This is a genomic window from Streptomyces sp. NPDC030143, assembly GCF_055573695.1.
Map to the genome: position 1 here is coordinate 516,496 of NZ_JBVIAY010000001.1, position 56,485 is coordinate 572,980.

The 56,485-nt window shown below is 70.6% G+C and carries 50 protein-coding genes and 1 pseudogene (1 of these 51 cut by a window edge); 27 read left to right on the forward strand and 24 right to left on the reverse strand.

The window, feature by feature from the left end:
- Window positions 1-124 precede the first annotated feature (124 nt).
- Complete coding sequence (locus tag ACZ4YY_RS02275) at window positions 125-1,639, reverse strand: regulator (protein ID WP_468282693.1); 1,515 nt, start codon at window positions 1,637-1,639, stop codon at window positions 125-127.
- A 240-nt stretch (window positions 1,640-1,879) separates the two neighbouring features.
- On the opposite strand from ACZ4YY_RS02275, the gene lipB reads away from it, so the two are divergent.
- From lipB to ACZ4YY_RS02295, 4 genes are all read left to right on the forward strand, one after another.
- Complete coding sequence (lipB, locus tag ACZ4YY_RS02280; protein ID WP_468282696.1) at window positions 1,880-2,698, forward strand: lipoyl(octanoyl) transferase LipB; 819 nt, start codon at window positions 1,880-1,882, stop codon at window positions 2,696-2,698.
- Window positions 2,699-2,830: 132 nt separating this feature from the next.
- Entirely contained in the window at window positions 2,831-3,796 is a 966-nt protein-coding gene (gene lipA, locus ACZ4YY_RS02285; RefSeq protein ID WP_468282699.1) for a lipoyl synthase, read from the forward strand.
- 272 nt (window positions 3,797-4,068) lie between these two features.
- On the forward strand, window positions 4,069-4,275 hold the full coding sequence (locus ACZ4YY_RS02290; RefSeq protein WP_468282701.1) for an SCO2195 family GlnR-regulated protein: 207 nt from the start codon (window positions 4,069-4,071) through the stop codon (window positions 4,273-4,275).
- 77 nt (window positions 4,276-4,352) lie between these two features.
- Window positions 4,353-5,042 (forward strand): DUF4191 domain-containing protein, encoded by a 690-nt coding sequence (locus tag ACZ4YY_RS02295; RefSeq protein WP_468282704.1) that lies wholly within the window; start codon window positions 4,353-4,355, stop codon window positions 5,040-5,042.
- Between the two features lie 158 nt (window positions 5,043-5,200).
- Here the strand turns inward: ACZ4YY_RS02295 and ACZ4YY_RS02300 are convergent, their stop codons facing one another.
- Window positions 5,201-5,668 (reverse strand): RDD family protein, encoded by a 468-nt coding sequence (locus ACZ4YY_RS02300; RefSeq protein ID WP_468282707.1) that lies wholly within the window; start codon window positions 5,666-5,668, stop codon window positions 5,201-5,203.
- Between the two features lie 209 nt (window positions 5,669-5,877).
- On the opposite strand from ACZ4YY_RS02300, the gene glnA reads away from it, so the two are divergent.
- Window positions 5,878-7,287 (forward strand): type I glutamate--ammonia ligase, encoded by a 1,410-nt coding sequence (glnA, locus tag ACZ4YY_RS02305; RefSeq protein WP_468282710.1) that lies wholly within the window; start codon window positions 5,878-5,880, stop codon window positions 7,285-7,287.
- Between the two features lie 102 nt (window positions 7,288-7,389).
- Here the strand turns inward: glnA and ACZ4YY_RS02310 are convergent, their stop codons facing one another.
- The 4 genes from ACZ4YY_RS02310 to ACZ4YY_RS02325 form a co-directional block, all read right to left on the reverse strand.
- A complete protein-coding gene (locus ACZ4YY_RS02310) occupies window positions 7,390-8,631 on the reverse strand; it encodes a tyrosine-type recombinase/integrase (protein WP_388421681.1) in 1,242 nt (413 codons plus the stop codon).
- Window positions 8,632-8,709: 78 nt separating this feature from the next.
- Entirely contained in the window at window positions 8,710-8,952 is a 243-nt protein-coding gene (locus ACZ4YY_RS02315) for a helix-turn-helix domain-containing protein (protein WP_468282713.1), read from the reverse strand.
- 467 nt (window positions 8,953-9,419) lie between these two features.
- A complete protein-coding gene (locus tag ACZ4YY_RS02320; RefSeq protein ID WP_468283223.1) occupies window positions 9,420-10,895 on the reverse strand; it encodes an ATP-binding protein in 1,476 nt (491 codons plus the stop codon).
- A gap of 2 nt (window positions 10,896-10,897) precedes the next feature.
- Window positions 10,898-11,758: a bifunctional DNA primase/polymerase gene (locus ACZ4YY_RS02325; protein WP_468282716.1), complete on the reverse strand. Its 861-nt coding sequence runs from the start codon at window positions 11,756-11,758 to the stop codon at window positions 10,898-10,900.
- A gap of 138 nt (window positions 11,759-11,896) precedes the next feature.
- Here ACZ4YY_RS02325 and ACZ4YY_RS02330 point away from each other — a divergent pair, with 138 nt between their 5' ends.
- Complete coding sequence (locus tag ACZ4YY_RS02330; protein WP_352142991.1) at window positions 11,897-12,925, forward strand: SRA domain-containing endonuclease; 1,029 nt, start codon at window positions 11,897-11,899, stop codon at window positions 12,923-12,925.
- Between the two features lie 21 nt (window positions 12,926-12,946).
- On the opposite strand, the gene ACZ4YY_RS02335 is transcribed toward ACZ4YY_RS02330, so the two are convergent.
- The 8 genes and pseudogenes from ACZ4YY_RS02335 to ACZ4YY_RS02370 form a co-directional block, all read right to left on the reverse strand.
- A complete protein-coding gene (locus ACZ4YY_RS02335; RefSeq protein WP_468282719.1) occupies window positions 12,947-13,411 on the reverse strand; it encodes a hypothetical protein in 465 nt (154 codons plus the stop codon).
- 203 nt (window positions 13,412-13,614) lie between these two features.
- Complete coding sequence (locus ACZ4YY_RS02340) at window positions 13,615-15,732, reverse strand: FtsK/SpoIIIE domain-containing protein (RefSeq protein ID WP_468282722.1); 2,118 nt, start codon at window positions 15,730-15,732, stop codon at window positions 13,615-13,617.
- A gap of 102 nt (window positions 15,733-15,834) precedes the next feature.
- Complete coding sequence (locus ACZ4YY_RS02345; protein ID WP_468282725.1) at window positions 15,835-16,152, reverse strand: hypothetical protein; 318 nt, start codon at window positions 16,150-16,152, stop codon at window positions 15,835-15,837.
- A pseudogene (locus ACZ4YY_RS02350) lies at window positions 16,152-16,498 on the reverse strand (RRQRL motif-containing zinc-binding protein). Before ACZ4YY_RS02350 ends, ACZ4YY_RS02345 begins: the two are co-directional and overlap by 1 nt.
- Window positions 16,498-17,355 carry a protein spdB gene (locus tag ACZ4YY_RS02355; RefSeq protein ID WP_468282727.1) on the reverse strand — a complete coding sequence of 286 codons (858 nt, stop codon included), beginning with the start codon at window positions 17,353-17,355 and terminating at the stop codon, window positions 16,498-16,500. Before ACZ4YY_RS02355 ends, ACZ4YY_RS02350 begins: the two are co-directional and overlap by 1 nt.
- Window positions 17,352-17,675, reverse strand: coding sequence for a hypothetical protein (locus tag ACZ4YY_RS02360; RefSeq protein WP_468282729.1), 324 nt, complete (start codon window positions 17,673-17,675; stop codon window positions 17,352-17,354). Before ACZ4YY_RS02360 ends, ACZ4YY_RS02355 begins: the two co-directional genes overlap by 4 nt.
- Window positions 17,672-18,118, reverse strand: coding sequence for a Pycsar system effector family protein (locus ACZ4YY_RS02365; protein WP_468282732.1), 447 nt, complete (start codon window positions 18,116-18,118; stop codon window positions 17,672-17,674). The genes ACZ4YY_RS02360 and ACZ4YY_RS02365 overlap by 4 nt, the downstream gene beginning before the upstream one ends.
- Window positions 18,115-18,384: a DUF6284 family protein gene (locus ACZ4YY_RS02370; protein WP_468282735.1), complete on the reverse strand. Its 270-nt coding sequence runs from the start codon at window positions 18,382-18,384 to the stop codon at window positions 18,115-18,117. Before ACZ4YY_RS02370 ends, ACZ4YY_RS02365 begins: the two co-directional genes overlap by 4 nt.
- Before the next feature lie 487 nt (window positions 18,385-18,871).
- Here ACZ4YY_RS02370 and ACZ4YY_RS02375 point away from each other — a divergent pair, with 487 nt between their 5' ends.
- The 7 genes from ACZ4YY_RS02375 (at window position 18,872) to pspAB (ending at window position 25,410) form a co-directional block, all read left to right on the forward strand.
- Window positions 18,872-19,630 carry a GntR family transcriptional regulator gene (locus tag ACZ4YY_RS02375; RefSeq protein ID WP_468282738.1) on the forward strand — a complete coding sequence of 253 codons (759 nt, stop codon included), beginning with the start codon at window positions 18,872-18,874 and terminating at the stop codon, window positions 19,628-19,630.
- Complete coding sequence (locus tag ACZ4YY_RS02380) at window positions 19,627-20,304, forward strand: P-loop nucleotide/nucleoside kinase family protein (protein WP_468282740.1); 678 nt, start codon at window positions 19,627-19,629, stop codon at window positions 20,302-20,304. The genes ACZ4YY_RS02375 and ACZ4YY_RS02380 overlap by 4 nt, the downstream gene beginning before the upstream one ends.
- 16 nt (window positions 20,305-20,320) lie before the next feature.
- Window positions 20,321-21,178 (forward strand): hypothetical protein, encoded by an 858-nt coding sequence (locus tag ACZ4YY_RS02385; protein WP_468282743.1) that lies wholly within the window; start codon window positions 20,321-20,323, stop codon window positions 21,176-21,178.
- Window positions 21,179-21,873: 695 nt separating this feature from the next.
- Window positions 21,874-22,650 (forward strand): hypothetical protein, encoded by a 777-nt coding sequence (locus ACZ4YY_RS02390; protein ID WP_468282746.1) that lies wholly within the window; start codon window positions 21,874-21,876, stop codon window positions 22,648-22,650.
- A 643-nt stretch (window positions 22,651-23,293) separates the two neighbouring features.
- Complete coding sequence (locus ACZ4YY_RS02395; RefSeq protein WP_468282749.1) at window positions 23,294-23,551, forward strand: SCO2583/SCO2584 N-terminal domain-containing protein; 258 nt, start codon at window positions 23,294-23,296, stop codon at window positions 23,549-23,551.
- A 351-nt stretch (window positions 23,552-23,902) separates the two neighbouring features.
- Complete coding sequence (gene htpX, locus ACZ4YY_RS02400) at window positions 23,903-24,823, forward strand: zinc metalloprotease HtpX (protein WP_468282752.1); 921 nt, start codon at window positions 23,903-23,905, stop codon at window positions 24,821-24,823.
- Between the two features lie 2 nt (window positions 24,824-24,825).
- Entirely contained in the window at window positions 24,826-25,410 is a 585-nt protein-coding gene (pspAB, locus tag ACZ4YY_RS02405) for a PspA-associated protein PspAB (protein ID WP_468282755.1), read from the forward strand.
- A gap of 37 nt (window positions 25,411-25,447) precedes the next feature.
- Here the strand turns inward: pspAB and ACZ4YY_RS02410 are convergent, their stop codons facing one another.
- On the reverse strand, window positions 25,448-25,723 hold the full coding sequence (locus ACZ4YY_RS02410) for a hypothetical protein (protein WP_468282758.1): 276 nt from the start codon (window positions 25,721-25,723) through the stop codon (window positions 25,448-25,450).
- 458 nt (window positions 25,724-26,181) lie between these two features.
- On the opposite strand from ACZ4YY_RS02410, the gene ACZ4YY_RS02415 reads away from it, so the two are divergent.
- Entirely contained in the window at window positions 26,182-27,171 is a 990-nt protein-coding gene (locus tag ACZ4YY_RS02415; protein ID WP_468282761.1) for an alpha/beta hydrolase, read from the forward strand.
- 78 nt (window positions 27,172-27,249) lie between these two features.
- The gene (locus ACZ4YY_RS02420) at window positions 27,250-28,452 is read left to right on the forward strand and encodes a winged helix DNA-binding domain-containing protein (protein WP_468282764.1); all 1,203 of its coding nucleotides are present in this window, start codon (window positions 27,250-27,252) and stop codon (window positions 28,450-28,452) included.
- A gap of 418 nt (window positions 28,453-28,870) precedes the next feature.
- On the opposite strand, the gene ACZ4YY_RS02425 is transcribed toward ACZ4YY_RS02420, so the two are convergent.
- Window positions 28,871-29,185 (reverse strand): hypothetical protein, encoded by a 315-nt coding sequence (locus tag ACZ4YY_RS02425; protein ID WP_468282767.1) that lies wholly within the window; start codon window positions 29,183-29,185, stop codon window positions 28,871-28,873.
- Window positions 29,186-29,370: 185 nt separating this feature from the next.
- Here ACZ4YY_RS02425 and ACZ4YY_RS02430 point away from each other — a divergent pair, with 185 nt between their 5' ends.
- From ACZ4YY_RS02430 to ACZ4YY_RS02470, 9 genes are all read left to right on the forward strand, one after another.
- Window positions 29,371-29,730 (forward strand): arsenate reductase family protein, encoded by a 360-nt coding sequence (locus tag ACZ4YY_RS02430; protein WP_468282770.1) that lies wholly within the window; start codon window positions 29,371-29,373, stop codon window positions 29,728-29,730.
- Between the two features lie 58 nt (window positions 29,731-29,788).
- Complete coding sequence (locus ACZ4YY_RS02435) at window positions 29,789-30,727, forward strand: hypothetical protein (protein ID WP_468282773.1); 939 nt, start codon at window positions 29,789-29,791, stop codon at window positions 30,725-30,727.
- 97 nt (window positions 30,728-30,824) lie between these two features.
- Window positions 30,825-31,523: an RlpA-like double-psi beta-barrel domain-containing protein gene (locus ACZ4YY_RS02440; RefSeq protein ID WP_468282776.1), complete on the forward strand. Its 699-nt coding sequence runs from the start codon at window positions 30,825-30,827 to the stop codon at window positions 31,521-31,523.
- 530 nt (window positions 31,524-32,053) lie between these two features.
- Window positions 32,054-33,085, forward strand: a complete 1,032-nt coding sequence (gene glnII, locus ACZ4YY_RS02445) for a glutamine synthetase (RefSeq protein WP_468282779.1) — start codon at window positions 32,054-32,056, stop codon at window positions 33,083-33,085.
- A gap of 399 nt (window positions 33,086-33,484) precedes the next feature.
- Window positions 33,485-34,054, forward strand: coding sequence for a winged helix-turn-helix domain-containing protein (locus ACZ4YY_RS02450; RefSeq protein WP_468282783.1), 570 nt, complete (start codon window positions 33,485-33,487; stop codon window positions 34,052-34,054).
- A gap of 60 nt (window positions 34,055-34,114) precedes the next feature.
- A complete protein-coding gene (locus tag ACZ4YY_RS02455) occupies window positions 34,115-35,146 on the forward strand; it encodes an NAD-dependent epimerase/dehydratase family protein (RefSeq protein WP_468282786.1) in 1,032 nt (343 codons plus the stop codon).
- A gap of 54 nt (window positions 35,147-35,200) precedes the next feature.
- Window positions 35,201-36,487: a sensor histidine kinase gene (locus ACZ4YY_RS02460; RefSeq protein ID WP_468282789.1), complete on the forward strand. Its 1,287-nt coding sequence runs from the start codon at window positions 35,201-35,203 to the stop codon at window positions 36,485-36,487.
- Window positions 36,472-37,128: a LuxR C-terminal-related transcriptional regulator gene (locus ACZ4YY_RS02465; protein ID WP_468282792.1), complete on the forward strand. Its 657-nt coding sequence runs from the start codon at window positions 36,472-36,474 to the stop codon at window positions 37,126-37,128. The genes ACZ4YY_RS02460 and ACZ4YY_RS02465 overlap by 16 nt, the downstream gene beginning before the upstream one ends.
- 171 nt (window positions 37,129-37,299) lie before the next feature.
- Window positions 37,300-38,865 (forward strand): DUF1996 domain-containing protein, encoded by a 1,566-nt coding sequence (locus ACZ4YY_RS02470; RefSeq protein ID WP_468282795.1) that lies wholly within the window; start codon window positions 37,300-37,302, stop codon window positions 38,863-38,865.
- A 137-nt stretch (window positions 38,866-39,002) separates the two neighbouring features.
- Here the strand turns inward: ACZ4YY_RS02470 and ACZ4YY_RS02475 are convergent, their stop codons facing one another.
- Entirely contained in the window at window positions 39,003-39,431 is a 429-nt protein-coding gene (locus ACZ4YY_RS02475; protein ID WP_468282797.1) for a hypothetical protein, read from the reverse strand.
- A 235-nt stretch (window positions 39,432-39,666) separates the two neighbouring features.
- On the opposite strand from ACZ4YY_RS02475, the gene ACZ4YY_RS02480 reads away from it, so the two are divergent.
- Together ACZ4YY_RS02480 and ACZ4YY_RS02485 are read left to right on the forward strand one after the other, a co-directional pair.
- Window positions 39,667-41,589, forward strand: coding sequence for a hypothetical protein (locus ACZ4YY_RS02480; RefSeq protein WP_468282799.1), 1,923 nt, complete (start codon window positions 39,667-39,669; stop codon window positions 41,587-41,589).
- A 390-nt stretch (window positions 41,590-41,979) separates the two neighbouring features.
- Window positions 41,980-42,696 carry a TetR/AcrR family transcriptional regulator gene (locus ACZ4YY_RS02485; RefSeq protein ID WP_468282802.1) on the forward strand — a complete coding sequence of 239 codons (717 nt, stop codon included), beginning with the start codon at window positions 41,980-41,982 and terminating at the stop codon, window positions 42,694-42,696.
- Window positions 42,697-42,888: 192 nt separating this feature from the next.
- Here the strand turns inward: ACZ4YY_RS02485 and ACZ4YY_RS02490 are convergent, their stop codons facing one another.
- The 7 genes from ACZ4YY_RS02490 to ACZ4YY_RS02520 form a co-directional block, all read right to left on the reverse strand.
- Window positions 42,889-43,245 (reverse strand): 5-carboxymethyl-2-hydroxymuconate Delta-isomerase, encoded by a 357-nt coding sequence (locus ACZ4YY_RS02490; RefSeq protein WP_468282805.1) that lies wholly within the window; start codon window positions 43,243-43,245, stop codon window positions 42,889-42,891.
- 145 nt (window positions 43,246-43,390) lie between these two features.
- On the reverse strand, window positions 43,391-48,793 hold the full coding sequence (pulA, locus tag ACZ4YY_RS02495; protein WP_468282808.1) for a pullulanase-type alpha-1,6-glucosidase: 5,403 nt from the start codon (window positions 48,791-48,793) through the stop codon (window positions 43,391-43,393).
- Window positions 48,794-49,145: 352 nt separating this feature from the next.
- Window positions 49,146-50,519, reverse strand: coding sequence for an alpha-amylase (locus ACZ4YY_RS02500; RefSeq protein WP_468282811.1), 1,374 nt, complete (start codon window positions 50,517-50,519; stop codon window positions 49,146-49,148).
- A gap of 134 nt (window positions 50,520-50,653) precedes the next feature.
- The gene (locus ACZ4YY_RS02505) at window positions 50,654-52,348 is read right to left on the reverse strand and encodes a glycoside hydrolase family 13 protein (protein ID WP_468283226.1); all 1,695 of its coding nucleotides are present in this window, start codon (window positions 52,346-52,348) and stop codon (window positions 50,654-50,656) included.
- A gap of 180 nt (window positions 52,349-52,528) precedes the next feature.
- Complete coding sequence (locus ACZ4YY_RS02510; RefSeq protein ID WP_468282814.1) at window positions 52,529-53,437, reverse strand: sugar ABC transporter permease; 909 nt, start codon at window positions 53,435-53,437, stop codon at window positions 52,529-52,531.
- 13 nt (window positions 53,438-53,450) lie between these two features.
- On the reverse strand, window positions 53,451-54,452 hold the full coding sequence (locus ACZ4YY_RS02515) for a carbohydrate ABC transporter permease (RefSeq protein ID WP_468282817.1): 1,002 nt from the start codon (window positions 54,450-54,452) through the stop codon (window positions 53,451-53,453).
- A gap of 107 nt (window positions 54,453-54,559) precedes the next feature.
- Window positions 54,560-55,831: an extracellular solute-binding protein gene (locus tag ACZ4YY_RS02520; RefSeq protein WP_468282820.1), complete on the reverse strand. Its 1,272-nt coding sequence runs from the start codon at window positions 55,829-55,831 to the stop codon at window positions 54,560-54,562.
- A 384-nt stretch (window positions 55,832-56,215) separates the two neighbouring features.
- On the opposite strand from ACZ4YY_RS02520, the gene ACZ4YY_RS02525 reads away from it, so the two are divergent.
- A protein-coding gene (locus tag ACZ4YY_RS02525; protein WP_468282823.1) for a LacI family DNA-binding transcriptional regulator crosses the window boundary here: on the forward strand, window positions 56,216-56,485 show its start. Its footprint extends 765 nt past the window's final position; 270 of the gene's 1,035 nt are visible here — the first part of the coding sequence; the start codon lies at window positions 56,216-56,218; its stop codon lies beyond the right edge, outside the window.

Here is a 56,485-nt window from a genome sequence, read left to right on the forward strand (position 1 = left end):
CTGTTCCCAGCCTCGGGAGAACTCGGGGAGGGGGGGGGGGGGGGGGTGGGGGGGTGGGGGGGGGGGGGGGGTGGGGGGGGGGGGGGGGGGGGCCCCCCCCCCCCCCCCCACCCCGGGTCACCCCCTAGCCCAGCGCCGCCACCCGGTCCCGGTAGCTCCGCGCCGGTGCCGCGTCCTTGTACGGCTCCAGCCTGCGTTCGAAGTCCCGCACGTACTCCACCGCCCGCACCGACCGCATCTCCGCCGCCTGGCCGGCGGCCTCCGCGGCCAGTTGGCAGGCCTGGTCGAGCTCGCCGAGGCCCAGACGGGCGGAGGCGAGGACGACACGGCAGAACAGGCGGCTGCGGGCGTAGGAGGCGGGGCGCAACTGGAGCGAGCGTTCGGCGTGCTGCGCCGCGGCCCGGAACTGGTGCAGGTCGCGGTGGCAGTGACCGAACTCGTCGGCGAGCTGCCCCTCGTCGAAGAACCGCGCCCAGAACGGCACCTCGTCCCCGGGCTTGGCCGCCTCCAGCGCCCGTTCGGCCCGCACCAGGGAGGCGGTGCACGCGCGCACCTCGCCGAGCACCCCGTGCCCGCGCGCCTCGGCCGCGTGCAGCAGGGCCTGGACGACGGGCGGGGCGCCGGTGCCCACGCCCTGCTGGGCGACGCGCGCGAGCTGCACGGCCTCGCGCCCGTGGCCCAGGTAGACGGCCTGGCGGCTCATGGTGACCAGGACGTAGGAGCCGTACGCCCGGTCGCCGGCGGCCTGGGACAGGCGCAGGGACTGGACGAAGTAGCGCTGGGCGAGGCCGTGCGCGGCGATGTCGAAGGAGGTCCAGCCGGCGAGGCGGGTGAGGTCGGCGGCGGCGCCGAAGAGGCGGCGGCCGGTCTGCTCGCCGTAGGTGCCGCGCAGCATCGGCTCGCACTCGTGCTCCAGGTAGCGCACGAGGGCCTGGCGGGCGTGGCCGCCGCCGTACTTGTCGTCGAGGGTGCGGAAGAGTTCGCCCACCGAGCGGAGCGCGGCGATGTCCCCGCCGGTGACACGCTGGCCGGGGCCGCGCTCGGCGGTGACGCGCTGCCGGGGCACGCCTGCGGGTGCGGACAGCAGGGCCGGCCTGGGGGCCGTCCGGGCGGCGGACGCGGTCCTGGTCTCGGCCGGCCGGGCCGTCGAGCCGCCCTGGGCGGGCACCCGGGCCGGCGGTTCGGGGCGGGCGACCCTGTCGTCGGCCCGGCCGATCAGCCAGTCCCGGCTCGGGACGACGAGTCCCGCCGGGGTGAAGGCGATCTTGCGGAGTTCGGCGTGGCTGCCGGTGTCCTTGCGCCACAGTCCGCCGACGATGTCGATGGCCTCCTCGGGCGTCCCCGCGAACTCCAGCCCCGCGTACACGGGGGCGCAGGCGTCCAGGCCGAGGTCCTGGGCGGTCAGCCGCCGCCCCAGGCGCCGGGTGAAGACCTCGGCGATCAGGGCGGGCGTGGTGCCCCGGGGCTGCTGTCCGCGCAGCCACCGGGTGACGGAGGTCTTGTCGTATCTGAGATCCAGGCCGTGCTCGAGACCGAGCTGATCGACGCGACGGGCCAGTCCCGCGTTGGAGAAGCCCGCTTCTGCGATGAGCGCGGCGAGCTGGCGGTTGGGAGTGCGCTGCGCGGGTCGTTCCGTCATCTGCGGTGCGGTCTCCTGCCTTCCGGGCCTCTGAAGTGCCCGGATTGCCTGTGAGCAGCCCTAATGGCCTCATGAACGGCGCGAATGTAGCGGAGCGTAAGCGGTCGATCGCACATCTCGACGCTCATTCATCCGATCGTGTGAGGATTGCCCGCGGGGCTGACGCCCGGAGGTCGGACGTACAGTGACGGGGGCGCGGTACGTGCCTGACACAGCCATTCGACCGGGGAGGCGCTTGCCGTGAGTGGGTTGCGGTTCGTTCGCATGGGGTTCGGCGCGGACGCCGTCGAGTACCGGGAGGCGTGGGACGAGCAGCGCCGGGTGCACGCGGCCCGGTTCGCCGACGAGGTCCCCGACACCGTGCTGCTGCTGGAGCACCCGCCGGTGTACACGGCGGGCCGCCGCACGGCCGACAGCGAGCGCCCCCTGGACGGCACGCCCGTCATCGACGTGGACCGCGGCGGCAAGATCACCTGGCACGGGCCCGGGCAGCTGGTGGGCTACCCCATCCAGAAGCTGCCCCGCCCGGTGGACGTGGTCGCGCACGTGCGGCGCCTGGAGGAGGCGCTGATCCGCACCTGCGCGGAGTTCGGCCTGGAGACGACCCGGGTCGAGGGGCGCAGCGGTGTGTGGGTGCTCGGCGATCCCGTCGAGGAGCGGCCGTCCCAGGGCGGGCTGTCGCTCGACTTCGACCCCCGTCTGCAGGACGAGGAGTTCGACCCGCGGCTGAACGGGCCGGAGTACGCGCCCTCCAACGCCGGACAGCGCCGCGAGGACCGCAAGATCGCGGCGATCGGCATTCGGGTGGCGAAGGGCGTCACGATGCACGGCTTCGCGCTGAACGTGAACCCCGACAACAAGTGGTTCGACCGGATCATCCCGTGCGGCATCCGCGACGCGGGCGTCGCCTCCCTCGCGAGCGAGCTGGGCCGGGACGTCACGATCGAGGAGGTGCTGCCGGTGGTCGAGCGGCACCTGCGGGACGTCCTGGAGGACGCCGAGCTGAAGCCCCGGGAGATCGAGAGGACACCGGCGACCGTCAGCCCGTCCGGCGCCTGAGGACGAGGCCGTCCGGGCCGCGGCGGAGGCGCGGGAGCGGCCGTGCCCGGAGGCCGGGAGACCCCCGCCGGGTTTCAAATCATCGGGCGTACCCTTGAGGACGCCGAAGAATCAATCGCTAGGGAGCCGGTCGTGTCCGCAGTCGCACCCGACGGACGCAAGATGCTGCGCCTGGAGGTCCGCAACAGCCAGACCCCCATCGAGCGCAAGCCCGAGTGGATCAAGACCCGGGCGAAAATGGGCCCCGAGTACACGAAGATGCAGAACCTCGTGAAGAGCGAGGGACTGCACACCGTCTGCCAGGAAGCCGGCTGCCCCAACATCTACGAGTGCTGGGAGGACCGCGAGGCGACCTTCCTCATCGGCGGCGACCAGTGCACCCGGCGCTGCGACTTCTGCCAGATCGACACCGGCAAACCCGAGGCGCTGGACCGGGACGAGCCGCGCCGGGTCGGCGAGTCGGTCGTCACGATGGACCTGAACTACGCCACCATCACCGGCGTCGCCCGTGACGACCTGGAGGACGGCGGGGCGTGGCTGTACGCCGAGACCGTGCGCCAGATCCACGAGCAGACGGCCGGGCGTGAGGGCGGGCGGACCAAGGTCGAACTCCTCGCCCCGGACTTCAACGCGGTCCCCGAGCAGCTGGCGGAGGTCTTCGCCTCCCGCCCCGAGGTCTTCGCGCACAACGTCGAGACGGTCCCGCGCATCTTCAAGCGGATCCGCCCGGGCTTCCGCTACGAGCGTTCGCTGAAGGTCATCACGGCCGCCCGCGACGTCGGACTCGTCACGAAGTCCAACCTCATCCTCGGCATGGGCGAGACCCGCGAGGAGGTCGGCGAGGCGCTCAGGCAGCTGCACGACGCGGGCTGCGAGCTGGTGACCATCACCCAGTACCTGCGCCCCTCCGTGCGCCACCACCCGGTGGAGCGCTGGGTCAAGCCGCACGAGTTCGTGGAGCTGAAGGAGGAAGCCGAGCAGATCGGCTTCTCGGGCGTCATGTCCGGCCCGCTGGTACGGTCCTCCTACCGTGCCGGGCGGCTGTACCAGATGGCCGTCGAGAAGCGCGGCTCCTTCGTCGCCGCCCAGGCCGTCTGACATACCGTCAACCCTCGCTGCCCGCAGGGCGACGGGGCATGCGTGTGAATTCGCGCACAAGCGGCTACTTGCCAGTAGCGGCCGATATGACGCGGTCCCGACCGTCCTCGCAGATGAGGGCGTACGTCGGGGCCGCGTCAGCATTTCGGCCCCGCGCATCAAGGCTTCATCGGTGTTTGACCGGCCGGTCACGCCCTGGTAACACCAATCAGTGACGCTCGTGTCACAGCACGTAGACCCGTGCCCGAAGCCACCCCGAGGGGGACCTCCACATGCAGGCCGCGCCCGTTCGCGCCACCGCGATCCCGTCCGTCACCAACGCCCTGCGCGCCGTCGAGTCCCTGCTCATGAGCGGCGGCCAGCGCACCGCCCGGCGCAACGCCTGGACCTCCGTGCTGGAGGACCGCCGACGCGCCAAGGACCGGGTCGAGGCGCAGCGCGTCCTCGAGTCGGTCGCCGTCACCGCCGTCCGTTCCTGACCGTCCGGCCCCCTTCCCGCCCGCCTGCCGGGGCACTGCCGTCGTCGGCGCTCCCGGGGCCACGTAGACTTCGTGGCATGGCGAGGAAGGACAACGCGGCGGACGCCGCGAACCCCGGGCGACTGAAGCAGATCGCCCTGACCTACAAGATGACCCGCAAGGCCGACAAGAAGATCGGTCTTGTACTCGCGGCTGTCGGAATCGTCACCTTCGGTGTCTTCCTCGCGATCGGTTTCTTGATCGGGCACCCCATCTATCTCGGCATCCTGGGCTTCCTGCTCGCCTTCCTCGCGACGGCGATCGTGTTCGGCCGCCGGGCCGAGCGGGCCGCCTTCGGCCAGATGGAGGGCCAGCCGGGCGCCGCCGCGGCCGTGCTCGACAACATCGGCCGGGGCTGGACGACGACGCCCGCGGTGGCGATGAACCGCAGCCAGGACGTGGTGCACCGGGCCGTCGGCAAGGCCGGCATCGTCCTGGTCGCCGAGGGCAACCCGAACCGGGTCAAGAGCCTGCTGGCCGCCGAGAAGAAGAAGATGAACCGCATCGTCGCGGACGTCCCCGTGCACGACCTGATCGTCGGCACCGGCGAGGGCCAGGTCGAGCTGAAGAAGCTGCGGACCACCATGCTGAAGCTGCCGCGGGTGCTCACCGGCCCGCAGGTGACCACGACCAACGACCGGCTCCGCGCCCTGGGCGACCTGATGAGCAACATGCCGCTGCCGAAGGGGCCGATGCCGAAGGGCATGCGCCTGCCCAGGGCCCGCTGAACCCCGTGACACCCGAAGGGGGCGCCCGGATCACTCCGGGCGCCCCCTTCGTCGTACGACTCACCCCGTTCGCCGTGAGGCCTCCCCGTTCGCCGTGAGGCCTCCCCGTTCGCCGTGAGGCCTCCCCGTTCGCCGTACGGCTCGTCCCGGGGACGGGCTCAGATGCGGACCTCGACCGTCTTGGCCAGCCGGTCGTGCAGACCGCGGCCGTCGCGGTCCCAGATCAGGGCCGGGAGGGCGAGGCAGAGCAGGACCGTGCGCAGCAGGGAGCGCACGGGGTGGACCGTGCCGGTCTCCAGGGCGAGCACGCGCAGGCCGAACAGACGCTTGCCCGGAGTGAAGCCGACCGTGCCGACCGTCAGGGTGCTCATCACGAAGAAGATCAACAGCGCCCAGTTGCCCGTCGCCTGGCCGTAGCCGTCGGTGATCAGGCCGTATGCGATCAGGACGCACAGGCCCCAGTCCACGGCGAGCGCTCCGAGCCGACGGCCGGGGCGGGCGATGGAACCCGGTCCGTCCTCCGGCAGGCCGAGCTGCTCACCCCGGTATCCGAAGTCGGCACCGGCGTCCTCCATGGCCGCACGGGGCCCGGAGAGCCACGATCCGATTGCTTGCCTGTTGTCCACCCGTCCACGGTACTGCGACCCCTTATGACCGGAGCACGGCGGGGTGTGTCCGAGCTACCGTGGGCGGTGCGGCGGTTAACTTGTGCGAAACAAATGGGTCACGCCCGAGAAATCACGCGTCCCTAGGGTCGAGGACAGCGTGTGCCACCGCACTGGCCGCACGAACGAACTACCACCCCGGCGCGACGGTCGGGAGTAGGAGGAGCTGGATGTTCCAGAACGCCGACGAGGCCAAGAAGTTCATCGCGGACGAGGACGTCAAGTTCGTCGACGTCCGCTTCTGCGACCTGCCGGGCGTCATGCAGCACTTCTCGCTGCCCGTCGAGGCGTTCGACCCGGACGAGGAGCTCGCGTTCGACGGTTCGTCGATCCGCGGCTTCCAGGCGATCCACGAGTCCGACATGGCGCTGCGCGCCGACCTGTCGACCGCGCGGGTGGACCCGTTCCGCCGCGACAAGACGCTCAACATCAACTTCTTCATCCACGACCCGATCACGGGCGAGCAGTACTCCCGTGACCCGCGCAACGTGGCGAAGAAGGCCGAGGCGTACCTGGCGTCGACCGGTATCGCCGACACCGCGTACTTCGGTCCGGAGGCCGAGTTCTACGTCTTCGACAGCGTGCGCTTCAAGACCTCGGAGAACGAGTCCTTCTACCACATCGACTCCGAGGCCGGCGCCTGGAACACCGGTGCGCTGGAGGACAACCGCGGTTACAAGGTCCGCTACAAGGGCGGCTACTTCCCGACCCCGCCGGTCGACCACTTCGCCGACCTGCGTGCCGAGATCTCCCTGGAGCTGGCCGCCTCCGGCCTCCAGGTCGAGCGCCAGCACCACGAGGTGGGCACCGCCGGCCAGGCCGAGATCAACTACAAGTTCAACACGCTGCTCGCCGCGGCCGACGACCTCCAGCTCTTCAAGTACATCGTGAAGAACGTGGCCTGGCGCAACGGCAAGACCGCGACCTTCATGCCGAAGCCGATCTTCGGTGACAACGGCTCGGGCATGCACGTCCACCAGTCGCTGTGGAGCAACGGCTCCCCGCTGTTCTACGACGAGGCCGGTTACGCGGGCCTGTCGGACACCGCCCGCTACTACATCGGCGGCATCCTCAAGCACGCACCGTCGCTGCTGGCCTTCACCAACCCGACGGTGAACTCGTACCACCGTCTGGTGCCGGGCTTCGAGGCCCCGGTGAACCTGGTGTACTCGCAGCGCAACCGTTCCGCGGCCATGCGCATCCCGATCACGGGTTCGAACCCGAAGGCCAAGCGCGTCGAGTTCCGCGCGCCCGACTCCTCCGGCAACCCGTACCTGGCGTTCTCCGCCCTGCTGCTCGCGGGCCTGGACGGCATCAAGAACAAGATCGAGCCGGCCGAGCCGATCGACAAGGACCTCTACGAGCTGGCCCCCGAGGAGCACGCGGGCGTCCCGCAGGTCCCGACCTCGCTCCCGGCCGTCCTCGACTCGCTCGAGCGCGACCACGAGTTCCTCCTCGCCGGTGACGTCTTCACGTCCGACCTGATCGAGACCTGGATCGACTACAAGCGCACGAACGAGATCGCCCCGCTGCAGCTGCGCCCGCACCCGCACGAGTTCGAGCTCTACTTCGACGTGTGATATCGCCCCAGGTCAGAGCGGGTTTCCGCTCCCCTGGGCCGTCTGTGGGCCGTCGGCCGTGTTCTTCCTCGCTGGAAGGGCACGGCCGACGGCCTTTTGCGCTCAGGGTCCAGGGGACACTCCCTTGCCGAACGCTGAGTCGATGGCCCGGCGCGCCCGGTCCCTGCTGTTCGGCATGAGGTGTGTGTACGTCCGCAGCGTGAACCCTGGGTCGGAGTGACCGAGGTACTCGGCCAGGGCCTTGATGTTCTCTCCCGAGTCCAGCAGGACCGACGCGTAGTAGTGCCGCAAGGCGTGCATGCCGTGCTCACGCGAGGGTTTGAACCGCTCCCCCGGCGCCCGCTCCGGGATGACGCCGCCAGCGATCAGGGCGGGCTTCCACAGGTACATGTTGAAGTAGTTCCTGTTCAGCGCCTTACGCTCCCGCGAGTAGAACAGCAACTTCGCCGTGACCGGCGGTCCGTCCGGGGTCTTCCACGGCAGAGTGACGTCGATAGGGGGTCGGCGGGTGACGTGCGTTGCGAGAGCATCCGACACCACGTCTGGAAGCGGCACGTCGCGCAGCTTGCCGCCCTTGGGCGGGGCGAACACCATCTGCGGGCCGACTAGCTTGACCTGGCGCGCGATGTGCAGCACTCCCCCGTCAAAGTCGACTTCATCGACGGCCAGCCCGAAGATCTCGCCCTGTCGCAGGCCGCACCCGGCACCGAGGTCCACGGTTGTTGCGTACTGCTCCGGGAGTCCGCCGCGAACAGCCACCACTCGGTCACGCGTCCACGGCTTGATTTTCCGAGGATCGAGCTTGGGCGCACGAACGGAACCCGCGCGGCAGGGATTACGGGAGATGATGCCGTCGTCCACAGCCGCGCCGAACACAGCAGAGACGTTCGCAAACACGGTCCGCTGGTACGACGCTGCCATTCCGGAGTCCATGAGGGCTCGTGCCCACGTGCGGATATGGGTGGGCTGGAATGCGGTCATGGAGCGCGAACCGATGTACGGAAATGCGTGCAGCCGGAACCGCAACTCCATGTTCACGATGGTGGAAGGGTCCGTGGTCTGAGACGCCAGCCACGCTGTGGCGAAGTCTTTGAACGTCACCTTGCCGGCCGACGGGTCGACGTATTGTCCGCGCGTCATGTCCGTCTCGATGGCGCTCAGCCACTTCTCGGCAAGTCGCTTCTTGCCGTCGGGGAAGCTCTTGGACTTCTCGGTGCCGTCGGGGCCGATGTACCTGGCGCGGTAGCGCAGGCCGCTGCCGTGGCGGTCGCTCTTGACGCGGGCGGTCTTGCCGTCGGGGTTGGTCTCGGTCTTGAACCAGCGATCTTGGATGTGGCCTGCCATGTGACGGCGGTCCTCTCAACACGCGGCAGGGAGAGCCGCTGGTAGCGGCTCTCCCTGCTGTCTGCGGTGGGTGTTTGGTTAGGCGGCGTCTCGGTCGGTGCTCTTGCGTTCGGCGACGTGGGCGAGCACGTCGGCAGGGTCGTAGCGGATGTACTTGCCGATGCGGAATCCGGGCGGACCGATCCTCTTCTTTCGCCACTGGTAGACGGTCTCTTTGGGCACCTTGAAGATCACGGCGATGTCGTCGGAGGTGAGGTAGCGGTCCGGCAACCCGCCGCGAAGCGTGGCGCGCGGGTCCGGCTGTTCACGTGGAGTGCTCATGGCATGTCCTCCGTGCGCGGGCGGGGATCCTGTTTTGGGGGCGCGGTGGTCTGTGCTGTCCGAAGCTGGGATTTCTGCGTCATCGCGTCACCTGCGTCAATCAGGCTTCTGACCTGCGGGTTCCGGTGACGCAGCAGGGCGGGCCCTGCGTCACCGATGACACGGGCGCTCGTCACGGGGTGACGCTGATGACGCGGGATGACGCAGGATTCACCGTCTGCGTCACCCCCTGTTGCCGCAGGTCAGCGGCCGTCTGTCGGGTCCGTGGTGACGCAGTGACGCAGATCTTCCCTACTTAGGAAAGAGAAGGGGGTGGTGTCTGTGGGTCTTTGCGTCCGCTCAGGCGCTTGAAGAACGAGCCGCTTCGCGGCGCGACCCGTGCAGGGCGGCTGGCGCCGCCGAACAGCAAGAGGAGCACCCGCGGGCGGGCGTGCTCCTCTTGCTTGTCCGCCTGTCCGGGCGCGCGGTCAGAACGCGGTCTGCTGCTCGGGCGGCGGGGGCGGGGCCTGGCGGCTGAGCTCGATGTAGCGGGCGGCGCTGGTGCGCCCCCAGTCGACCAGGACGCCCCGCGCGGCCAGGGTGGGCTGGATGCGCCTCAGCCGGTCGGACAGCACCTTGCCCGTGGTGGGCCAGCCCTTGGGCAGGGGGCGGCATTCCTCGCCGCTGTAGAGGGCGGTCAGGGCGTGCAGCCACTCCGCCGACGTCATCCGTTCTTCCGTGCCCGGGGTGAGTTCGGCGGCGTGCTTGAGGACCGTCTGCGCCAGGAGATCACCCTCGATCACGTCGTCGTTGAGGTCGTCCAGGCTGGCCCGGTATGCCTCCAGCGTCCCGAAGCCGGTGGCGGTGTCGAGCTGGGCGCACAGGTGGGCGAAGTCGGCCATCCGCAGATCGGTCGGGGTCTCGGCCTGCACTGCGCGGACCTTGACGGTCAGGTCGAGCAGGGAGCCGAGGACGACGGGCAGGATCTCGGCGTACTCCGCCCACAGCTCCGCTTCGGTACGCCGCACTCGGGGGCGTTCCAGGCGCAGGGTGAGGAGCCGTTCGGCAAGGTCGGGGCGGATCACGCCGACGTCGATGCCGGTCAGCAGCATCGGGCGGCGGTAGCGGGAGCGGACGACGTCGCCGTCGGTGAACAGCGCGCGCTTGATGCTCTCGGCTCCGGTGATGATGCAGCACATGAGGTCAGACAGGTCCGGGGGCAGGTGGGAGAGGTTGTCCAGGGCGGTGATCCATCCGGCCGCGACCGCCGTGATCATGTTCTCTTCGTCCTTGGGGGCCCGCCGCAGGTCGCCGGTCATACCTTCGATGATCCGCACGAGCATCCGCCCGCCGGTCGACTTGCCGGCGCCCTGCGGGCCGGTCAGGAACGGGGCCGGAACGGGCACGGACGGCTCCAGGCAGCCGATGAGCCACGCGATGGCCAGGGCCTCGGTCTTGGCGTCGGCGAAGTTGCACAGCCGCATCAGCAGGTCGATGCCCTTGCCGTTGGTGTCCTTGGCGGGCAGGGGGAGTTCGCCGGTGAGCTGGGTGCGCCGCCAGCACACCTCTTCGGGGTCGGGGACGCGGATGTCCCAGCCGGTGGGGTGGATGCGCACGGACTGCCCGTCGTCGCGGCCGAGGTCGAGCCAGGTGGCTCCGTCGAATCCTGGGGCGACGCGGATGTGGGTGGGCTGTACCTGCTCGGTGAGGGCGAGTGCCTCGATCAAGTCCAACGCCTCCTTGAGGGCGGTTCCGTTGAAGACGCCGACCCCGTCGCGGAAGAGGCCGACCATGAGTTCCTGCCGGTGGCTCCCGGTCGTGCCCTGGGAGCGGATCGGGCGGGCCACGGGGTGGCCGGTGCGCTGCGCGTACACGGTCCCGTCCACGGTGCGGAAGTACCGGAAGTGGGACTGCGCGTAGTCGGTGATGACCTGCCGGGCGGGGCTCTTCTCGTCGTCGGACACGGTCACAGTCCCAACGTGGTCAGGGCGTTAGTCCACGCGTCCGTGCAGTGCCGGGGAGTCTCGCCCTTGGCCTGCGCGGCGGTGAACAGCCGGTTGACGTGGGTGTCGGTGAGACAGCCGCACCGGCCGTGCGTGGACAGCACGGCGAGGAACGTGCGGTACACGGTCGCGTGGACGGCGCTGCGGGCCTCGCTGATGCGCTGCTCTGCCATGGAGATGCCACGGTCCAGATACGTGGGCGTACGGTGCGGGCACTGGCCCCCGTGGACCCTCAGGGGCACTGTGAGCGTCTGTGGCGCCCTGCGGGCCGGGGACGGGTCCTTTACTGCCAGCGCGCGCACAGCGTCCGGGAGAGCGACCGTGGCGCCTACGCCTGAACCGAGCCAACGGGCGTACTGCATAAGGGACTTGATGTCGACGCCGGGCCGTACGGCGTTCGATGACGCCATGGTGCCCTGGTAGATCCAGTGTTCGCCCCGGGTGGTGGTCACGGTCCGGGTCGCGGGCAGGGTCTCGCGGGCCCACTGGACGGCGGCGGGGTCGTCCAGGTCGACCACGGTCACGCCAGCGCCGCCGGGGTGGTAGGCGACGGCGGCGGCCCGACGCCACGCCGTGGCCCACGCGGGCGAGGTGAGGATGTGAGGGTCGGTGGTGGCGGCGGCCCACGCGTGGCAGACGCCGGGGCACTGGCAGGGTCCGGGCGTCTTCATGTTCGGCCGCCCGCCGCACGCGTTGCCGGTGCAGGTGGGGCAGTTGCCGAACGGCACCTTCCCAGCTCGTAACGGCAGCACGGGCACGCCGGAGGCCGCCAGTGAGAGAGCGGTGGGCAGATGCTCTCCCCGAATGTCGGTCGGTTGGGTCATGCTGGATGTCTCCAGTCCTGTTGGTCGGTACTGGTGATGAGGGCGACCCCGCGTTCTTGCCGGAAGGGGGGTCGCCCTTTCGCCTGCCTTTGGGAAATAGGGGCGGGAGATGTCAGTGGGGGTGGTTAAGGTCGCGGCATGACGACGACCGTTGATCTTGTGCCGGGTTTGGTGACGACGCGCGATGCGATCGCTGCGGCCTACGGCTGCGGCACGTTCCAGGGCATTGAGCCGGCCGACGATGCGGGCAAGGTGTTCGTGTATTCCGACCCGTCCGCGGGCGAGGAGTACGGCTACACCTTCGATGGCCGGGCCGAGGACGACGAGTTCGGGCCGCTGTACCTGTACACCGGCGCCGGCGCGAACGGTGACCAGAAGCCGTCCGGCCGCAACGGCTCACTGCTGACACATGCCGAGAAGGGCCGTGAAGTGCATCTGTTCGTCGCCGCCGGCAGGGTGCCGGGCAGCGGAGCGATGCAGCAGCGCTACATCGGTCAGATGGTGCTGGACCCCATCAAGCCGTACGACGTTCGCCGCGGGCCCGGCAAGGACGGCGTGATGCGCAACGTGCTGGTCTTCCGGTTCCGGCCGGCCGAGGGAACCACGCCCGCGTGGACGGAGGCCGACCGGATGCCGGCCGCAGTGAAGTCTGACGTCGAGATCACCGAACCCATGGTGGAAGTGCCAGAGCCGGTCACGCTGCCAAAGCAGAGCGGCGCGAAGGCCAAGAAGACCGAGCAGCACGCCACCGCGGAGACCGTTGCGGACATTCCTGCCGGACAGCGCAAGGTCCTGCGCCGTGAGGGCGAGTTGGTCAAGGCGTTCGCAGCGCACCTGGCCGCGGCGGGCCATGAAACCCACAGCTTCCAGATCACCATCAAGGGTGAGCCCGGAGCGCTGACTCCCGACCTGTACGACGCGAAGGATCATGCACTCTATGAGGCGAAGGGACAGACGACCCGGGCCAACATCCGCATGGCCATCGGCCAGCTCGCCGACTACCGCCGCCACATCCCCGGGCGCAAGGAACTGCGCGTCGCTGTACTGCTGCCCAGCGAGCCCAGCGAGGACCTGAAGGATCTTCTCGGCGAGGAGTACGTGGAGCTGGTCTACCAGACCGAAGATGGCGGGTTCGCCGGCTGGCCGCTCGCCTACAACCAGCCGTAACCGCCGCGGTAGCGCGTCCTGCTAGCCGTGGAAGTGGTTGCGCTTGAAGACGGCACGGCGGATGTTCACCGTCGTGCCGCTCTTGCCACTACCCGACCCCATTACCTGCACGGCGATCCATCCGCCAAAGATGACCGCGGCGAGGGTGATGAGCTGAGTGATCAGCGCCGTGAGCGCGGCGATGAACGTGGTCAGCAGCAACAGGCCCCCGCACACGGCGAGGAACCCGACGCCCCCGAGGGCGACGTTCACCGCGGCCCGGGACACGGCCGGCTTGACCGCGACAGGCTCGGGCTGCACGGGGCTCACGGCGTAGCCGGTGACGACGCGGCCGTCCGGCAGGACGACGCTCGCCACCGTCGGCATCTCGTGCGGCTGGACGGGAACGAGCGGCGCCGGCGTGACGGCGGCGGGGGCGATGGGGGTGGGCTGGTACGCGGTCACGGCCCGTTCGGCGGAGGCGGGGCGGTCGTGTTCGGGATACATGCGGAATCCCTTCCGAAGGTTGGTCAGGGAGGCAGAGGCACCCCCTTCGGGGTGCCATGTGGAGGGGGTTTCGGTGGTCTGACCTGCGGGCCTCCCTGCCTCCCTGAACGATCATTCGTGCAGGTCAGATGCAGGGAGGTGGGCCAGGGAGGCGGTCAGGGAGTTCTCCCTGCCTCCCTGACCCTTCGGGGGTCGGCTCCCTGTCATCCGTCAGAGGAAGCGGAATCGTCTCCGTCGCGGTTGGCGAGGGCGCGGGCGACGCGGTCGCGGGAGACGACCATCACGCCGTCGGACTTGTAGGGCTCGGCGCCGGCGTCGTCCAGGACGCGCTTGAGGTCGATGAACGACCAGCCGCCGTAGGCGTCCGCGTTCAGCGTGGCGAGCCGCGCCAACACGTCCTTCGTCCGCACCCGCGACGTGGTGCCGATGACGTCGAAGATGTCGATGAGCGGGTCGTGGTCCTCGCCGCGGTCGATGGCGTGCAGGGTGGTGACACCGTCGCGCAGGGCCTTGGCCCGGTCGGTGATGGTTTCGGCGTCGTCGTCGTCGATGTAGTGCGTGCGCACCGTGATGGACGACTGTCCGGCCGGGATGGTGATGCCGTCGGAGGCGACAACCAGGGTCCCCCGGTCCAGGCCCGGACGCAGCAGGTTCGGCGCGGCCCCGCCGTCGACCGCCTTGTCTCCCAGAGCCATGCGGGCCTGCGACTCGGTGCCCAGGGCGAGGGAAGCGCGGGTGTGGGCGCCCTCCCGTACGAGCTTGGGAAGGTTCTCGTTGGTCGGGTCCTGGGTGCCCTGCCACATCAGCACGTTGACGGCCCGCCCCTGGTTGTGGATCTTCCGGACGGCCATGAAGTACCGGGAGTTGGCCTTGGACCCGCCATAGGGGCGCTTGTCGGCGTCCTTGGCCGGGCACATGAACGCCACCTGCGCCTCGTCGACCAGCACGATCAGCGGCGGGAACTGCGTTCCGGGCGGTGCCTGGATACGGCGGTTCATCTCGTCGACGGCGCCCTCGACCATCTCGGTCACCTGGATCACGTGCTCATCGGTGGGGCCCTGGATCAGGGTGGTGGCGAGTCCGTCGAACATGGCCCAGTCGCCTACGCCCTTGAGGTCGCCCATGAGGAACTGCACCGACTTGTCGAGCGAGAGCCACAGGGCCAGGGAGCGCAGGGCCACGGTCTTGCCCTGGTTCGACAACCCGGTGATGAGCAGGTGGCGCTGGTACAGGCTCAGCGCTGCGGCATCCCCGCGCAGGTCCTGACCCCACGGGGCGCGGCCCTTGGTGTAATCGGCGGTCATCGTGTCGTCGGTGACCAGCGGGGACGGGCCGATCGGCTCGTCCAGCGCCCCCGAGTCCGCGATCCACAGCCGCACCGTCCGCGCGGCCTGCGGGATCGTGATGAACACCTCGTGCTCGTGCCGGGTCAGGTTCTCGGCCAGCTTGCGGCGCTTGTTCTGCACCTCGTTGGTCGACACTCCGGAGGGAAGGGTCACGTCGACCTCGACACCGCATCCGGCGATGGTGATCGGTCCGAGCATGCTCGCGCCGGCGTCGCCCATCTCCTTGATGGCGCGGGCCAGGGCGGGGACTCCGAGGTCGCGCAGGGCCTTGACCACGATGGACGGTGTGATCGGCTCGCCCTCGCCGTTGCGGACGTTCACGGGCAGTGCCCAGTCCGGTGCGGCCTGTTGCTTGCGGCCCACGGACCACAGGGCGAGCAGGGCGAGGAACGGGCCGATCGTGAGCGCCGGACCCCACACGACCTGCACGATTCGGATGAGCAGGGCGATGAAGTCGATGGTGGCCGACAGGGGGGTGATGACGTCGGCGACGTGGCCGGTGTTGATGGCCATGACGACTCCGAGGGCGACCAGGACACCGACGCTCATGCCGGCGCCGACGGCCACGCCCTTGGCGGCCTCCACGGGCGAGTGCAGGAGGTCCATGCGGCGGTGATGGCGGGCGGCGCGGAAGCGCTGCAACCGCTCCTCCCACTCTTCGGCCGCTTCCAGGTTCCCCGCGGCTTCCGCCGCCCGGATCATCCGCTCGTAGCGGGAGCCGGTGCGGCCGTCCCAGGTCCGGCGGGCCACGATCCGGCCCCCGTTGAACGTGTAGGACGCGTGCCGGGCGAACGCGCGGACGGTGGCCCTGGTCGTCTCGTGCGTGACGACCGTCTTCACGGCGCGTCCGGAGCGCATCCACAGCGGCACGGGCCGGGCGGGCGGCGCGTCCGGGACCACGGTCAGGACGGTGGGGGCGGTGTCGGGGGTCGGGGGGTCGGTGGGCTTGTGGAGGTGGACGACGTTCTCAGACATGCTGGGAGTTCTCCTGACTGCCCCGGTAGGGGCGGGAGTAAGCGGGAGAGCCGGGGTGGCCGTGTCCGTGGAAAGAGGCGGTCACCCCGGCGTGCTGGCTTGTCAGAACCAGCCGGACGACTTTTTCTTGGCCTTGTCGCGGGCGGCCTCGGTGATGAGGCGCTGACGCTCGCCGTGCAGGGCGGTCAGCTCCGCGTTCAGCCGCATCTCGGCGGCCGATCCGATGGAGTCCATCCGGTCCTCGGCGCCGGTCGTGCTCCGGCCACGGTGGACGCTGCGGGCGCCGCTGGCCATCGCGCGAGTCATTGCGAGCCGTTCACGGCTGGTCAGCGGCCACCACTCGCCGCGCCGCACGGCTTCTAGCTTCTTTGTGGTCGCCCGGATCTCGCGGTCCAGACGGCGGATGTCGGAGTTGCCCATCAGGTACTCCCTTCGGACCCGTGCGGGTCGGGGTAGGCGCAGGGCACGCAGGTGCCGAGCGAGGCGGGGATGACGTAGCCCGCATCGGTCCGGCAGGTCGGGCAGATGCGGCGGGCGGCGTTCGCTGCGGCGAGCGCCGCCCACCGGCCCGGCGTCATCGGCCGGACCGGCTTGGCCAGGTCGATGCGATACAGGTAGGCGACCAGCGGCCCCCGCCGGCGGCGGGGGCGTTCGAGCTGCGCGGCCACGCCCTGACCGCCGGGCCGCAAGCCGCGCGCCCTGAGCTGACGGCGGGTGGCGTAGCCGTCCGGGGCGAGGGCCACCGGAACACCGGTAGCGTCCCCATCAGGCGACGACGCGCTTCCAGGCGGCCCTGAGCCGTACCTCGGACGCGGCGTGACCGGCCGCACGGAAGCGGGCGGACATCTCGCGGTAGGACAGGGCAGGCGTTTCGCTGTGGCGGATCTCGTCGACGAGCGCGTCAAGCGCCTCATCCGTGAGCGCGGGCCCCGTCTCCAGCGCGGGAACGGGCTGAGTGGGCCCCCACACCGGGAGCTCCCACGGGGGCGTGACGCCGGGTGTGACGCGGGTCGTCACGCTGGTCAGCGCCCTGCCGGTGTCCTCGCCGTCGCGCGCCGTCTCCAGCGTCGACCACGCTCCGGCCAGGGTGGCGGCGGTCCGTGCTTGGACGCGTGCGACACGTGCCCCGGCGGCCGTCACGGCCGTCAGTCGCGTCTCCTCCGTGCGGGCCTCGGCGAGCAGCCGGGCGCGGGCCACGGCGGCCTCGTCGCGGGATTCCTGCTGAATCCCGCGGATCGCTCCGAGGGCGCCCGGGGTGAGCGCGGTGCGCTCCCACAGACCGTGCACCAGCCACAGTGCCTTTGCCGCGACCGGCAGCCACGCCACGGCCAGCCACGCGTCGGCCGACTCCTCAGCTGTGAGCGCGTGGGCGACCAGGACGCCCGTGGCGATCAGGCCGAAGCCCCAGCCGACGGCGGTCACGGCGTGGCTGTGGTCGCCCTGCGCGGCCAACCTGCGCTCGTAGGCGAGGGTGGCCAGCCATCCGCCGTCGATGCCGAGACCGACGACCAGCGCGACCAGCCACGGCATCGCCGTGCCCAGCCACATCACGACCACGGCGAGGGTGAGCACCATGGACACCGCCGTCATCGCCACGGCGGGCAGAACCGTCTTGGCCCTCACGCCGCACCCCCGTCCGCAGCGGGCACGTCGGTGTAGCCGTGCAGGTGCACTTCTGCGCCCGCGTAGTCGGTCGACGCCTTCAGCACGCGCGTCGTGCCGGCGGACTGCACCGCGTGGGTCACCTGCTCCGGCGGCACGGCCAGGGCCTCCCGCCACGCCTCGAACGCGTGCAGACCCTCGTGGAAGCGCAGGGTCAGCCGTTCGGGGTAGATGCGGGACAGGTCGACGTCCGGGGCGGGCAGGTGCCCGAAGTCAGCGGCGAGTAGCCGCAGCACGCGCAGGGGCGCGGCCAGAGCGTCCAGCGTCAGCAGCTCGTTCACGCCGCACCCCACAGGGTGAGTACGGCGGCGAGGATGAGCAGTGCCCCGCCGGCGCAGGTCAGGTCGACCGCACGGCGCAGGCAGGTGAACTTGGCGACCGCCAGCCGGGACAGGCCGGCGATGTCGGCGGCCAGGTCCCGGGCGACGGCCTCGCTGATCTCCTCCGCGGTGAGCGTGGCCCAGAGCGGGAAGCCGTGCCGGCCGCGCAGGTTCGGCCGCACCGACCGCAGCAGCAGACCAGCCGCCGCGACCAGCACCGCCATACCGAGACCACCCACGACGTAGGCGGGCACGTTCATCGGCAGATCCCGGGCGACCGTCCAGGCGCCGGCGAGCACCGCACCGACGAACGCCAGCAACAGACCGGTCTTGGTGTCCGTCCGCACGCTCTCCGCCTTCACCTCGGCGTGCGCGACAGTCAGATTCCGCTCGGTGGCACTCATGCGGCACCACCCGGGAGGCTCGCACCGGCCGTACGGTTGACCAGCGCGACCCGCGCGGCCAGCACCCGGCGGCGGGCCCGGCGGATGCGGCGCTCGTCCAGCTCGGTCGGCGTGCGGTCCAGGGTGACGATCTGCGCGTCCAACAGGTCGACGTCCGCCAGGATCGCGGGCATCTCCAACTCGATCGCGTCCAGCTCGGCGTTCGTCGGCTCCATGAAGTCGGCGAACGCGGTAACAGCGTCCTGAACAGTGACGATGTGTTCCATGGGTCGTGGTCTCCCTAGCAGGTGAAACGGCCCGAACAGCGGCTCCCGGGGTGCCACCCGGGGGCCGCGCGCCGTTGAAGGGGAAAGCCGCGTGCGAGTGCAGCGGCAGGCCGTATGCAAGCGGCCAGTGCCCCGGGCCGGATTCGATCCGGCGCCCTCATGGCGGAATGCCGGGGCGGTGAACGTGTCTCCTTCGGGGGTGCAGCGCCCGTATCAGGTAGCGCGGCATAACCCCGTTGTAGGCGTATGGAGACGTGACCTTTCGGCCTAAAGCCCTCCCGAATGACAAGGGTCGGGTGCGCCCTCGGCCCGCTCTGTCCCGGACCCCTTGACCTCAATGCGCCCTGCACCAGGGCGCATTGAGGTCCGGCACCCGCTGTTCGGCGAACCGACCGGCGGGCACATCCCTAAGGTTCCCTAGGGTTCCCTGCGGTGTCAAGCGGTAAGCTAGGGAACCTCAGGGAAGTGACGACAAGGAGCGGACGCAATGGCAGGCCAGGCCGACAATCGGGCGCCGTACGCGAGGATCGCCGCCCACTACACGGAGCTGATTACGTCTGGTCAGCTACAGCCAGGGACCCTCTTGCCGAGCATCAAGAACCTCTCGGAAGAGTGGAAGGTGAGTACGGCGACAGCCGAGAAAGCCCTTCGCAAGCTGCGCAACGAAGGGCTTGTCCGTGGCATCCACGGCATCGGTACCGAAGTGCTGGACCAGCCGGCCCCGATGTCGTCCGGGGCGCAGCGGCAGGACAGGGGGCGCCGTACCGGGTCTAGCTGGGGGACGGGCGAGCGCTCCGACTCTCACCAGGCGGCCGTGGTGCCCGCGCCCGATGAAGTGGCGCAAGCGCTGGACATTCAGCCCGGCTCCGACGTGGTGCGCCGTAGCCGCGTGTACCGGGACCGGCACGGCATCGTGGCTCACAGCACGTCGTGGATTCCCGCGCGGTACGGGAAGCTGATCCCTAAGCTTGCAGCGAGCGAGCGACTGTCGGGGGGAACCTCGCTCCAGCTCATTGCCCAGGCGACCGGTCACCCGATCAGCCACCGCATCGACACCGCCTCGGCCCGCCTGCTCACGCCGGAGTACGCCCGACTTTTGGAACTGGACCCTGACAACCCGCCGACGGACCCAGTGGTCGTTATGACAGCCAAGTTCGTGGACAGCGAGGGCAACATCGTGGAGTACGGCGTGGACCTCGGCGGTCCGGGCCGGACATGGCGCACAGAATCGGAGGTAGCCCCGTGACGGCCGTGGACGACACGCTCGTGAGCGTGCTCGAAGACCGCCTAGAAGCACTGCTTTCGGCCCGCAGGGCTGGCACAATCACGCCCGAAGCCGAAGCGGAGGTGGCCGCCATCTCCCGAACCATGAGGGGACCGATGCCCCCACACCCGCCGTTCTGCGTCCTTATGGCCGGCCTCCCCGGCTCCGGCAAGACGACGCTTTCCCGCGCACTCACCGCCCGTGGGTTCATACGACTGTGCCCGGACGAAGAGATGTTCCGCCGGCACGGCGTCTATGGCGTGGACTTCCCCCGGGGCCTCTTCCCCACCCTTGAGCGGCCCGTCCTCGAAGACGTGGCGGCCGACCTCCGGGAGCAGCTCAAGGCCGGGCACGATGTCGTCGTTGATCACGGCTTTTGGACCCCGGAGGACCGGGCTAAGTGGCGAGCGATCGCCACCGACGCCGGCGCGACTCCGGTACTCGTCTACCTAGCGGCCAGCCATGACGAGCTGTGGGCGAGGATCAGCAAACGCAACGAGTTCCACGCGAACGATCCCAACTCGATCTACTTCTCAGAGAGCGACCTACAGCGGTACCGCAACCGCTTCATTGGCCCGCAGGCAGACGAACCGCATCTGCTATACGACGGTGACCCGGCGTCCGTGACCGCAGCCCTCGAAGCCTCTCGCCCTTAACGCTTGGAAACGCTGAATGAATGATCCTGGATTGTTTTCCTCCCTGGCGAGAGGAAGGCAGGCCGCAGAAGACCACATGAAGTTTATGTGGAACAACGGGGATTTTTGGCACGAGCGAACCGTGACTCACACTCTATTTCAGCATTCCGCACCCCATGTTCGCCCGATCGAGTTCACACAGAACCAGGAGGGCGAGCTTGGAGCCGACTGGCTATGGTGGTGGATAGATCCATCTGGTGACTGCTTTGGGATGTTAGTGCAGGCTAAGAGCCTGAAGCGCGAGCGGGGCAAATGGTATGTAGACTTCAACTATCGAGGCGGGCATCAGATTGCGCGCCTAATGCAAACAGCTGCGCATTTCGAAGTACCCGCCGCATACGTGTTGTACTGCGGCGCTATCTCCTACCGAGCGGATTTGACTTGCGGCTCGAAAGCACATAACGCCACCTGCGAACACTGCTCTCGTGCTGGCGTTTCCATCATTGACGGATTCGGAGCAAAAAAGCTATCGATGCTTCCTGAATCGGTAGGGGTCAACGCTTTTCAATTTTCGTCGCCACTCGAAGATATCGCTGACCCAAACTACAGCACAGATTGGCTCTCCAACCCGATCGGTCCAGTCCTGCGAGATTTCGTGACTGGCTCGCAGTCCGGCGCCCGCAAAGTGGCTCTGCGAATATTTCAGCTAGCTATGCGAACGATGATTTTTGCCTATGCGGGACCAGTTTGGCAAAAGGTCGATGCACTTTCGCCGTACTTCCTTCAGGGGTGGCGAAGTGAGGTTCCGTCGTATGTCCGCGACGCGATGGCAGGAAAGTTCATTGCTCCGGAGATCAGTGGCAATATCGCGGGGATCGTGGTCCTTCAGCTCTGAGAGACACCTCGGCCGCTGGTAGAGCGCTCACCCAAGTTGAGACGAAGCGGCCGCGCCCCATCTAGGGATGGTTGCTGGCGGGGAATGACGCGCCACCCCAGTAGCGCGGGGCCCACCTCTAGCCAACCGAGCGCAGGCGGCGCCCAGCGAGAGCGCGCTCGCAGGTCAAGCCGCACTGGGATGTGCAGATCCGGCCGGCCTTGAGAGCCGTCCTGGCACAGCTGGGCACGCGTGCCTGCCGCGACACGGGGCGCCTCGCTGGCGCGCCAGGTCTTCCCGAGCCCATGAGCGGAACCAGTCCCGTGAACGCACTACTCTCGGACAGTTTTGGGACGCTGGCGACGGCCCCATCTCTCTGAGCTGGGGGAATGACCTCCATACCCCGGAGGAGTAGGCGTCGATAATATACGGCCGTCCCGGACGGAATCTTGGCATCGTTGGACACGGGAGTCGGCTCATTGCCACGCTCTTGTTGTCCGAAGAGGCGGACACGCGTCGTAATAACGTCTTTAGGGGGGCCGGTGCGACGTCACGGATTCAATGACCCGAACATGACAAGCGGACCCTTGCAATCCTGGCTACTGGCGGAGAAGCGGCGGAGTGGTCTGAGCTTCAGCCAATTAGCCGAACTGACATTCGTCTCGAAATCTTCGTTACAGCGGGCAACGCGAGGGTTTGAGCTGCCCAGTCGACAGGTGTTCGATGCTTTCATTAGCGGCTGCTCTTCGGATCCCGACGTCGCCGAATCGAAGTGGCGAACGGCCACGGCGATGCGTCAGTATTTCCTGGGGCGCAGGATGTATTCAATCCGCCCCGAGAATATCACTAGTCACGTCGAGCTGCGTGAGGCTCTTCAGGACCTCATTGATCGACATGGGCTCAGTCTTCGGCAGATTGAAAAGTTGACTGAAAAGCGAAATGGGAAACTTCGGCGCAGCACATTGAGTGACGCGTTGAGTGGCCGTCAAAACTTCAGTCGCCTATCGGTTGTGGAACTCGCCCGATCATGTGGGGAGAAAGAAGATCTGGTTAACGCCTGGGATGAGGCATGGCAGCGAGCTGAGCGGGATAGGCGCGGTCGAAAAGGGCATCTGGGCGAATTCCGCGCGTTGCCAGCCGAGGTGAGGCAATATGTTGAGCTCGGCATAGATGAAATTTACAGCGTGTGTGAGCGCCACGGGGTTTCGAGTGCCGAGATAGAGATGTATATGCGTCAATGCGCGGAGGTGTCGCGCAAAACGGGGATTCGTCGATCCTGGGGCGACGCCCCAGAGTCTTGGAAGCAATCCGTATCTCGGCCTTCCGGGGATGTGTCGGGAAAAATCGAAAGAGCTATATGGGGGGTGTTGGTGGAGACCTTCGGTGGGCCTGTGAATGGTGACCTATTGAACGGACTTACGAAGGCTGTACTTAAAGAGATTTCTCAGAGCCGGGGGGCCGATGATGTCGGAGATTCAGAGCCCACTGAGTAGATATTGTTCGAATGCGTCGATGCGCAGGGGAGGTGGCTTTCTGTGGCGGGGCTTGCGAGTAATGACGGAGTACAGGGAGGGTGCTCGGTGGGAGATCTAAACGAGCAGAAACGGCGTAAACGGTGGACTTGGCCTGAGAGGTGGCAAGTTGCACTGGCCGCGGCAGGTCTGTTGGTGGCGGTCATTGGCGCGGTTGGACAGTACGTGCAGTAGCACGGGCCACCCGCGAGTGCTGGTGGAACCCCGTCACGGTCCCCCAGCTATTCCCCGCGGAGGGCATCGATTCACCAGGTCGCGGAGGCGATGCTGGGTCCACTGTGAATCTGCCAGCTTTGCCTTGGCGTCCTCGTACTGGCGCACGCGCGGGGTCCGCCAAGGCATCGAAGCCGGGGCCGTCTATGGGCCGTCCCAAGGTGACCCACAACGACCAACGACGACAGACAACAACAGCGCCTTTGCTGGTCAGGAAGGCAGTGCCTGTAGTCCACCGAGGTAGCCGAGCCAGAACGTCACTTCTTCGACGTGTGATCGGCGCGTAGTCCGTACGTCTCCGTCGGCGCCCCCGTTCCTGTTTCTCAGGGCGGGGGCGCCGTCGTATGGTTTCTGCACTGCTGTTCGACAGAGGTGACGGGGAGAGACGGGGATGTCCGAACAGGACGACACCCAGCGGGAGTTCGACCTCGGATGGGCGGACGAGGCCGAGCACAAGGAGCCCTCGGCGCGGGCCAGGATGCTGGCCGCGCGCTGGAAGGAGAACCCGCCCCGACCGCAGCCCTTCCGGGCCGACCCCGGACCCGCGGCACCGCGGCGGTCCTCGTGGGTGTCCACGGTGATCGTGCTGGGCTGTGTGGCGGCGGTGATCCTGCTGCTGGGGTACACCCGGTTCCGGGCGCCGTACTAGTGACCTGAGATACACCCCCCCTCGGGCCGGATCCGGCGGCCCGGCAGCTCCTGCGGGGCCGACCGCACGGGGGGGGGCTCCGGTCGCCGCGAACTCCTCGCTCGGGGGCGCTGCCAGAGGCCGGGCCGGCCGTGCACCGAGGGGCGAGCGCTGGCGCCGGATCGAGGGGCGAGCGCCAGCGCCGGGCCGAGGGTCCGCGACGGGTGTCGGGCCTGGTCGGGAGCCGGTGCGGCGGGGGCGGGCCGGAGGCCGGTCTTTGCTGGTCCTAGGGCTGATCGCGACCGCTTCATGGAAAGGTGCGGTGCACACTGGCAGTGGGGCCGAGTGCTGCCTGACTGCGGGGTGATGCAGATGCGGAGCCGTTTCGCGAGCGACCGGGGTCTGACCGTGCGGATGACGGTCACGATGTTCCTGCTGGGGCTGCTGTACGTGGCCTTCGTCGCCGCTCTGGTCGTGTTGCTGACATCGTGGGTGCTGGTCGTCGTCGTGGTGGCGGCGGTGTTCGTCGCGCAGTTCTGGTTCTCCGACCGGATCGCGCTGTTCGCGATGCGCGGGCGGGTCGTGGAGCGGGAGGAGTATCCCGAGCTGTACGCCGTCGTCGAGCGGCTGGCCTCACTCGCGGACATGCCCCGTCCGGTGATCGCCGTGTCGCGGATGGACATGCCGAACGCGTTCGCCACCGGGCGCGATCCCGAGCACGCCGTGGTCTGCGTGACGACCGGGCTGCTGCGGCGGCTGGAGCCGGCGGAGCTGGAGGGTGTGCTCGCGCACGAGCTGTCGCACGTGGCGCACAAGGACGTCGCCGTGATCACCGTCGCGTCGTTCCTGGGTGTGGTCGCCGGGCTGGTCGTGCGGTTCGCGTTCTACTCGCAGCTGTTCGGCGGGGGACGCCGGGACCAGAACACCGCCGTGGTGTTCGCCGCCGTGATGGGCGTCTCGGCGGCCGTGTACGCGATCAGCTTCCTGCTGATCCGGGCGCTGTCGCGGTACCGGGAGCTGGCGGCGGACCGGGCGGCGGCGCTGCTCACCGGGCGGCCCTCGGCGCTGGCCTCCGCGCTGACGAAGGTCTCCGGCGACATCGCCCGGATCCCGTCCAAGGACCTGCGCACGGCGCAGGCGTTCAACGCCTTCTACTTCACCCCGGCGACCGGCAGTGCGGCGGGCTTCGAGCGGTACTTCTCCACCCACCCGAGTCTGGAGCAGCGGCTCGACCGACTGGGGCGGATCTCGGCCGAACTGGGTGCCGCGGTTCCGCCCGGGAAGGCGGGCTGATCATGGGGCTGCTGGACATCCTGCTCGGCCGGACCAAGCCGGTCACGCCCGACCTCGACCAGTTGTTCGCGCTGCCGTCGGCGGCGGTGACGCTCGAGGCGGCGGCCGGGTTCACCCCGACCGGGCGGGGCGCGGTGTGCTTCGCGACGGTCGAGGGCGGGGCCTTCGAGCAGACGCACCGCGAGGTCCAGGCGCTCCTCGACGCGGACACTGAGCGCACCGGCCCTCCGGTACGGCTGCTGCGCGACGACTACGGCTACTCGTGGCTGGTCTCGCACCGCGCACCCGACGAGCTGCCCCTCCTGGTCAACGACCTGCACGCGGTGAACACCGCGATGGAGGTGAACGGCTTCGGGCCGCAGCTGCTGTGCTCGCTGGCCGGTTTCCGGGACGCGGCCGACCGCCGGCTGGCGCTGGTGTACCTGTACAAGCGGGGCTCGTTCTACCCGTTCGCGCCGCTGCCCGGTGCGGGGCAGCGGCGCGACAACGCACGGGAACTCCAGGTGAGGGCGGCCCTCGCGGAGGACCTGCGGATCGAGCAGGACCTCGGCCGCTGGTTCCCGGTGTGGGGAGCCCCCGGCCTGTGACGGCCGGGGGCTCTCGGCCGCGGCCGGCCGGGAGGGATCAGCCGCTGCGCTCGCGCTCCTGGCGGCGGTGCTCCAGGGGGCGCTCGCGCCGGTAGCGGCGCTCCCACCGGGCCTGCTGGTCACGGCGCTCGCGGTAGGCCTTGTAGGTGGTCGGGGCGGCACTCGCGGTGGGGCCCGGGACGGACGTCGGGGTCGCGTCCCGCCCGTGGCGCACGTACAGGTAGAGCACGGCGACCGCGGCGAGCCAGTAGAAGTGGTTTCCGAATCCCAGGACCACCAGGACGACGGTCCCGGAGAGAACGACGGTGCCCATGGCGTGCCTCCTTCCTGGGCGGGGAGGGGTGACTGTGCGTAGTGGGACGGGGTGGAGTGGTGGGTTCAGCGTACGGAGGCCGTCACTCACCGTGCATCTCCTTTTTTCCCGTCCTGGAGTCGTGCAGTTCGAGCTGTCCGGGCAGCACCCCGTCGAGCCGGAGACGCGGTGGTCGTCCCTGTAGATGGTCGGCATCCCCGCCGTGGACGGCGTCGCCCTGTTGGCGAGTGGCCCGACGACGGCAGGATCACGCTGCACCGGGTGGTGAACCACATGGCGCCGGGAACTCCTCGTAGCGGAGCTACCAGGGGCTTCCGGCATCGCGGCGAGCGTGCGTGCCGGGCGTCGCGAGCCGGGCTCCCCTTGTGTTCGGAGCGCTGAGCGGGGCGGAGGAGGAGCGGCTGCGCGAGGCGATCGGGGCGCCGCGGGCGGGGTCGGCGTCGTGAGTGAATGGGGGGATGAGTGATCTTCTCCCCTTCACGTGCGTGTACGACGGTGAACGCCTCAGCGGTGTGTACGGCGACGGCGGCGGTGGCCCGCGAGCGGCCACCGCCGTCGTGCTGCACGGCGCGGGCCACGGCACCAAGGAGCGACTGCTGCCGCTGGTCGACGAGTTCCGGGCGCAGGGCTGCCACGCGCTCGCCTTCGACTTCTCCGGGCACGGCGACAGCACGGGCGCGCTCGGGGAGTTGAGCCTGCGCCGGCGGCTGGAGCAGTCCGTGGCGGTGATCGACGCGCGGGTGCCCGCGGGCGGGCCGCTGGTGCTGGTCGGGTTCAGCATGAGCGGGCAGACGGTGACGGACCTCGCCGCGCACTACGGCGGCGAGCGGGTCGTCGCACTGGGGTTGTGTGCGCCGGCGGTGTACGCGGCTCAGGCGTGGGAGGTGCCGTTCGGGGACGGCACGGGCAGGTTCAGCGAGATCATCCGCACGCCCGGCGGCTGGCGGAGCTCGCCCGCGCTCGACGTGCTGCGGGCGTACGAGGGCCGTGCGGTGCTGGCCGTGCCGGGGACGGACACGGTGATCCCGCCGGAGGTGACGGAGGCGGTGCACGACGCGCTCGCCGCGCGGGCGCGGTTGGCCCGGCTCGAGTTCCCCGACTCGGAGCACCAGTTGGGGCTGTGGCTGCGCGACCACGCCGACGACCGGCGGGAGTTCGTCTCGGCGCTGCTCGACCGGGCACGGACGGCGGACCCGGGGCCGACGGCGGACCGGGCGCTATCTGCGGACCCGGAGCGGACGGCGGACCGGGCGCGGGCGCTGCTCGACCGGGCACGGACGGCGGACCCGGGGCCGACGGCGGACCGGGCGCTATCTGCGGACCCGGAGCCGACGGCGGACCCGGCGCGATCTGCGGACCCGGAGCGGACGGCGGACCGGGAGCGGACGGTCGGGCGACTGGCGGAGGGCGGGGCGGAGCGCGACGGCCGTCTGGCGGCGGACGCCTGATCCGCCCGTCCGCGAGGCCGGTTGTCAGTGGGGTCGAGGAGAATGGCGGGCAGGGACGGACGACGGGCGGAGGCCGGGATGAGTGGCGGAGAACGGCGTATCGACGTGGCGGAGCGGCGGGCGCGGCTGGCCGTGCGGCACCGGCTGGCGCCGGCGGCACGGGCCGCGGGTCCACTGGAGGTCGCGGACGCGCTCGTCGCACTGCACGGTTCGGACCCGGCGACGGTCTACCTCGCGGTCGGGGCCCGTCTCGCGGACCCGGCGCGGACGGTGCCGGAGACCGACCGGGCGCTGTACGGGGAGCGGGACCTGGTCCGTATGCACGGCATGCGGCACACGGTGTTCGTGTTCCCGACCCGGCTGACGGCGGTCGTGCACGCCTCGACCGGGCTGGCCGTCGCCACGCGGGAGCGTGCCGCGCTGGTGAAGGACATGGCGAAGGCGGGCGCGCCGGACGCGGTCTGGCTGAAGGAGGTCGAGGACGCGACGCTGGCGGCGCTCGGGCGGCTGGGGCAGGCGACGGCGGCCGAGTTGGCCCGTGAGGAGCCGCGACTGCGGGAGCAGTTCGTGTACGCGGCCGGGAAGCCCTACGAGGGGCTCCACACCGTCTCGACGCGGCTGCTGAAGGTGCTGGGGGTCGAGGGGAAGGTCGTCCGGGGCCGTCCGCTGGGTTCGTGGACGTCGAGCCAGTTCCGCTGGGCCCTGGCCCCCGAACACCCCGAGCTGGACGCGGCCGAGGCCCAGGCGGAGCTGCTGCGCCACTGGCTCACGGCGTGCGGTCCGGCCACCGAGGCCGACCTGAAGTGGTGGACGGGGTGGCGGGTGACGGAGGTGCGGCGCGCCCTGGCGGCGATCGGGGCGCGGGCGGTGTCGCTGGACGAGGGCACGGGGTACGTCGTCGCGGACGACGTCGATCCCGTGGCCGCGCCGCGGCAGCCTTGGGCGGCGCTGCTGCCCGCGCTGGATCCGACGGCGATGGGCTGGCAGGCGCGGGACTGGTACCTCGCGCCCGAGCTGCGGCCGGCGCTGTTCGACCGCAGCGGGAACGTGGGGCCGACGGTGTGGTGGGACGGGCGGGTCGTGGGCGGCTGGGCCCAGCGCCCCGACGGGGAGATCGTGTGGCGGATCCTCGACGGCCGGGACGTGGGCCGGGAGGCCGAGGCGGCCGTCGCAGCGGAGGCGGAACGCCTGCGCGCCTGGCTCGCGGACACCCGCGTGACACCTCGCTTCCGGACACCCCTGGAGCGGGAGTTGGCGGTGCAGGGCAGAGCAGGGCCGTGACGGGCCGGGGCGGCGCGAGCACCGGGCTCCGGCCCCCAGCCACCGAACCATCGACCCGTAGCCGTCGACCCGCCGACCGCCCGGGCACCCGCGTGCGCGGGCACCCGTCGCCGCCGGACCGCACACGCGGCACCACCGCCGCGAGTGACGCACGGTCAGTCGGGGCGGCCGTTCCGAGACCCGGGGCCAAGGCAGGCAACACCGGCGCTGCGAACCGGCGTCGCGGGTGCCGTCGGCGTTCGCCCTTCCCGGTCTCCCGGCGGCGAGGCCGCCGGCCCGCGGCCCGCCCCGCAGACACGGCCAGGACGCGGCCCCGTCTGCGGGAGACCGCCGCCGAGCCGGTGGCGTCGGGACCGGCCGCCCGGTGGGTGGCTCCGGTGCCGGGTGCCGCGGGAGGAGGCGGCACCCGGCGTGCCCGTCACCTCGAGTAGCGCATCAGCGCACGCACCATGTGGCACGTGGTGTCCGACGGCGGGTGCACGCCGATCTCGCGGGCCGTGCTGCGGATCTTCTCGTTGCGGGCCTGGTTCGGCAGGTACACGCCCGAGTCGAGCAGGGCGATGGCCAGACGCATGGCCTTGAGGCGGCGGTTGTGCGTGACGTACCAGTCCCGCGGGCGACCGGGCGGCAGCGGCCGCTTCTGCACGGGCACGTAGGGCAGGTCGAGCGGGACGGAACGCTTCGCGGTGGACTGGGTGGGCAGCGGCTTCTGCTGGAGTGCGGCAGCGGGCATGGGCATCCTCCTGTCGCGGTCAGGGTTCCGGCCCGGAACCTCCGGCGGAACCCTCGAACACTGCTTCAATTCTACTGCCCACCACTGACAAAAGCCCCTGGCCACAAGGGCTTTAGGGGGTGCAGTGACGCACGGGGAGAACGGGTTTCACGGCATCCCGCCGGCCTCCGGATACCGTGAGCCGCATGGAGATCTGGATCAACCCCGCGTGTTCGAAGTGCCGCAGCGCGCTCACCCTGCTCGACGCCGAGGGCGCCGACTACACCGTCCGCCGCTATCTGGAGGACGCCCCGAGCGAGGACGAGATCAGGGCCGTCCTCGACCGTCTCGGCCTGGAGCCGTGGGACATCACCCGCACGCAGGAGCCCGTCGCCAAGGAGCTGGGGCTGAAGGAGTGGGCGCGGGACCCGGCCTCGCGCGAGCGCTGGGTCAGGGCCCTCGCCGAACACCCGAAGCTCATCCAGCGGCCCATCATCACCGCGGACGACGGGACGGCGGTCGTGGCCCGCACCGACGAGGCGGTACGGGAGGCTCTGTCCCGGTAGGCAACGCTTTGTCGGCCGACGGGAGTTCGGGGCCGGGACGCTGTTACCCTCCGCCGCCATGACCTACGGTGATCAAGGAATGCCCCCCTACGGGCCGACGGGCCCGCACACCCCGGAGGCGCACGCCGCCGCCCCGTACGCCTCCACTCCGCACACCCCGGCTCCGTACGCTTCCGACCCGTACGCCCCCGCTCCGCACGCCCCCGACCCGCGGGCTGCGTGGGCGGCCGAACAGGAGCGGATACGCCGGCGCCGGCGGTCCCGGCGCGCGGCCGTCGCGGGGACCGGCGTCGTCCTCGTGGCCGCCATCGCCGCCGGCGCCGTGATGGTGACGGGCGGGGACGACGGCGGTGAACCCGCGGCCGTCCCGCCGGCGGCCACGACCGCCTCGGGCCCGGCCGCGCCCTCCGTCGACGTGGGGATGCCCTCCGACGCCCCGAGCGCGCTGCCCTCGCTGCTCGCCCGGCCGGTCATCCGGGCGGAGCAGGCCTTCCCCGAGACGAACGTGCTGCTTCAGGACGGTTCCCGGTTCGCGCGCGTCGACCTGGCCACCACCACCGACTGCGCCCGCGGCATGTCGCCGGAGCTCGCCGAGCTGATCGAACAGGGCGAGCCCTGTTCCCGGTTGACGGCCGCCCTGTTCACGGACGCCGACCGCCGCTCGCAGGTGACCGTCAGCGTGCTGAGCTTCGCCCGCGTGGAGGACGCCTCGCGCGTGTTCATGATGGCCTCGATGGACCCGGTGACCTATCAGGTGGTCTCGCTCGACCCGCCGCCGGAGGCCGGGATGCCGACGGTGCCGCCCGGATCGGCGGGGGTCTTCCGGCGGCTGATGACCGTCCGCTCCGTGGTGTTCGCCAACGGGCAGTGGGGCGACGGCGCGGAGACCGGCGAGGCCGAACTCACCGCGCAGACCGAGGGGTTGCTGCAGTACGTCAACGACACGGTGGCGGCGTACGAGCAGGGGAAGCGGACCGGGGGCCAGGACGGCGCGTGACGCACGCCACTTCGATTGACTCCCGTCATCACTGAATGCCGACGTTCGGTATCTCGTACATAGCGGCGTACGCTCCCCTACCTCTCAGGAGGCGCGCATGTCGCGCAGGAGAACTCTCGGTACGAAGAAGAAGATCGCGCTGCTGGTGAGTGCCGCGACGGTGGCGGGAGGCGGCGCCTTCGTCATGGCGGCCACCTCGAACGCCGCACAGCCCCCGCAGACGGCCGCCGAGTCGTCCGTCTGCCAGGGCCTGGCCACCGCTCTCGGCAACAACCAGCGGTTCGTCGAGGGCCAGCGGGCCGCCCCGGACGCGCAGTCCGCGGCCCGGATCGCCAACCGTGAGGCGGTCATCGCGCAGATCGAGGTGCAGCAGAAGGCGTCCGGGTGCGTCGTCGGGGAGTCGGCTCAGGACTCCCAGGCGACGACCCCCCAGCCCGCGCAGCCCGCGCAGCCCGCGCAGCCCGCGCAGCCCGCGCAGCCGGCCCAGCCCGCGCAGCCGGCCCAGAGCGCCCCCGCGGACGGCACCGGCGCCGGCGGTGCCGCTTCCGGCGAACAGGTCTGCAACGGCTCCACCGTGACCCTCTCCGGGGAGGGTGGCGCCCCGGCCGCGTCCAGCGACCGGTTCCCGGCGGGGACGAAGCTGAAGGTCACCAACCTGGACAACGCCAAGTCCACGACGGTGGAGGTGACGTCGTTCTCCGGCAGTTGTGTGCTGCTGAACAACGCGGCCTTCGAACAGGTCCGTGAACCCGGCAAGTTCCTGATCCGCCGGGCCGTGATCGAGAAGGTGGGGTGACGCTCGCGGGAGACGCTCCATGAGGTGGCGGCCCCGCGGTGCGCGGCGCGTGAGGGGGACCGTCCGGCAGGACGACGGTCCCGGCCCGCGGCGCCGGCTCGCCCGCCCCGGCCGCCACCTCGTACGTGAGGGACGAGAGTCCCCCGCCCGGGCCAGAGCCGAGCGGGGGAAAGGGTCCTGCTGTCCGCGGCCACGGACAGCAGGACCGGCACGTCCGCGGAGGCAGAGGCGGCCCGCCCGGCCGGACGGCGGAGGGGCACGTCCGGTGCGTCACCCGTCGCATACGAGACACCGGGCCCCGTGCGTCCGCGCCCCCGCCCGCTGCCGCGACCCGCGGCGTCCGGCGCTGTCGGCGTTCTCACCGCGTGGGGCGAGCCACAGCATCACCAGGTAACACGGGGTTCACACTCGGGCAATGACCGGGAAATCGCCTGTTGACAGGCTGCCCGGCATCGAACGCGGCGCCCCAGTGCCGCAGCGCCGCAGCACCCGCACGTGTGTCTGAGACCCACCCCCGAAGGAAGTGGCCCGTGACCTTCAAGGCTGAGTACATCTGGATCGACGGCACCCAGCCGACCGCCAAGCTCCGTTCCAAGACGAAGATCATCGCGGACGCCCCCGCGGGTCTCGAGGCGCTGCCGATCTGGGGCTTCGACGGGTCCTCCACGAACCAGGCCGAGGGCCACTCCTCGGACCGTGTCCTCAAGCCGGTCTTCTCCTGCCCGGACCCGATCCGCGGCGGCGACGACGTCCTCGTGCTGTGCGAGGTCCTGAACATCGACATGACGCCGCACGAGTCCAACACCCGTGCCGCGCTCGCCGAGGTCGCCGAGAAGTTCGCCGCCCAGGAGCCGATCTTCGGCATCGAGCAGGAGTACACCTTCTTCCAGGACGGTTACCCGCTCGGCTTCCCCAAGGGCGGCTTCCCCGCCCCGCAGGGCGGCTACTACTGCGGTGTCGGCGCCGACGAGATCTTCGGCCGTGACGTCGTCGAGGCCCACCTCGAGAACTGCCTGGCCGCCGGTCTCGGCATCTCCGGCATCAACGCCGAGGTCATGCCCGGCCAGTGGGAGTTCCAGGTCGGCCCGCTCGCCCCGCTGGAGGTCTCCGACCAGCTGTGGGTGGCCCGCTGGCTGCTCTACCGCACCGCCGAGGACTTCGGCGTCTCCGCCACCCTCGACCCCAAGCCGGTCAAGGGCGACTGGAACGGTGCCGGCGCGCACACCAACTTCTCCACGAAGGCGATGCGCGAGGGCTACGACGCGATCATCACCGCGTGCGAGTCGCTCGGTGAGGGCTCCAAGCCGCTCGACCACGTCAAGAACTACGGCGCCGGCATCGACGACCGCCTGACCGGTCTGCACGAGACCGCCCCGTGGAACGAGTACTCCTACGGTGTCTCCGACCGTGGCGCCTCGGTCCGTATCCCGTGGCAGGTCGAGAAGGACGGCAAGGGCTACATCGAGGACCGCCGCCCGAACGCCAACGTCGACCCGTACACGGTGACCCGCCTGCTGGTGGACACCTGCTGCTCCGCGCTGGAGAAGGCCGGCCAGGTCTGATCCCCCGCACCTTCGAAGGGGCGTCCGCCGTCGAGGCGGGCGCCCCTTCGGCGTGGACGGGTCCCGGCTCCCCGCCAACGGGGGCCACTTCAGGCCGGGGAACCGTCCAAGCAGTGAGAGGACCCTCCTGTCACGGGCGGGTGTCTGCTTCAATGGGCCCATGGCCAGCTTCCTCAAGTGCAGCGCGACGGGTCGCCATGACCTCGAGCCCTTCTGGCCGTCCCGTCAGCACCACGACTTCGACCGGATGTGTTGCCGCGCGACGAACGCGCCGGCCCGCTGAAGCCGTACACCCCGGTCTTCGGTCGGCGCGCACGACGTACGTCCCGACGAGCCCGACCACGCCTCGCGGCCGTCGGCCTTCCCGACGAACTCCTCGCGCGAAAGAGCTGACCTCTCATGGCGACCACCCGTTCCCTCTCCCACGCCTCCCCCCTCCCCGCCCCGGCCCGGCACCGTCTGCGCGCGGTCGACCGGGACGAGGTCGTGGACGTCGCGGACTTCCTGCCGCCCGGTGCCACCTGGCTGCCCGCTCCCCCGCACACCCTGCCCACGCTGCCGGGCCGGCCGCCGATGATCGGCTACCTGGTGCTCGTCCCGGCCGACCAGCAGCCGCCGTTCCTACCGGCGGCGGTGCCCGACCAGCCGGGCGGCGGCGCGTCGGACGCCGTCGACGAGGCGGCCGTGCGGATCGACACCGTGCAGCGCACCGCGTGGGTCGACGGCAACGAACTCGACCTGACCTACCTGGAGTTCGAGCTGCTCGCCCATCTCGTGGCCCACCCTCACCGGGTGCACACACGCGACCAGCTCGTCACCACCGTGTGGGGCTACGGCCATGTCGGCGACGGCCGCACGGTCGACGTCCACATCGCCCGGCTGCGCCGCAAGCTGGGCGCCCGGTACCGCCAGGCGATCCAGACGGTGCGCCGGGTCGGCTACAAGTACACGCCGCCGACCGCGGGTTGATCTCTGCCCTCGGCAGAAACGGTTCCCTCCACCCGCCGGTACCGGGCAGAGTCCCGCGGTATGAGACTTCTGGTGCTGGGTGGTACGGAGTTCGCGGGACGGGCCGTCGTCGAGGCGGCCCTGGGACGCGGCTGGGACGTGACGGTCCTCAACCGGGGGCGGCACACCGCCGCCCCCGGCACACGGACGCTGATCGGCGACCGCACCGCGCCCGGCGGGCTCGCCGCGCTGGCGGACGGCGAGTGGGACGCGGTCGTCGACACCTGGTCGTCGGCGCCGCGCCCGGTGCAGGAGGCGGCGCGACTGCTGCGGGGCCGCGCCGGCCGGTACGTGTACGTGTCGAGCTGCTCGGTGTACGCCTGGTCCCCGCCCGCCGGGTACGGCGAGGACGCGCCCCTGGTCGAGGGCGCCGAGCCGGACGCCGGCACGACCGACTACCCGCGCGACAAGCGGGGCGGCGAGCTGGCCGTCGTCGACGCCTTCGGCGCGGAGCGCTCGCTGCTCGTCCGGGCCGGGCTGCTCCTCGGCCCGTACGAGAACATCGGCCGGCTGCCCTGGTGGCTGACCCGGACGGCCCGCGGCGGCCAGGTCCTGGCCCCCGGCCCGCGTGACCTCCCGCTCCAGTACGTCGACGTGCGCGACCTCGCCGAGTGGATCCTCGGGGCGGTCGAGCAGGAGCTGAGCGGTCCGTACAACCTGATGAGCCCCCAGGGGCACGCCACCACGGGCACGTTGCTCGACGCGTGCGTGCGGGTCACCGGGGCGGCGGCCGAGCTGCGCTGGGTGGAACCGCGGGTGATCCTCGACGCGGGCATCGAGCCGTGGACCCAGCTGCCCGTGTGGGTGCCGCCGGGCAGCGACCTGCACGACGCCCTGCACTCCGCCGACGTGTCCCGGGCGTTGGCCGCCGGGCTGTCCTGCCGGCCCGTGGAGGAGACCGTCGCCGACACGTGGAGGTGGCTCCAGGACATCGGCGGCACGGCACCCCTGCGCTCCGACCGGGCCGTCGTCGGCCTGGACCCGGAGGTGGAGGCGAAGGTCCTCGCGACGGTCGCGGGGCGGGCCGGGGGTGGACCTGACACCACCCCCTGACCGGGGGTCCCGGCCCAGTGACCCCCGGCGAGCGGGTCGGACAGACTGACGCCCATGAACACCAACACGCAAGGTGAAGGCGGCGGTTCGAGGGCGCGGGGGATGCTGCTCGCCGCCTGGCGGGGGCTCGTGCTGGCCGTGGTGTCCCTGCCGGTGGCCGTCCTGTGCTTCACCCTCACCGCCGTCTCGATCGCCCTCATCCCCCTCGGGATCGGCCTGCTCACCACCCCGTGGGTGCTGACCCGGGTGCGCGCCTTCGCCGACCGGCGGCGGGAGCTCGCCGCGCGGTGGGGCGGGGTGCGCATCCCGTCGGCCTACCGGCCGGCACCCGAGGACGCCAATCCGTGGACGCGCACCCTCGCCCTGCTGCGGGACCCGGCGACCCGGCGGGACCTGCGCTGGCTGCCGGTGGACATGACGGCGGGGTTCACGACCGCGCTGCTGCCGGCGGTCCTCGTGCTGTACCCGCTGGAGGGGTTCGCGCTGGCGGCCGGGCTGTGGCGGACCATGACGGGCGGGCCGTACGGTGAGTACGGGCCGTACTGGTACGGGTTCGTGCCGGTCAGTGACCAGGCCTCCGCGCTCGGGGCCGGCGCGCTGGGCGCCGCCCTCCTCATCGTCGCCCACCGGTACGCCGTGAGCTCCTTCCGGTTCCACTTCCGCCTCACGCAGGCCTTCCTCGCCCCCAGTCAGGCCGAACTCGCCGAGCGGGTGCGGATCCTGACCGAGACGCGGCGGGACGCCGTGGACACCTCCGCCGCCGAGCTGCGGCGCATCGAACGCGACCTGCACGACGGCGCCCAGGCCCGCCTGGTGGCGATGGGCATGGACCTGGGGACCGTCGAGATGCTCGTGGACAAGGACCCGGAGAGGGCCAAGCAACTCCTCGCGCAGACCCGTCAGTCCTCCGCCGACGCCCTCGCCGAACTCCGCGACCTGGTGCGCGGCATCCACCCGCCGGTGCTGGCCGAGCGCGGGCTGGGCGACGCGGTGCGGGCGCTGGCGCTGCGGCTGCCGGTGCCCTGCGAGGTGACCGTGGAGCTGGACGGGCGGGCGGACGCCCCGGTGGAGTCGGCGGCGTACTTCGCGGTGAGCGAGGTGCTCACCAACGCGGTCAAGCACTCCGGCGCCGACCGTATCTGGATCGACGCGCACCACGCGGAGGGCCGTCTGCGGATCTCCGTCACCGACCACGGCAGCGGAGGTGCGGTGGTCGGGGCCGGCTCGGGCCTGTCCGGGGTCGAGCGGCGACTGGGTACATTCGACGGCGTCCTGGCCGTCAGCTCCCCGGCGGGCGGTCCCACCATGGTGACCATGGAGATCCCGTGCGAGTTGTCCTAGCCGAAGACCTGTTCCTGCTGCGCGACGGTCTCGTGCGACTTCTGGAGGCCTACGACTTCGAGATCGCCGCCGCCGTCGAGAGCGGGCCCGAGCTGGAGCGGGCACTCGCCGAACTGAAGCCGGACGTCGCCGTGGTCGACGTCCGGCTTCCGCCGACCCACACCGACGAGGGTCTGCAGTGTGCGCTGCGGGCCCGCCGGGAGAGGCCGGGGCTGCCCGTGCTCGTCCTCTCCCAGCACGTCGAGCAGCTCTACGCGCGCGAGCTGCTCGCCGACGGCAGCGGCGGGGTGGGCTATCTGCTGAAGGACCGGGTCTTCGACGCGGACCAGTTCGTCGACGCCGTGCGGCGGGTCGCGGCGGGCGGTACGGCGATGGACCCCCAGGTGATCCAGCAGTTGCTGGCCCGGCGCAGCGGCGACGACCGAAGCCCCGTGACGAGGCTCACACCCCGCGAGCGGGAGGTGCTGGAGCTGATGGCGCAGGGCCGGTCGAACGCGGCGATCGCCGGCCGACTGGTCGTCACCGAACGGGCCGTGGCCAAGCACACCGCGAACATCTTCGTGAAGCTGGGCCTGGAGATCTCGGACGACGACAACCGACGGGTCCTGGCCGTACTGGCGTATCTGGACCGGGACCGGTGATCGTTTCAACTTCCGTGGCCTGTGCGGGCGTTGGGGTCGAATTGTCCCGGGGAACCGTCATCAATTTCCGAGACGGCTGAACACTCCTGTGACGACGTGCGTATGGGTAGGCGCCGCTTCACTCCTGTCGGGCGCCTCGATGCTGCCCCGCAAGGAAGTCAGAGGAGTTCCATGGGACGCAACACACGTAAACGCCGTTCGTCGATGGCCACGAAGGCCGTGGCAGCATCGGCGGCCCTAGCGCTCGGTGGGGGCGGGCTGATCTGGGCGAACTTCTACGCCTCTGCGCACGAGTCGAAGAACTCGTCGCAGAACCAGGTCAAGGCCGCGCCCGGGCAGGTGGCGACCATCTCCTGCCCCGACGTCGGCCAGAAGCTGACGAACGTCCCGGGCGGGGCGCGTCAGGGCGTCGACAGGGAGTTGGCGAACCTCGACAAGCAGATCACCGAGGCCTACGCCCGACTCGCCTCCACGCGCCAGGCGCAGGCCAACGACGCCGGCTTCGTCCAGAACGCGATCCTGGGCCCCCTCAAGGAGAAGCGGGTCGCCACGATCGACCGGATCCGAATCAACATCCAGCGCGTCGGCGGCCAGGTCCAGAACCTGAGCTCGCTCGCCCCCTGCACCCCGCAGGTCGCCAACCAGACCAACGCCGGCGGCAACAACGGCGGGAACAACAACGGCGGCGGCCAGAACAACGGCGGCCAGCAGAACAACGGCGGCCAGCAGAACAACAACGGCGGCCAGAACAACGGCGGCCAGCAGGGCAACAACGGTCAGCAGGGCAACGGCGGTCAGGGCGGCAACGGCCCGGTGGCGGCGGACTTCGTCGACATCACCAAGGCCGGCAACAACAACCAGCTGGGTGTGGGCGCCAACGGCCTCGCCGCGAACGGCCGGTCCGGGTCGACGGGCACCTTCACCACCAAGTGCGGCACCAACGGCAACGACAACCACAACACGGACAACGTGATCGTGGCCCCCGGTGTCACCAACGGCGCCCACCACCTGCACGACTACGTCGGCAACCAGAACAACGACGCCTTCGCGAGCGACCAGGAGCTGGCGAACGCCCAGACCACCTGCCAGAACCAGGGCGACCGGTCGTCGTACTTCTGGCCGGTGCTGCGACTGCAGGACGGTTCGCAGGACTTCGACCAGAACAACGACGGCGGCGGCAAGGAAGGCAACGTCGGCCGCATCCTCCAGCCCGTCCAGGCGCAGCTGAAGTTCGTCGGCAACAAGCGGGGCCCCGTCGTCGCGATGCCGCAGGCGCTGCGCATCATCACCGGTGACGCCAAGGCCTTCGTCAACGGCCTCAACAACGCCAACGTGAACTGGAGCTGCACCGGCTTCGAGAACAAGGTGCAGCTGAAGGACAAGTACCCGATCTGCCCGCAGGGCAGCCAGGTGGTGCGTGTGTCCAACTTCCAGAGCTGCTGGGACGGCCAGAACATCGACAGCGCCAACCACCGTACGCACGTGGCGTTCGTCCAGGGCGACGGCTCCTGCGCCAACGGCTTCAAGGCGATCCCCCAGCTCCAGGTCCGCCTGGTCTACAACGTCCCCGCCCCGAAGCTCCAGAACGGGCAGGTCGTGAACCCGTACGCGGTGGACACCTTCCCGGAGCAGCTGCACAAGCCGATCACCGACCACAACGACTTCATCAACTTCTTCTCCCAAAACCTGATGAACAAGATGGTCAACTGCATCAACACCGGCAAGAAGTGCCAGTGACACCGAGGGTGTGACCGACTGAGAAAGCCGGCGGTGAGGATTCCTCACCGCCGGCTTCGTCGTGTCCCGCGTCCGTTCAGGCCGTCCGTTCCGTGCCCCCGTCCGCCCGGTGACCCGTCCGGTCACCGGCCGTCCGCTCAGTGACCGGAGTGCGAGGTGCCGCCCGACTCGTGCGCGCCGTGGTCGACGCCCTCCTCGATGTCACCGCCGAGGGTCTCCCGGAGCGTCGTCATCGTCCTGGTCTCGCCGACGGCCACCCACTTGCGGCCGACGAGGTAGTGACCGCCGTAGTCCTTGGCCCCGTTGATCCACTCGCGCAGGCCGCGGTCGGTGGCGAAGGTGGCGAGGATGAACTTGTCGCCGGTGTCCTTGCAGACGGCCTGGCGGATCTCGTCGGCGTCGATCTGGATGTCGGGCGTGCACTTCACCTCGGCGGCCAGGTGCTCCAGGCTGCCGGTCGCCGTCTCCGGCACGGCCGCCTCCTCCTTGCCGCCGGAGCCGCAGCCCGTCAGCGCCAGCGCCAGCACCGCGCCGCACAGCGCGACCATCGGTCGGGTCACCTTCATCTGTCCTCCCTGCAAGAGCCTCGTTCTGGATACGGCTCCCGCGCGCGGTGCGCTCAACCTACCGGTGCCCGGCGGCCGGGCCGCCCGGGCGGAACCGGTCCGATGGACCTCGCCGACCCACCCGCAGGCGGGCGGCCCGCGCGGCCCTGACCGCGGGTCCGGTGGCCGTGCCGTCCGCGGCCGGACCGATGCCGACGGCCGGTGACCATCGTCCGGGTGGCTCGTTCTGCTGGACGTGCAGTCACAGGATGTCGCCCCGCGCCCCGCACCCGGTTCCCCCGCCGACCGGGTCGTCGACGTCGAGCAGGCCGAGGCCGCGCTCGTCGAGCACTACCCGCGTCTGGTCCGCCTCGCCTATCTGGTGCTGCCCCCGGGCTCGGGCCGGGGCCGGCGGGTCCTGAGCGCCCACGCCCTGGTCCAGCGCGCCCTGCCCCGTGGCCGCGCGGCCACGCCGGTCATCCCGGCCCAGTCCACGGCCCGCGACGGCGACGCCGGGTACGCCTACGTCCGCCTGCGGGTGGTGCGTACGGCGCTGGAGGCGGGCCTGCCGTCGAAGCGCCGGGCCTGGCCCCGGCGGGCGCAACTGCCGCCGCTGCTGCCCCAGGTGTGGGGCCTGCGGCTCTTCCCGTGCTCCGGCGGCGCCGACGAACTCGTCCTGGACCAGCGGCTCGCCGCCCTCTCCGGCCCGGCCCGCGCCGCCTGTGCGCTGCGCGGCCTGGAGAAGCTGCCCGACGGCGATGTGCGCGAGGTGCTGGCCGAGGCCGGCGTCGACGACGTGGAGGCCGCGCTGCGGGAGGCCGACGGCATCGCCGCGCAGTACGCGCTGCTCGACTCCCCCGAGTTCGACCCCTGCACCCTCCAGGCCCGCCCCACCGATCTGATGCGGCGCCGCCGGCACACCAAGGCCGCGCTCGCCGCAGCGGCCGCGCTCGCGGTGTGCGGTGGCCTGGTCGCGCTCCCCGGCGACGGCTGGGGGCCCGACGGCGCGGCCGCCCCGGTGTACGCGCGCAACCCGGCGGCCGAGGCCGCCCTCGACCCCGGGCGGCTGGTGCGGGTCTCCCCCGCCGCCTGGAAGACCGCCACGCGCACCGACTTCTCCGTGTGGCCGGCGCGCGGCGATCTCACCGGCGACGAGGCGCTGCTGCGCCGTGCGCTCGCCGTCTGGGCCCGCCCCGGCACGACCGTCCGCGTCTCGGCGACCCCCGGCACCCCGACCGGCGGCCCCGCCGGCCCGCCCCGACTGCTGTTCGCCGGCGACGTCGAGACCGCGCGCGTGGTGATCCTGCACGACGGTCTGCGCATCGCCCGCTACGCCGAGCCCCGGGACGGCACGGCCGGAGCGGCGCTGGACCTCGCCCGGACGGACGGGGCGCTGGGCGCCGAGGCGGGCGCGGTGGTCCTGGACCGCGCCGACGGCAACGTGCGGTTCCTGACGGCTCCCTGGGTGACGAAGGCCGCCGAGCGGGACCTGTCGAAACCGGGCGCCGGACTGATGGACCTCGCGGTGTCCGACGGCGTCACCTCGCCGCTGGCCAGCCCCGCCACCCGCAGCGGCGCCTGCACCACCTGGAACGTGCTCCAGCTGACGGACGCCTCCGGGTCGTACCTGCTGAGCGACCTCGGGGAACTCGTCCCGGCCCGGCTCACCGCGGGCCGGCCGACCGGGCCGAAGGAGGCGACCGGCGCGGAGGCGCTGCGCACCTGGGCGCCGTTCGCCTGCTCGCTGGGCGAGGCGCGGGCGCAGGGTGTGCGGTCGGTCAACGCGTGGGGCTACGCACGGCAGTCGCTCCCGGAGGAGGGCGGCCCGGGCGCCTGGGTGTGCACCCGGGCCGAGACCTGGCGGGGCGACGGCACGCGCGTGCAGGCGCAGTTCCAGACGCCGGGCGGGCTGTTCGGGGCGGTCGTGGCGAAGGCGGGGGACGTGCCGGCGTGCGGCCCGCGCGATCCGCATGTGCTGGCCGGTGTGCTGTGGAAGGCGCAGTCCGGCTCCTGGTACCTGCTGGCCGCCGGTGACAGGGACACGGAGTCCGTGCGCGCGACGGGCGGCGTGAGCGGGTCGGCGCGGGGCAACCTGCTGGCCGTGCCGACACGGCAGGGCGCCCAGGCGGAGCTGGAGGGGACCCTGGAGGGCGGCCGGGCGATCGGCGGGCTGCGCTAGGGGTGTTTCGAAAGTCCTGTGCGGTGCCCGCGGTGTCCGGTGCGTGCTCTCGGCGTGCCGGACGAAAGCGCTCGTACTGGGTGTACTCGTGCTTTCGGCCGGTGCGGCGAGAGGGCGTGCCGGGCACCGTGGGTGCTGTGCGGGACTTTCGAGACACCCCCTAGGGAGGTCGCCGGCGCACGGTGGTTCACCCCCACCGACAGCGGGTGCTGGAGGGAGAGGTGGGCCACCGCGGCGAGCTGCTCCCGGGCACCGAGCGCGGTGACTCGACGCCGGTCTGCGTGTCGCGGCCGCGCGGTGATCGTCCGGCGCTGACATGTGAGGCGACCGGGGAGAGACCGTGGCCGATCCAGTCCGTTCACGTCCGGATTCGATCGGTAAGGTGTTCGTATGACTACCGGGGTTCGCCGCAGATTGGGAGTCGAGGAGCGGCGGCAGCAGTTGATCGGCGTCGCCCTCGAACTGTTCGCCCGTCGCTCGCCCGACGAGGTCTCCATCGACGAGATAGCCGCGGCCGCGGGCATCTCGCGACCTCTGGTGTACCACTACTTCCCCGGCAAACTCAGCCTTTACGAGGCCGCGCTGAAGCGGGCGTCGGAGGATCTGGCCGGCCGGTTCGCCGAGCCGCACGAGGGGCCGCTGGGGGCGCGGCTGCTGCGGGTGATGCGCCGGTACTTCGACTTCGTCGACGAGCACGGCCCCGGCTTCTCGGCCCTGATGCGCGGCGGTCCCGCCGTCTCCGTCGGCGGAGCCGACACCCTCAGCCGCGTCCCCACGACGACCGCGCTGATCGACTCGGTGCGCCAGGCCGCCTACGAGCAGATCCTGTCGCATCTGGGCGTCGCCGATCCGCCCGCGCGGCTCGAGCTGGTCGTCCGCTCCTGGATCTCGCTCGCCGAGTCCACCGCGCTGATCTGGCTGGACGGGCGGCGCATCCCGCGCGAGGAGCTGGAGGTCCAGCTCGTGCAGGACTTCGCCGCCCTCACCGCCGTGAGCGCCGCCCACGACGAGGAACTGCGGGCCCTGCTGCGCCCCGTCCTGGGTGACGAGCCGGCCGACGGCCCCTTCGGGGACCTGGTCGCCCGGCTCATCGCGCTGGCGTCTTAGAGCTCCGAACAAGAAGGGAGCCCGGCTCGCGACGCCTGGCACGCACGCTCGCCGCGTTGCCGAAAGCCCCTGGCAGCTCCGCTACGAGGAGCTTCCGGCGCCTTGCGATCGCACGCACCGGACGCCGCGAGCTGAACGGCCTCCCCTTTTGTCCGGAGCTCTCAGGGGTCCTCTTGTCGGAGCTCTGAGAGCTCAGACCTCGGACTTGCGGTACGAGGGGTCCAGGTCGCGGACCTCGGCGGAGGAGTGCAGGGCGAGGCCCTCGGCGGGCTTCACATGCTGCCGCAGCAGTTCCAGCACCGTCTCGGTGAGCCGGGCCTTGGTCTCCTCGGTGCGGCCGGCCAGCAGTCCGATGTGGACGTGCACGACGGCGTGCCCCTCGGTGTCGGGGCCGACGGTGGCGTCCTCGGTCCGGCGGAACTGCGTCTTGCAGGCCGGCGGCTTGGCGGCCGCGATCTCCACGACGGCGTCGTGCAGCGCCCTGGCGAATCCGGGCCGGTCGAAGTCGTCCACGAGCCGGTCGGAGTAGTCGACGGTGATCTGCGGCATGGGCACTCCCGTACTAGGGGGTCTCTTCTGGATCTTGCCGCCGGTCGCGGGGCCTGGGCGACAGCGCTCACCCTAACGCGCAGGTCAGGATGAGCGCTGTGGCTCAGGTGATGCGGGCGTTCAGTGCGGGTTCACGGGTGCGCGTTCACCCGGTGCGGGAGAAGACCGCCACCGTGCGGGCCGGTACCTCGAAGGTGCCCGAGGTCCTCGCGTACGACGCCGTCTTCACGGTGGCGTCCGCGCCCGCCGCCTGCACCGGGTGCAGGCGGTAGCCCGTGCCGGCGAGCGGGGCGACCGTCTGCCGCTGCGCGGTCGGCGTCGCGTTGAAGACGACGACCAGGTCACCGAGGCGCATGGTGATCACACCGGGCGTCTCGTCGCTGCCCGACAGCGGGAAGGAGAGCCGGGCCTGCACCTGCGCGGCCGTGTCCAGGGAGAACACCTGCTCCGTCGTACGGATGCGCAGCAGGTCCCGGTAGGCGGCGGAGGCCGACTCGATCTGCGCACAGCCGACCGCCACCCGGCTCAACAGGGGTGTGGCGTAGGGCCACTTGGCGGCGTTGTCGGCGGCCGGCGGCAGCCCGCGGCCGAAGCCGTTGCCGTCGGCGCAGCTCCAGTGGATGGCGTTGAACCAGTCGCCGCTGTCGTAGGAGTTGCGGTCCAGGGACTTCGAGCGCAGCAGGTCGGTGCCGGCCTGGGAGAGGGCCGGGCCCTGCGAGAGGGTGGCCGTGGCCATGGCGAGGACCTGCATCCGGGCCCGGTCGGCCGCGTTCGTCGAGACGGGCAGTTTGAAGGCGAGGGCGTCGAACAGTGACTCGTTGTCGTGGGCGTCGGCGTAGGCGAGGGCGTCGCCGGGGGCGTCCGCGTAGCCGGCGGGGCTGCCGTTGTAGTCGACGCCGGCGCCGGTGACCTCCCGGCCTGCGGTGTCGGTGAAGCGGTAGGCGGCGAGGTTGCCGCTCAGCCCGACCTTGATCAGGTCCTGGTAGTGCAGCAGGCGGGCCTTCTGCTCGGCCGGGGTGCCGTTGGCCGTCGAGGAGTTGGGGTCGGTGTACAGGCCGGAGGCGAAGCCCTGGACGCCGGGGTCGGCGTCGAAGGGGCCGCCGCCGCGGACGGCGTCACGGGCGCGGTCGGAGAAGGTGGCGATGCCCGTGCCGGCCATGTTCTTCTGCGTGGCCTGGACGAACCGGGCGTCGTCGGCGACCTCGCCGAAGTTCCAGCCCTCGCCGTACAGGATGATCTTCTTTCCGTCGACGCCGTCCTTCTCGACGCTCAGCGCGTCGAGGGCCTTGCGGACGGCCAGGATGTTGGCCTTCGGGTGGTGGCCCATGAGGTCGAAACGGAAGCCGTCGATCTTGTACTGCTTCGCCCAGGTGACGATCGAGTCGACGACCAGCTTGCCCATCATGGCGTTCTCGGTCGCGGTGTTCGCGCAGCAGGTGCTGTTCGCCACGGTGCCGTCGTCGAGGAGCCGCTGGTAGTAGCCGGGGACGACCCGGTCGAGGACGCTGGTGGCCGCCTGGCCGCTCGCCGCGGTGTGGTTGTAGACGACGTCCATGACGACCCCGAGGCCGTCCTCGTTCAGCGCCTTCACCATCCTGCGGAACTCCACGGTGCGCCGCGTGCCGTCCGGGTCGGTGGCGTAGGAGCCCTCGGGGACCGTGTAGTGGTACGGGTCGTAGCCCCAGTTGTAGGCGTCCTTCGCGGCGATCTTCCCGACGCACTCCTGCTGCTGGTCGGAGTCGGCCGGGTAGGAGGCCAGATCGCAGTCCGCGGTGGCCTGGTCGGCCCTCCTCTCGGGGATCGTGGCGATGTCGAAGGCGGGCAGCAGGTGCACGTGGGACGTGCCCGCCTTCGCCAGCTCCCGCAGGTGCCCGGAGCCGGCACTGTCCTTGTCGGTGAAGGCGAGGTAGGTGCCGGGGTGCTGCGCCGTCCGGTCCTCGACGGAGAAGTCCCGGATGTGCAGCTCCTGGATCTGGGCGTCCTTCAGCGGTACGGCACGGGGCTTGCGCAGGGTCGCCCAGCCGCCGGGGGCCAGGGACCTGTCGTCCAGGTCGACGACCAGGCTGCGCTCGGAGTTCGCGGTGAGGGCGACCGAGTAGGGATCGGTGACCTTGTTGGTGACGACCGCGCGCACGCTGGGCGCCCACACCTGGACGACGTAGCGGTAGGGCTTGTTCTTCCAGGACGCGGGGCCGGTGACGGACCAGACGCCCGTGGTGTCGTCGCGCTTCATCCGCACGGTGGAGCCGTCGAGCTCCAGGGAGACGTTCCGCGCCGTCGGCGCCCAGACGGCCAGCGTCGGCCGGCCGTCGCGGAAGGTCGGCCCGAGCCGCGCCTTGGTCGCCCCGGGGTACAGGTCGTCGAGCACGCCGGCGATCTGCACGCCGGTCGCCGCGAGCACCGCGCCGTTCGCGGCCCGCTGCGAGGCGACGAGCTGTCCGCGCAGCGCCTCGCGCACCCAGTCGCGGTCGCGCGGGTCGACGGACCAGGCGGTGTGGTCCTTCAGGTGCGGGAACCTCGCCTTCTGGGCGTCGGTGAGGGTGGTCCTGGTCAGCCGCAGCCAGCGCTCGTCGTCGCTGGTGAGCGTGGCGTCCTTCACCGCGATCGAGCCGGCGCGCGAGGAGAGCAGCTGGGTGGAGGCGGCCGCGTCGGAGCCGTTCCAGACGACGGTGGCGCGGTCGATCCAGACCGCCTCGGAGGTGGTCAGGTCCAGGGCGGCCGCGGAGCCCGCGGGCTGGGGCAGCAGGTGCTTCTCCTGGCCGTTCAACAGCCACACCTCGTGACCGTCGGCCGTGAGGTCCAGCGACCGGTCGGCGGGCAGGTCCTTCTCGTCGCCCTTGTGGACGATGTAGCTGAGACTGCCGGCACCCTCGGTGAGCGGCACCTCGAAGACAGCGCCATAGGCATCAGTCTTCACCGGCATCAGCGGGTTCGACCACTCGGTGGGGTGCGCGGCGCCCGTCCAGACGTGCAGGCCCCAGCCGTCGTAGTTCCCGTCGGCGCGGTGGTAGTGCAGGACGGCCTTGCCCTTGTCCTGCTCCGGGTACGCGGGCCGTTCGGTGAGCACGGCGTCCTTGCCCTGCTCGATCCACACCTCGCCCGTCCGGGTGACGTCGATGGTGCGGTCGGCGGAGACGTCCTTGTTCCCCTGCTTGTCGATGACGAGGAAGCCGACGTTCGAGGCGCCCGGCTTCAGCTTGACGTAGGCGAAGGCGCCGTAGGCGTCGCGGCCGACGAAGGGGTGGCTGGCGGGCCAGTCCGTCGCCTCGCCGTCGGCGAGGTCGCCCCAGGCGTACAGGCCCCAGTTCCCGTAGTCGCCGTCGGGGCGCTGGTAGTGCACGACCACGTGGTCACGGGAGGAGGCGGTGGGGGTCTCGGGGGCGGGCGGGGTGCCGGTGGTGCTGCCGGCGGTGGCGCTCGCCGTGCGGCCCGCCGAGTCGATCACGACGGCCTTGTAGCGCAGGGCGGTGCCCGGGGGCACGCCCTTCCCGAGGGCCTGCGTGACCTTGTAGGGGGCGTGGTCGGCGGAGCCGAGCGTCGTCCACCTGCCGTTGCCGACCTGGGCGGCGAAGACGACCCGGTTGAGCCGGCCGCCCTCCACGTCGGCGCTCAGCTCGACCGTGCCGGTGGCTCCGGCGGCCGGGGCGTGGAGGGTGAGGGTCGGCCCGGTGGCGGGCTGGGCAAGCCTGCCGGACGCCTTGAGCACGATCGCCGAACCGGCCGGGACGGTGACGGTGATCTTCTTGCCGGCGTCGGACCTCAGGGTGTCCTCGGTGCCGTAGACGCCGCGGAACGTCATGGCCGCCGAACCGGTGGCGAACGTCGCCGGCTTCGCCTCGTCCGCGTTGTTGAAGGCGACGACGTACTCGGTGCCGGTGCGGGCGTCCGTGCGGGAGAAGGCGTAGACGCCGGCTCCGTCGTCCGCGTACCGCTCGGTCTGGATGCCGTCGGCGAGGGCCGGGTTGGCCTTGCGGAGCTGGGCCAGGGCGGCGATCCGCCGGTACAGGGGCGCGCTCGTGTCGTAGGCGTCGCTCGCGTGGGTGCGGTCGGTGCCGATGCGGTCGTCGTCGAGGTAGTCGGCCGTCTTCGAGGCGAACATCGTCTGGCGGGCGTCCTTGTCGCCGCCGGCGCCGGTGAAGCCCTGCTCGTCGCCGTAGTAGACGACCGGGTTGCCGCGGCTGAGGAACATCAGCTCGTTGGCGAGCCGGTCCTTGGCGAGCAGTTCGGCGTCGGTGGCCTGCGGGTCGTCCTGCTTCAGGAACGTGCCGATCCGGCCCATGTCGTGGTTGCCGAGGAAGGTGACCTGCTCGTACGCGTTGGCCGTGCCGGTCGTGTACTTGTAGTCGTCGGCGAAGACCGACGCGAGTTTCCTGGCGCTGCCGCCCTGGGAGGCGTACTGGCGGGCCGCCTCCTGGAAGGGGAAGTCGAGGGTGGCGTCGAGGCGGCCCCGGGTGACGTACGGGGAGGTGACGTCCGTGTCGGCGGAGTACACCTCGCCGAACATGAAGAAGTCGTCACGTCCCTGCCGGGCCGCGTAGGCGTCGAGGGCGGTGGCCCACTGGGTCCAGAACTCCATGTTCACGTGCTTCACGGTGTCGATCCGGAAGCCGTCGACGTCGAAGTCCCTGACCCACCGCTGGTAGATCCTCTCCATGCCCTCGACGACCTCGGGACGTTCGGTCCACAGGTCGTCGAGCCCGGAGAAGTCGCCGTGCGTGGAGGACTCACCGGCGAAGGTCGAGTCGCCCCGGTTGTGGTACATGGTCGGGTCGTTGAGCCAGGCGGGGACCTTCCGCTGCCGGCCGACCACGGGCGTCCGGGGGAAGGAGGCCGTGTCGACGTCCGGGAACGCGCGGGTGCCGTCCGCGTAGTCGCCGTCGTCGAAGGGCTCGCCGTCCTTCGTCAGGTAGGGGAAGGCGCCCTTGGAGAGGTAGTCGTGGGACTTCTCCTCGTAGTCGACGACGTCGGCGGTGTGGTTGGTGATGACGTCGAAGAAGACCTTCATGCCCTTGGCGTGTGCCGCGGAGATGAGGGTCCTGAGGTCCTCGTTGGTGCCGAAGTGCGGGTCGACCTGGGTGAAGTCGGTGATCCAGTAACCGTGGTAGCCGGCGGAGGCGTTGGTGCCGGCGCCCTGCACGGGCTGGTTCTTGAAGATCGGCGCCATCCACAGGGCGGTCGTGCCGAGGCCCTTGATGTAGTCGAGGCGCTTGGTCAGGCCCTTGAGGTCGCCGCCCTGGTAGAAGCCCTTGTCGGTGGGGTCGTATCCGGTGTTCAGGCGTGAGCCGGTGAGTCCGCCACGGTCGTTGGCGGAGTCCCCGTTGGCGAAGCGGTCCGGCAGGACGAAGTAGAACTGCTCCCGGGTCGCGTCGTGCCGGGCGGGTTCGGCGGCCAGCCTCGCGTCCGTCGGGGGCGGGGGCGGGGGCGGGGCGTCCGCGCGGGCGGCGAGCGGCTGGACGAGGGCGGTGGCGAGCGCGGCGACGGCGACGACCGCGACGCGTCGGACCTGCGGGTTTCGGCGCCTGTGGGGCGCCGGCCATCTCGGTATCACAGGTGGGAACTCCTTGCGGATGCGGCTCTGTTGGGTCCGACCCCGCGTGACCGTATCGCCGACGAAAGCCTTACAGCAAGAGCCGTGAAACCCTTGGCAAGAGTTTTCACCGTCAATCGTCCGCCCGACCCGGGCACTGCGGGCGACGCCCCCCGGGGCACCGCCGCCCGCAGCCCGGCACGGACCGCTCGTGGGCGACGGCGCGGCGGGCGGTCGCGCGACCGGCACGGCGGGCGGTCTGCGCGACCGCGGGACTCCTGGAGGACCGCGGTCCGCGGCCGTCAGCCCTTCGCGTACCGCGCGCCGCAGGGCGTACCAGGGCGCGCGGTACGCGAGGGGAGCGGTCGGCGGCTCAGCAGCCCGTCGCGCCCGCGTGGATCGCCAGGGCGGTGTTCGAGCCGAGGGTGGCGGTGAGCCGGCCGCCGGAGTCGACGGTCACCGTCGTGTTCCGCTGCACGTCGCAGTACGTCCCGGCGGGCAGCGAGGTCTGGTACGTCCGGGTCAGGGAGCCCGCCTCGTGGTTGATGGCCACGAATCCCCTGGTGCCGCGCCCGAAGGCGATCGCGTCGCCGCCGTTGTCCCACCAGTCGGTCACCGGCTCGCCCCGCGTCGCGTTGCGGAAGGCGACCATCGACCTGATCTCCGGCCAGGCGTGCTGGCACTTCCAGCCGTTCTGCCAGCAGGCGTCGACCCGGCCGCCGTTCGGCGGACCGGCGTCGGGGTCGGAGAACTCGTACCCGGAGTTGATGTCGGGCGCGCCGTAGGGCCAGGCGAGCATGAAGACGTGGGCGAGGGTGTAGTTCGCGCCGTCCTTGTAGTTGAGGGTGGAGCCGTTGCGCTCGGTGTCGTGGTTGTCGACGAAGACACCGGCGACCGAGCCGTTCAGGTAGCCCCAGCCCTCGCCGTAGTTCCTGAGGTAGGCGAGGTTCTCGCCGGTGAGGACCCGCTTGAGGTCGTAGGCGTAGCGGAACTCCTGGACGTCGCCGTTGCCCGTGTACTCGGTGGCCTGGACGGCCTCCCCGCTACCGTGGATGACCTCCTGCTTCCAGTACGCGTTCGGGTCGGTCAGGCGGGACTTGATGTTCGCCAGGTCGGCCGCGTCGATGTGCTTGGCCGCGTCGATGCGGAAGCCGTCGACGCCGAGGGTGAGCAGGTCGTTCAGGTAGCCGGCGATCGCGCCGCGGACGTAGGGCTCGCTCGTGTCCAGGTCCGCGAGGCCGACCAGTTCGCAGTGCTGGACGTTCCAGCGGTCGGCGTAGTTCGAGATCTGCCCGGTGCAGTCGTCGAAGTCGTAGGAGGAGTACAGGCCGGGGTAGGCGTACTTCGTGTACGACGACCCGCCGGTGCCGGTGCCGCTGCCCGCGGACATGTGGTTGATGACGGTGTCCACCACGACCTTCACACCGGCCGCGTGACAGGTGTTCACCATGTTCCGGAAGGCCGTGCGGTCACCGAGCCGGCCGGCGATCTTGTAGCTGACGGGCTGGTACGACGTCCACCACTGTGCGCCCTGTATGTGCTCGGCCGGCGGGGAGACCTGCACGTATCCGTATCCGGCGGGGCCGAGGGCGGTGGTGCACTCCTTCGCGACGGAGGCGAAGTTCCACTCGAAGAGGACGGCGGTGACGTCCTTGGCGCCGGGCGGGGAGGCCTGCGCGGGGGACGGGGCCATGACAAGAGCGGCGGCCGCGAGGGCGAGCGCGCCGCAGAGGGATCTGCGTGCCATGCGGGGTTCCTTCTTCATTGAAGGTGCTTGCTGAAACATTCAGCAAACTTGCGGTGACGCAGATGGTAGAGGCCCGCCGCCTGAAAAGGCAGCGGGCCGTGTGAAGTTGCTGCGAGAACCTTGCGGGACGGCCGTCAGGCCGCGGTGAACCACACCGTCGTGTCGGCCGGCACCTTCGTCTCGCCGTCCGCCTCGGCCGGGTCACCGCTGGCGAGCAGCACGCGGCCGTACGCCGGGACGGTCACCGCCTCGCCGGAGGTGTTGGCGACGCACACGAACTCGCCGCGGCGGAAGGCCAGGACGCCCTCGGGGGCGCGCAGCCACTCCACCGAGTCGCCGGCGCCGAGGTCGGGGTGGGAGCGGCGGACGGCCAGCGCCGAGCGGTACAGCTCCAGCGTCGAGCCGGGCACGCCGTCCTGCGCCTCGACGCTCAGCTCGCCCCAGCCCTCCGGCTGCGGCAGCCAGCTGCCCCCGTCGCCGAAGCCGTACGAGGAGCCCTCGCGGGTCCACGGGAGGGGGACCCGGCAGCCGTCCCGGAAGCCGTCCTGGCCGGCGCCCCGGAAGTACGCGGGGTCCTGGCGCACCTCGTCGGGCAGGTCGACGACGTCCGGCAGGCCGAGTTCCTCGCCCTGGTAGACGTAGGCCGAGCCGGGCAGCGCCAGCATCAGCAGGGTGGCCGCGCGGGCCCTGCGCAGGCCGAGCGCGCGGTCGCCGGCCGTGCGGATCTGGGTGCCGAGGCCGGGCGGGTTGGCGAAGCGGGTGGCGTGCCGGGTCACGTCGTGGTTGGACAGGACCCAGGTGGAGGGGGCGCCGACCGGGCGCATGGCCTCCAGGGTGCGGTCGACGACCTCGCGCAGCTGTCCGGCGTCCCACTCGGTGGCCAGGTACTGGAAGTTGAAGGCCTGGTGGAGCTCGTCCGGGCGGACGTAGTTCGCCGTCCGCTCGACGGTCGGCGTCCACGCCTCCGCCACGAAGATGTGCTCGCCGGAGTACTCGTCGAGGATGAGCCGCCACTGGCGGTAGATGTCGTGGACGCCGTCCTGGTCGAAGAACGGCATGACATCGTTGCCCAGCAGCTTGAGCTGGTCGTGGGATCCCAGGTCCGGGAGGCCCTCCGCCTTCACCAGGCCATGGGCCACGTCGATGCGGAAACCGTCGACGCCCATGTCGAGCCAGAAGCGCAGGATCGAGCGGAACTCGTCGCCGACGGCCGGGTGGTCCCAGTTGAAGTCGGGCTGCTCGGGCGCGAAGAGGTGCAGGTACCACTCGCCGGGGGTGCCGTCAGGCTCGGTCACGCGCGTCCAGGCGGGGCCGCCGAAGATGGACTCCCAGTCGTTGGGCGGCAGTTCGCCGTCCGACCCCTTGCCGGGGCGGAAGTGGTAGCGCTCCCGGAGCGGCGAGCCGGGGCCCTCGGCGACCGCCCGCCTGAACCACTCGTGCTGGTCGGAGGAGTGGTTGGGGACGAGGTCGACGATGATCCTCAGGCCCAGTGCGCGGGCGTCGCGGATGAGGGCGTCGGCGTCGAGCAGGTTGCCGAACATGGGGTCCACGGCCCGGTAGTCGGCGACGTCGTAGCCGGCGTCGGCCTGCGGGGAGGCGTAGAACGGGCTGAGCCACACGGCGTCCACGCCGAGGTCGCGCAGGTACGGCAGGCGGGAGCGTACGCCTTCCAGGTCGCCCATGCCGTCGCCGTTGCTGTCGGCGAAGCTGCGCGGGTACACCTGGTAGATCACCGCGTCCCGCCACCAGTCGCGGTGCCGGGCGACGGTGGCGACGGCCGAGGCGGGCCGGGAGGTGGGGGCCGGGGCGGCGGAGTGCTGCTGGCTCATGGCGTCCTTGGTGCGTAAGGGGGTGGCGGTCATGGTCTCGGAGGTGCGACGGCGGATGGGGTGATCAGGCGGCCGCGGTGCCGGCGGGGTCGGATGGACACCGCGGCCGCCACCCGCGCTCTTCGGTGCGCGGGAGTCTTTCCCTGATGAGGAACCCGGCCGCGAGGCCGGGCCCCGGGCTCAGCCCTTGGTGCCGCCGGCGGTCAGGCCGGTCACGAGGTTCTTCTGCACGAGGTAGAAGAACGCGGAGACGGGTATCGCGATCAGCACGGCGGTGGCGGCCATCAGGTTGCGCTGGGCGTCGTGCTCGCTGACGAAGCTCTGCAGGCCGACGGCGAGGGTGTACTTCTGGTCGTCGAGGAGGAACGTGGTGGCGAAGGCGACCTCGCCGAAGGCCGTGATGAAGCTGTAGAACGCGGCGACCGCGAGGCCCGGCTTGGCGAGCGGCAGGATCAGCCGCGCGAAGGTGCCGAAGGGGGTCAGGCCGTCGACGCGCCCGGCCTCGTCGATCTCGAACGGGATGGTGTCGAAGTAGCCCTTGAGCAGCCAGGCGCAGTAGGGCACCGCGGTCGAGCAGTAGACGAGGACCAGGCCGAGGTAGGTGTCGATGAGCTGGAGCTCCGACAGGATCTGGTACATCGGCACGATCAGCACGGCGATCGGGAACATCTGGGTGACCAGCAGCACCCACATGAACTTCCGGTAGCCGGGGAAGCGCATGCGGGACACGGCGTAGCCGGTGGTGGCGGCGATCAGCACGCCGATCACCGTGGTGCCCAGCGAAACGATCAGCGAGCTCTTCAGCCAGTCGAAGAAGTTCGTGTGCTGCAGGACGAACGCGTAGTTGTCGAACGTCATCTTGGACCAGATGCGTCCGGGGTGGAGGTAGTCGTCCTTGTCGGGGCCGAGGGAGAGGAAGACCAGCCAGACGATCGGGAACAGCGCGATGAGGCTCGCGACGGTCAGGACGCCGTGGGAGGCGAGGGAGGCGAGGGGGCCGCGCCGTTCTCGGCCCCGGGCCGCGCGGGGGGCGCCCGCGGAGTGCTGCCCGGTCGCGTCGGCGGAGGTCTCGACGGTGCTCGTACTCATGGGAACTCCTGCCTCAGATCGCGAGCTGCTGCTCGTTGCGGTTCAGCCAGCGGCGGTAGAACGAGGTGAAGACGATCAGGATGGCCAGCAGCAGGATGCCGTAGGCGGCCGACTGGGCGAAGTCACGCGGCTGCTGTCCGAAGCCGAGGTAGTACGCCCAGGTGACGAGGATCTGCGCGTCGGGGGCGGTGTTGCCGAACAGCAGGAAGATCACGGCGAACTGGTTGAAGGTCCAGATGATGCCGAGGAGGACGACGGTGGAGCTGACCGACCTCAGACCCGGCAGGGTGACGTACCGGAAGCGCTGCCAGGCGTTCGCACCGTCCATCTCGGCGGCCTCGTAGAGCGAGGAGTCGATGGACTGCAGGCCGCCGAGCAGGGAGACCATCATGAACGGCACCCCGCACCAGGTGTTGACCATGATCGCGGCGAAGCGCTGCCAGAAGGTGTCCTCCAGCCACAGCGGCGTCGGCAGGTGCAGCGCCTCCAGGCCGGAGTTGACGACGCCGCCGTCGGCGAGCATGAACCGCCATCCGAACACGGTGACGAAGGTCGGCACCGCCCAGGGCAGGACGAGGATCAGCCGGTAGAAGGTGCGCCCGCGCAGCTTCTGGTTCAGCAGCAGGGCGAGGCCGAGACCGATCGTGTAGTGCAGGGCGACACAGGCGGCCGTCCAGACGATCGTCCAGATGAAGTGCGACCAGAATCGGTCGTAGGCGGTCTCGCCCCACAGGATGTCGGCGTAGTTGTCGAGGCCGATGAACTTGTAGGTGGCCTCGATCTCGTTGACACCGATGGTGCGGGCCGTGTTGAGGCTGTTGGCGTCGGTGAGGGTCAGGTAGAGGCCGTACCCGAGGGGGTACAGCACGAGAACGCCGAGGACGACGACCACGGGGGCGATCATCGCGTACGCGTACCAGTACTTCCGGTAGCCGTGCTTCAGGCGCCGGCCCAGCCCGGGCCGCGGCGCGTCACCGCGACGCTTGCCGGTCGCGCGGTCGATGGCGACTGTCATGGTTCGACACCTTCTGGAGGAGCTGTGGATCGGGGGCGGGGCGGGCACAGGCCGGTGGCCGCCGGATCACTCCCCCCTCGAGCGGTGATCCGGCGGCCACGCGGGGCTCACTTGCTGAAGTCCGGCACCAGCTTGGCGATGGCGGTCTCGGCGTTGCCCAGCCCCTTGTCGAGGGACTCCTTGCCGCCCGCGATCTTGGGCAGTTCGGTGTCGAGCGGGCCCCACAGGGAGCTGTACTCCGGCAGCGCGGGGCGCGGCTGGGCGGCGGACAGGACCGTGCCGTAGCCGGCGATGCCCGGGTCGGCCTTGACCTGGTCGGTGTAGGCGTCGTCGCGCGTGGGCAGCGTGGAGTTCTTCAGCGCGACGGCCGCCTGGGACTTCGCGGAGGTCATGAAGTTGACGAACTTCAGCGCGGCGGCCTGGTGGGCCTTGTCCGAGCCGGCGTAGACCGAGAGGTTGTGGCCGCCGGTCGGGGCGCCCGCCTTGCCTGTGGAGCCGGCCGGGACGGTGGCGATGCCGAGGTTGCCCTTGTCCTTGAAGGCCGTGCCCTTGTAGAAGTTCGTGATCTCCCAGGGGCCCTGGATGATCGCGGCGACCTTGCCGTTGACGAAGGCGTCCTGGATGTGGGCGTAAGCGTCGGCGGTGGTGTCCGCCTTGTGCAGGCCCTTGCCGTCGAACAGGCCGAGCCAGGTGCCGTAGGCCTTCTTCGCCTCCGCCGAGTTGACGGTGATCTTCTTGGCGTCGGCGTCGACGGTGTCGGTGCCCTCGCCGTAGAGGAAGGACTGGGCGTAGTAGGCCTGGGTGGAACCCCAGTAGCCGTCGACGCCGGTCTTGTCCTTGATCGTGGCGGCGGCCTTCTTCAGCTCGTCCCAGGTCCTGGGGGCGGCGACGATGCCGGCCTTGGCGAAGAGCTCCTTGTTGTAGACCAGCGCGAGCGTGTCGGTGACGATCGGCACGCCGTAGGTCTTGCCCTCGTACTTGGCCTGCTCGATCAGGTTGGACTTGAACTTGTCCTGCTCGGCGAGGGCCTCAGTGCCGTCCAGCGGCAGGAAGTAGCCCTTCTTGGCGAAGGCCGGGGTCCAGCCGACCTCGGAGCGCAGCACGTCGGGGGCACCCTTGGAGCCGGCGGCGGTGTCGAACTTGTTCTGCGCCTGGTCGAAGGGGACGTTGACGTACTTGACCTTGACGTCCTTGTTGGCGGCCTCGAACTCCTTGATCAGGGCCTGGTACGCCGGCGCCTCGTTCGTCGCGTTGGACGTGTCCCACCAGGTGATGGTGACCGGGCCGCCGGCCGAGTCGCCGCTGTCACTTCCGCCGCAGGCCGTCGCCGCGAGGGCGAGGGACGCCACCAGCGCGGTGGCCGCTATGCCACGCCGCATGAGTTCTCCTTGAGGGTGAAAGCCCGAGTAGCTACAGGGAGCGGTCCCGTCCGCCGTCCCTGTCGACTTGCCGACTGCGCCGTTGCGGCGGCCGCCGGGCGACGTGAACGTAACAGCGTTGTAAGCACCGCGAAAGACCTTGCAGCAAAAAAGTGCAAGACGTCTCCGAAGTTATCCGGGCGTGACCTCTCGGCGACCGCCGTGAGACGCTTGTTTACAGGCGTCGAGCGGTATGGGGCCGGTTGTGCAAGACTCTGCAAGCTCTTGCCATCACTTTCACGAGGGAGCGCGATGACGCAGCAGCCCGGGGCGGGCCGTTCCACCGGTCGCACACGGCGTCCGATCGGTGTGCAAGGGGACGCCTGGCCGGTACAGTCCACCCCTGTGACCACACGGCTTGCGGACATCGCTGCGCAGGCGGGGGTGAGCGAAGCGACCGTCAGCCGCGTCCTCAACGGGAAGCCGGGCGTCGCCGCCACCACCCGTCAGTCCGTGCTCGCCGCGCTGGACGTGCTGGGGTACGAACGCCCGGTACGGTTGCGCCAGCGCAGCGCGGGGCTGGTCGGCCTCATCACGCCCGAGCTGGAGAACCCGATATTCCCCGCCCTGGCCCAGGTCATCGGCCAGGCGCTGACCCGCCAGGGCTACACCCCG

Coding starts and splice junctions, on each gene's coding strand:
- ACZ4YY_RS02410 (WP_468282758.1), bottom strand. CDS start 25,723: ATGGGCACCGTCGTTCTCTCCGGGACCGTCGTCCTGGTGGTCCTGGGA.
- glnA (WP_468282710.1), top strand. CDS start 5,878: ATGTTCCAGAACGCCGACGAGGCCAAGAAGTTCATCGCGGACGAGGAC.
- ACZ4YY_RS02365 (WP_468282732.1), bottom strand. CDS start 18,118: ATGAGTGCCACCGAGCGGAATCTGACTGTCGCGCACGCCGAGGTGAAG.
- ACZ4YY_RS02295 (WP_468282704.1), top strand. CDS start 4,353: ATGGCGAGGAAGGACAACGCGGCGGACGCCGCGAACCCCGGGCGACTG.
- htpX (WP_468282752.1), top strand. CDS start 23,903: ATGCGGAGCCGTTTCGCGAGCGACCGGGGTCTGACCGTGCGGATGACG.
- ACZ4YY_RS02330 (WP_352142991.1), top strand. CDS start 11,897: ATGACGACGACCGTTGATCTTGTGCCGGGTTTGGTGACGACGCGCGAT.
- ACZ4YY_RS02490 (WP_468282805.1), bottom strand. CDS start 43,245: ATGCCGCAGATCACCGTCGACTACTCCGACCGGCTCGTGGACGACTTC.
- ACZ4YY_RS02435 (WP_468282773.1), top strand. CDS start 29,789: ATGACCTACGGTGATCAAGGAATGCCCCCCTACGGGCCGACGGGCCCG.
- ACZ4YY_RS02375 (WP_468282738.1), top strand. CDS start 18,872: ATGGCAGGCCAGGCCGACAATCGGGCGCCGTACGCGAGGATCGCCGCC.
- ACZ4YY_RS02460 (WP_468282789.1), top strand. CDS start 35,201: ATGAACACCAACACGCAAGGTGAAGGCGGCGGTTCGAGGGCGCGGGGG.
- ACZ4YY_RS02340 (WP_468282722.1), bottom strand. CDS start 15,732: ATGTCTGAGAACGTCGTCCACCTCCACAAGCCCACCGACCCCCCGACC.
- ACZ4YY_RS02275 (WP_468282693.1), bottom strand. CDS start 1,639: ATGACGGAACGACCCGCGCAGCGCACTCCCAACCGCCAGCTCGCCGCG.
- ACZ4YY_RS02515 (WP_468282817.1), bottom strand. CDS start 54,452: ATGACAGTCGCCATCGACCGCGCGACCGGCAAGCGTCGCGGTGACGCG.
- ACZ4YY_RS02345 (WP_468282725.1), bottom strand. CDS start 16,152: ATGGGCAACTCCGACATCCGCCGTCTGGACCGCGAGATCCGGGCGACC.
- ACZ4YY_RS02335 (WP_468282719.1), bottom strand. CDS start 13,411: ATGTATCCCGAACACGACCGCCCCGCCTCCGCCGAACGGGCCGTGACC.
- ACZ4YY_RS02325 (WP_468282716.1), bottom strand. CDS start 11,758: ATGACCCAACCGACCGACATTCGGGGAGAGCATCTGCCCACCGCTCTC.
- ACZ4YY_RS02500 (WP_468282811.1), bottom strand. CDS start 50,519: ATGGCACGCAGATCCCTCTGCGGCGCGCTCGCCCTCGCGGCCGCCGCT.
- ACZ4YY_RS02485 (WP_468282802.1), top strand. CDS start 41,980: ATGACTACCGGGGTTCGCCGCAGATTGGGAGTCGAGGAGCGGCGGCAG.
- ACZ4YY_RS02450 (WP_468282783.1), top strand. CDS start 33,485: ATGGCGACCACCCGTTCCCTCTCCCACGCCTCCCCCCTCCCCGCCCCG.
- ACZ4YY_RS02430 (WP_468282770.1), top strand. CDS start 29,371: ATGGAGATCTGGATCAACCCCGCGTGTTCGAAGTGCCGCAGCGCGCTC.
- ACZ4YY_RS02315 (WP_468282713.1), bottom strand. CDS start 8,952: ATGAGCACTCCACGTGAACAGCCGGACCCGCGCGCCACGCTTCGCGGC.
- ACZ4YY_RS02370 (WP_468282735.1), bottom strand. CDS start 18,384: ATGGAACACATCGTCACTGTTCAGGACGCTGTTACCGCGTTCGCCGAC.
- ACZ4YY_RS02425 (WP_468282767.1), bottom strand. CDS start 29,185: ATGCCCGCTGCCGCACTCCAGCAGAAGCCGCTGCCCACCCAGTCCACC.
- ACZ4YY_RS02520 (WP_468282820.1), bottom strand. CDS start 55,831: ATGCGGCGTGGCATAGCGGCCACCGCGCTGGTGGCGTCCCTCGCCCTC.
- ACZ4YY_RS02475 (WP_468282797.1), bottom strand. CDS start 39,431: ATGAAGGTGACCCGACCGATGGTCGCGCTGTGCGGCGCGGTGCTGGCG.
- ACZ4YY_RS02420 (WP_468282764.1), top strand. CDS start 27,250: ATGAGTGGCGGAGAACGGCGTATCGACGTGGCGGAGCGGCGGGCGCGG.
- ACZ4YY_RS02455 (WP_468282786.1), top strand. CDS start 34,115: ATGAGACTTCTGGTGCTGGGTGGTACGGAGTTCGCGGGACGGGCCGTC.
- ACZ4YY_RS02290 (WP_468282701.1), top strand. CDS start 4,069: ATGCAGGCCGCGCCCGTTCGCGCCACCGCGATCCCGTCCGTCACCAAC.
- ACZ4YY_RS02440 (WP_468282776.1), top strand. CDS start 30,825: ATGTCGCGCAGGAGAACTCTCGGTACGAAGAAGAAGATCGCGCTGCTG.
- ACZ4YY_RS02505 (WP_468283226.1), bottom strand. CDS start 52,348: ATGAGCCAGCAGCACTCCGCCGCCCCGGCCCCCACCTCCCGGCCCGCC.
- ACZ4YY_RS02395 (WP_468282749.1), top strand. CDS start 23,294: ATGTCCGAACAGGACGACACCCAGCGGGAGTTCGACCTCGGATGGGCG.
- pspAB (WP_468282755.1), top strand. CDS start 24,826: ATGGGGCTGCTGGACATCCTGCTCGGCCGGACCAAGCCGGTCACGCCC.
- ACZ4YY_RS02385 (WP_468282743.1), top strand. CDS start 20,321: ATGAATGATCCTGGATTGTTTTCCTCCCTGGCGAGAGGAAGGCAGGCC.
- ACZ4YY_RS02415 (WP_468282761.1), top strand. CDS start 26,182: ATGAGTGATCTTCTCCCCTTCACGTGCGTGTACGACGGTGAACGCCTC.
- ACZ4YY_RS02310 (WP_388421681.1), bottom strand. CDS start 8,631: ATGGCAGGCCACATCCAAGATCGCTGGTTCAAGACCGAGACCAACCCC.
- ACZ4YY_RS02510 (WP_468282814.1), bottom strand. CDS start 53,437: ATGAGTACGAGCACCGTCGAGACCTCCGCCGACGCGACCGGGCAGCAC.
- ACZ4YY_RS02470 (WP_468282795.1), top strand. CDS start 37,300: ATGGGACGCAACACACGTAAACGCCGTTCGTCGATGGCCACGAAGGCC.